Annotated in this window: 55 protein-coding genes, 3 tRNA genes and 5 pseudogenes (2 of these 63 running past the window's edge); 25 read left to right on the top strand and 38 right to left on the bottom strand. The window is 61.8% G+C overall.

Features of this window, described 5'->3' with window-relative positions:
• The 3 genes from tnpC to tnpA form a co-directional block, all read right to left on the bottom strand.
• Positions 1–888 carry the 5' portion of an IS66 family transposase gene (tnpC, locus tag ACUXVA_RS25540; RefSeq protein ID WP_445493353.1) on the bottom strand. 723 nt of this gene lie to the left of the window's left edge, so 888 of the gene's 1611 nt are visible here — the first part of the coding sequence; the start codon lies at positions 886–888; the stop codon falls past the left edge of the window.
• Positions 889–982: 94 nt separating this feature from the next.
• On the bottom strand, positions 983–1330 hold the full coding sequence (tnpB, locus tag ACUXVA_RS25545) for an IS66 family insertion sequence element accessory protein TnpB (protein ID WP_265083097.1): 348 nt from the start codon (positions 1328–1330) through the stop codon (positions 983–985).
• A complete protein-coding gene (gene tnpA / locus ACUXVA_RS25550; protein ID WP_445488923.1) occupies positions 1327–1812 on the bottom strand; it encodes an IS66-like element accessory protein TnpA in 486 nt (161 codons plus the stop codon). The genes tnpB and tnpA overlap by 4 nt, the downstream gene beginning before the upstream one ends.
• A gap of 23 nt (positions 1813–1835) precedes the next feature.
• On the opposite strand from tnpA, the pseudogene ACUXVA_RS25555 reads away from it, so the two are divergent.
• Positions 1836–2589 (top strand): annotated as a pseudogene (locus tag ACUXVA_RS25555) (IS5 family transposase).
• Between the two features lie 745 nt (positions 2590–3334).
• Here ACUXVA_RS25555 and ACUXVA_RS25560 read toward each other — a convergent pair.
• The 12 genes and pseudogenes from ACUXVA_RS25560 to ACUXVA_RS25615 form a co-directional block, all read right to left on the bottom strand.
• Positions 3335–3841 carry an NADH-quinone oxidoreductase subunit B family protein gene (locus ACUXVA_RS25560; RefSeq protein ID WP_265083095.1) on the bottom strand — a complete coding sequence of 169 codons (507 nt, stop codon included), beginning with the start codon at positions 3839–3841 and terminating at the stop codon, positions 3335–3337.
• A gap of 13 nt (positions 3842–3854) precedes the next feature.
• Positions 3855–5363: a hydrogenase large subunit gene (locus ACUXVA_RS25565; protein ID WP_445488925.1), complete on the bottom strand. Its 1509-nt coding sequence runs from the start codon at positions 5361–5363 to the stop codon at positions 3855–3857.
• Between the two features lie 17 nt (positions 5364–5380).
• Positions 5381–6832, bottom strand: coding sequence for a hydrogenase 4 subunit F (locus ACUXVA_RS25570; protein WP_265083093.1), 1452 nt, complete (start codon positions 6830–6832; stop codon positions 5381–5383).
• On the bottom strand, positions 6829–7491 hold the full coding sequence (locus ACUXVA_RS25575; RefSeq protein WP_265083654.1) for a hydrogenase-4 component E: 663 nt from the start codon (positions 7489–7491) through the stop codon (positions 6829–6831). The genes ACUXVA_RS25570 and ACUXVA_RS25575 overlap by 4 nt, the downstream gene beginning before the upstream one ends.
• A gap of 5 nt (positions 7492–7496) precedes the next feature.
• Positions 7497–8453 (bottom strand): respiratory chain complex I subunit 1 family protein, encoded by a 957-nt coding sequence (locus ACUXVA_RS25580; RefSeq protein WP_265083092.1) that lies wholly within the window; start codon positions 8451–8453, stop codon positions 7497–7499.
• Positions 8444–10459 carry a hydrogenase 4 subunit B gene (gene hyfB / locus ACUXVA_RS25585; RefSeq protein WP_445488928.1) on the bottom strand — a complete coding sequence of 672 codons (2016 nt, stop codon included), beginning with the start codon at positions 10457–10459 and terminating at the stop codon, positions 8444–8446. The genes ACUXVA_RS25580 and hyfB overlap by 10 nt, the downstream gene beginning before the upstream one ends.
• Positions 10459–10779: a helix-turn-helix domain-containing protein gene (locus tag ACUXVA_RS25590; protein WP_445488930.1), complete on the bottom strand. Its 321-nt coding sequence runs from the start codon at positions 10777–10779 to the stop codon at positions 10459–10461. Before ACUXVA_RS25590 ends, hyfB begins: the two co-directional genes overlap by 1 nt.
• A gap of 194 nt (positions 10780–10973) precedes the next feature.
• Positions 10974–11234: a S1/P1 nuclease gene (locus ACUXVA_RS25595; RefSeq protein WP_445488932.1), complete on the bottom strand. Its 261-nt coding sequence runs from the start codon at positions 11232–11234 to the stop codon at positions 10974–10976.
• Positions 11235–11287: 53 nt separating this feature from the next.
• Positions 11288–11411, bottom strand: a pseudogene (locus tag ACUXVA_RS25600) (transposase domain-containing protein); the annotation flags it as partial.
• A 235-nt stretch (positions 11412–11646) separates the two neighbouring features.
• Positions 11647–13443: an outer membrane beta-barrel protein gene (locus ACUXVA_RS25605; protein ID WP_445488934.1), complete on the bottom strand. Its 1797-nt coding sequence runs from the start codon at positions 13441–13443 to the stop codon at positions 11647–11649.
• 618 nt (positions 13444–14061) lie between these two features.
• Positions 14062–14490: a hypothetical protein gene (locus ACUXVA_RS25610; protein WP_445488936.1), complete on the bottom strand. Its 429-nt coding sequence runs from the start codon at positions 14488–14490 to the stop codon at positions 14062–14064.
• Positions 14491–14834: 344 nt separating this feature from the next.
• A complete protein-coding gene (locus tag ACUXVA_RS25615; RefSeq protein WP_445488938.1) occupies positions 14835–15023 on the bottom strand; it encodes an alpha/beta fold hydrolase in 189 nt (62 codons plus the stop codon).
• A 450-nt stretch (positions 15024–15473) separates the two neighbouring features.
• Here ACUXVA_RS25615 and ACUXVA_RS25620 point away from each other — a divergent pair, with 450 nt between their 5' ends.
• The 7 genes and pseudogenes from ACUXVA_RS25620 (at position 15474) to ACUXVA_RS25650 (ending at position 23312) form a co-directional block, all read left to right on the top strand.
• Positions 15474–17240 carry a TIGR03768 family metallophosphoesterase gene (locus tag ACUXVA_RS25620; protein ID WP_445488940.1) on the top strand — a complete coding sequence of 589 codons (1767 nt, stop codon included), beginning with the start codon at positions 15474–15476 and terminating at the stop codon, positions 17238–17240.
• A gap of 415 nt (positions 17241–17655) precedes the next feature.
• A pseudogene (locus tag ACUXVA_RS25625) lies at positions 17656–17811 on the top strand (arsenical resistance protein ArsH); the annotation flags it as partial.
• Positions 17812–17869: 58 nt separating this feature from the next.
• A complete protein-coding gene (locus ACUXVA_RS25630; RefSeq protein ID WP_413776471.1) occupies positions 17870–18151 on the top strand; it encodes a tyrosine-type recombinase/integrase in 282 nt (93 codons plus the stop codon).
• A 482-nt stretch (positions 18152–18633) separates the two neighbouring features.
• A protein-coding gene (locus ACUXVA_RS25635) for an IS3 family transposase (RefSeq protein ID WP_445487836.1) occupies positions 18634–19985 on the top strand; the annotation gives its coding sequence in 2 pieces (ribosomal slippage) (positions 18634–18970 and positions 18970–19985; 1353 coding nt in all).
• 145 nt (positions 19986–20130) lie between these two features.
• Positions 20131–20280: a hypothetical protein gene (locus tag ACUXVA_RS25640; RefSeq protein WP_445488943.1), complete on the top strand. Its 150-nt coding sequence runs from the start codon at positions 20131–20133 to the stop codon at positions 20278–20280.
• Between the two features lie 297 nt (positions 20281–20577).
• Positions 20578–22566, top strand: a complete 1989-nt coding sequence (locus ACUXVA_RS25645) for a VTT domain-containing protein (RefSeq protein WP_445488945.1) — start codon at positions 20578–20580, stop codon at positions 22564–22566.
• Positions 22566–23312, top strand: a complete 747-nt coding sequence (locus ACUXVA_RS25650) for an endonuclease/exonuclease/phosphatase family protein (RefSeq protein WP_265083653.1) — start codon at positions 22566–22568, stop codon at positions 23310–23312. Before ACUXVA_RS25645 ends, ACUXVA_RS25650 begins: the two co-directional genes overlap by 1 nt.
• A 5-nt stretch (positions 23313–23317) precedes the next feature.
• On the opposite strand, the gene ACUXVA_RS25655 is transcribed toward ACUXVA_RS25650, so the two are convergent.
• Positions 23318–23671: an LOG family protein gene (locus ACUXVA_RS25655; protein WP_265083082.1), complete on the bottom strand. Its 354-nt coding sequence runs from the start codon at positions 23669–23671 to the stop codon at positions 23318–23320.
• 512 nt (positions 23672–24183) lie between these two features.
• Between ACUXVA_RS25655 and ACUXVA_RS25660 the strand changes: the two genes are divergently transcribed.
• Together ACUXVA_RS25660 and ACUXVA_RS25665 are read left to right on the top strand one after the other, a co-directional pair.
• Positions 24184–24582 carry a hypothetical protein gene (locus ACUXVA_RS25660; protein WP_265083081.1) on the top strand — a complete coding sequence of 133 codons (399 nt, stop codon included), beginning with the start codon at positions 24184–24186 and terminating at the stop codon, positions 24580–24582.
• 525 nt (positions 24583–25107) lie between these two features.
• Complete coding sequence (locus ACUXVA_RS25665) at positions 25108–25338, top strand: hypothetical protein (protein ID WP_265083080.1); 231 nt, start codon at positions 25108–25110, stop codon at positions 25336–25338.
• A gap of 322 nt (positions 25339–25660) precedes the next feature.
• Here ACUXVA_RS25665 and ACUXVA_RS25670 read toward each other — a convergent pair.
• Positions 25661–25734, bottom strand: a tRNA-Gly gene (locus tag ACUXVA_RS25670).
• 351 nt (positions 25735–26085) lie between these two features.
• Here ACUXVA_RS25670 and ACUXVA_RS25675 point away from each other — a divergent pair.
• Positions 26086–26171, top strand: a tRNA-Tyr gene (locus ACUXVA_RS25675).
• A gap of 77 nt (positions 26172–26248) precedes the next feature.
• Here ACUXVA_RS25675 and ACUXVA_RS25680 read toward each other — a convergent pair.
• Together ACUXVA_RS25680 and ACUXVA_RS25685 are read right to left on the bottom strand one after the other, a co-directional pair.
• A complete protein-coding gene (locus ACUXVA_RS25680) occupies positions 26249–26560 on the bottom strand; it encodes a hypothetical protein (RefSeq protein WP_265083079.1) in 312 nt (103 codons plus the stop codon).
• Positions 26557–26748, bottom strand: coding sequence for an antitoxin VbhA family protein (locus ACUXVA_RS25685; RefSeq protein WP_265083078.1), 192 nt, complete (start codon positions 26746–26748; stop codon positions 26557–26559). The genes ACUXVA_RS25680 and ACUXVA_RS25685 overlap by 4 nt, the downstream gene beginning before the upstream one ends.
• Positions 26749–27082: 334 nt before the next feature.
• On the opposite strand from ACUXVA_RS25685, the gene ACUXVA_RS25690 reads away from it, so the two are divergent.
• On the top strand, positions 27083–27505 hold the full coding sequence (locus ACUXVA_RS25690; RefSeq protein WP_445488948.1) for an IS5 family transposase: 423 nt from the start codon (positions 27083–27085) through the stop codon (positions 27503–27505).
• 14 nt (positions 27506–27519) lie between these two features.
• A pseudogene (locus ACUXVA_RS25695) lies at positions 27520–28455 on the top strand (IS110 family transposase); the annotation flags it as partial.
• Between the two features lie 244 nt (positions 28456–28699).
• Here ACUXVA_RS25695 and ACUXVA_RS25700 read toward each other — a convergent pair.
• The gene (locus tag ACUXVA_RS25700) at positions 28700–28930 is read right to left on the bottom strand and encodes a hypothetical protein (RefSeq protein WP_445488950.1); all 231 of its coding nucleotides are present in this window, start codon (positions 28928–28930) and stop codon (positions 28700–28702) included.
• Between the two features lie 121 nt (positions 28931–29051).
• Positions 29052–29216: pseudogene (locus ACUXVA_RS25705) on the bottom strand (transposase); the annotation flags it as partial.
• Between the two features lie 171 nt (positions 29217–29387).
• Here ACUXVA_RS25705 and rlmB point away from each other — a divergent pair.
• Entirely contained in the window at positions 29388–30227 is an 840-nt protein-coding gene (gene rlmB, locus ACUXVA_RS25710) for a 23S rRNA (guanosine(2251)-2'-O)-methyltransferase RlmB (protein ID WP_265083074.1), read from the top strand.
• A gap of 61 nt (positions 30228–30288) precedes the next feature.
• On the opposite strand, the gene ACUXVA_RS25715 is transcribed toward rlmB, so the two are convergent.
• On the bottom strand, positions 30289–30930 hold the full coding sequence (locus tag ACUXVA_RS25715) for a hypothetical protein (protein ID WP_445488953.1): 642 nt from the start codon (positions 30928–30930) through the stop codon (positions 30289–30291).
• Between the two features lie 33 nt (positions 30931–30963).
• Positions 30964–31431 carry a hypothetical protein gene (locus ACUXVA_RS25720; RefSeq protein ID WP_445488955.1) on the bottom strand — a complete coding sequence of 156 codons (468 nt, stop codon included), beginning with the start codon at positions 31429–31431 and terminating at the stop codon, positions 30964–30966.
• Positions 31432–31693: 262 nt separating this feature from the next.
• Between ACUXVA_RS25720 and ACUXVA_RS25725 the strand changes: the two genes are divergently transcribed.
• Both ACUXVA_RS25725 and ACUXVA_RS25730 read left to right on the top strand, forming a co-directional pair.
• Positions 31694–31954, top strand: a complete 261-nt coding sequence (locus tag ACUXVA_RS25725; RefSeq protein ID WP_265083071.1) for a hypothetical protein — start codon at positions 31694–31696, stop codon at positions 31952–31954.
• Positions 31955–32142: 188 nt separating this feature from the next.
• A tRNA-Thr gene (locus tag ACUXVA_RS25730) sits at positions 32143–32217 on the top strand.
• Here the strand turns inward: ACUXVA_RS25730 and ACUXVA_RS25735 are convergent.
• Positions 32205–33119, bottom strand: coding sequence for an IclR family transcriptional regulator (locus ACUXVA_RS25735; RefSeq protein WP_265083070.1), 915 nt, complete (start codon positions 33117–33119; stop codon positions 32205–32207). The genes ACUXVA_RS25730 and ACUXVA_RS25735 overlap by 13 nt on opposite strands.
• Positions 33120–33282: 163 nt before the next feature.
• Here ACUXVA_RS25735 and ACUXVA_RS25740 point away from each other — a divergent pair, with 163 nt between their 5' ends.
• Both ACUXVA_RS25740 and ACUXVA_RS25745 read left to right on the top strand, forming a co-directional pair.
• Positions 33283–34914, top strand: a complete 1632-nt coding sequence (locus ACUXVA_RS25740) for an MFS transporter (protein ID WP_445488957.1) — start codon at positions 33283–33285, stop codon at positions 34912–34914.
• A 74-nt stretch (positions 34915–34988) separates the two neighbouring features.
• On the top strand, positions 34989–35594 hold the full coding sequence (locus ACUXVA_RS25745; protein ID WP_445488959.1) for a flavin reductase family protein: 606 nt from the start codon (positions 34989–34991) through the stop codon (positions 35592–35594).
• Positions 35595–35904: 310 nt separating this feature from the next.
• On the opposite strand, the gene ACUXVA_RS25750 is transcribed toward ACUXVA_RS25745, so the two are convergent.
• The 3 genes from ACUXVA_RS25750 to ACUXVA_RS25760 all read right to left on the bottom strand — a co-directional run bounded on the left by ACUXVA_RS25750 (position 35905) and on the right by ACUXVA_RS25760 (position 37838).
• Positions 35905–36618, bottom strand: coding sequence for an outer membrane protein (locus tag ACUXVA_RS25750; RefSeq protein ID WP_265083067.1), 714 nt, complete (start codon positions 36616–36618; stop codon positions 35905–35907).
• A gap of 250 nt (positions 36619–36868) precedes the next feature.
• A complete protein-coding gene (locus tag ACUXVA_RS25755; RefSeq protein WP_445488962.1) occupies positions 36869–37285 on the bottom strand; it encodes a hypothetical protein in 417 nt (138 codons plus the stop codon).
• 187 nt (positions 37286–37472) lie between these two features.
• A complete protein-coding gene (locus ACUXVA_RS25760; protein ID WP_445488964.1) occupies positions 37473–37838 on the bottom strand; it encodes a hypothetical protein in 366 nt (121 codons plus the stop codon).
• Positions 37839–38097: 259 nt separating this feature from the next.
• Here ACUXVA_RS25760 and ACUXVA_RS25765 point away from each other — a divergent pair, with 259 nt between their 5' ends.
• Both ACUXVA_RS25765 and ACUXVA_RS25770 read left to right on the top strand, forming a co-directional pair.
• Entirely contained in the window at positions 38098–38640 is a 543-nt protein-coding gene (locus tag ACUXVA_RS25765; protein ID WP_265083064.1) for a tetratricopeptide repeat protein, read from the top strand.
• A 305-nt stretch (positions 38641–38945) separates the two neighbouring features.
• Positions 38946–39725: an NAD kinase gene (locus tag ACUXVA_RS25770; protein ID WP_265083063.1), complete on the top strand. Its 780-nt coding sequence runs from the start codon at positions 38946–38948 to the stop codon at positions 39723–39725.
• Between the two features lie 504 nt (positions 39726–40229).
• On the opposite strand, the gene ACUXVA_RS25775 is transcribed toward ACUXVA_RS25770, so the two are convergent.
• From ACUXVA_RS25775 to ACUXVA_RS25785, 3 genes are all read right to left on the bottom strand, one after another.
• Complete coding sequence (locus ACUXVA_RS25775) at positions 40230–40373, bottom strand: hypothetical protein (protein ID WP_265083062.1); 144 nt, start codon at positions 40371–40373, stop codon at positions 40230–40232.
• A 96-nt stretch (positions 40374–40469) separates the two neighbouring features.
• On the bottom strand, positions 40470–41351 hold the full coding sequence (locus ACUXVA_RS25780; protein ID WP_445493354.1) for an AraC family transcriptional regulator: 882 nt from the start codon (positions 41349–41351) through the stop codon (positions 40470–40472).
• 303 nt (positions 41352–41654) lie between these two features.
• Positions 41655–42557, bottom strand: coding sequence for a LysR family transcriptional regulator (locus ACUXVA_RS25785; RefSeq protein ID WP_265083061.1), 903 nt, complete (start codon positions 42555–42557; stop codon positions 41655–41657).
• Positions 42558–42686: 129 nt separating this feature from the next.
• On the opposite strand from ACUXVA_RS25785, the gene ACUXVA_RS25790 reads away from it, so the two are divergent.
• Positions 42687–43238: a carboxymuconolactone decarboxylase family protein gene (locus ACUXVA_RS25790; protein ID WP_265083060.1), complete on the top strand. Its 552-nt coding sequence runs from the start codon at positions 42687–42689 to the stop codon at positions 43236–43238.
• 124 nt (positions 43239–43362) lie between these two features.
• On the opposite strand, the gene ACUXVA_RS25795 is transcribed toward ACUXVA_RS25790, so the two are convergent.
• Positions 43363–45063: a methyl-accepting chemotaxis protein gene (locus ACUXVA_RS25795; protein WP_445493355.1), complete on the bottom strand. Its 1701-nt coding sequence runs from the start codon at positions 45061–45063 to the stop codon at positions 43363–43365.
• A 351-nt stretch (positions 45064–45414) separates the two neighbouring features.
• Here ACUXVA_RS25795 and ACUXVA_RS25800 point away from each other — a divergent pair, with 351 nt between their 5' ends.
• On the top strand, positions 45415–45960 hold the full coding sequence (locus ACUXVA_RS25800) for a response regulator (RefSeq protein WP_265083059.1): 546 nt from the start codon (positions 45415–45417) through the stop codon (positions 45958–45960).
• 17 nt (positions 45961–45977) lie between these two features.
• The gene (locus ACUXVA_RS25805) at positions 45978–46574 is read left to right on the top strand and encodes an Hpt domain-containing protein (RefSeq protein WP_265083058.1); all 597 of its coding nucleotides are present in this window, start codon (positions 45978–45980) and stop codon (positions 46572–46574) included.
• Positions 46575–46685: 111 nt separating this feature from the next.
• Here the strand turns inward: ACUXVA_RS25805 and ACUXVA_RS25810 are convergent, their stop codons facing one another.
• From ACUXVA_RS25810 to ACUXVA_RS25820, 3 genes are all read right to left on the bottom strand, one after another.
• On the bottom strand, positions 46686–47396 hold the full coding sequence (locus tag ACUXVA_RS25810; RefSeq protein WP_265083057.1) for a hypothetical protein: 711 nt from the start codon (positions 47394–47396) through the stop codon (positions 46686–46688).
• A 214-nt stretch (positions 47397–47610) separates the two neighbouring features.
• On the bottom strand, positions 47611–48786 hold the full coding sequence (locus ACUXVA_RS25815; RefSeq protein WP_445488968.1) for a DUF2336 domain-containing protein: 1176 nt from the start codon (positions 48784–48786) through the stop codon (positions 47611–47613).
• A gap of 323 nt (positions 48787–49109) precedes the next feature.
• The gene (locus ACUXVA_RS25820) at positions 49110–50120 is read right to left on the bottom strand and encodes a lytic transglycosylase domain-containing protein (RefSeq protein WP_445488970.1); all 1011 of its coding nucleotides are present in this window, start codon (positions 50118–50120) and stop codon (positions 49110–49112) included.
• A gap of 173 nt (positions 50121–50293) precedes the next feature.
• On the opposite strand from ACUXVA_RS25820, the gene ACUXVA_RS25825 reads away from it, so the two are divergent.
• Complete coding sequence (locus tag ACUXVA_RS25825; protein WP_265083055.1) at positions 50294–51013, top strand: hypothetical protein; 720 nt, start codon at positions 50294–50296, stop codon at positions 51011–51013.
• A gap of 230 nt (positions 51014–51243) precedes the next feature.
• Here ACUXVA_RS25825 and ACUXVA_RS25830 read toward each other — a convergent pair whose 3' ends face one another.
• The 3 genes from ACUXVA_RS25830 to folE all read right to left on the bottom strand — a co-directional run bounded on the left by ACUXVA_RS25830 (position 51244) and on the right by folE (position 53617).
• Complete coding sequence (locus ACUXVA_RS25830) at positions 51244–52236, bottom strand: IS481 family transposase (RefSeq protein WP_445488972.1); 993 nt, start codon at positions 52234–52236, stop codon at positions 51244–51246.
• A gap of 57 nt (positions 52237–52293) precedes the next feature.
• A complete protein-coding gene (hisI, locus tag ACUXVA_RS25835; RefSeq protein WP_413776470.1) occupies positions 52294–52728 on the bottom strand; it encodes a phosphoribosyl-AMP cyclohydrolase in 435 nt (144 codons plus the stop codon).
• A gap of 196 nt (positions 52729–52924) precedes the next feature.
• Positions 52925–53617 (bottom strand): GTP cyclohydrolase I FolE, encoded by a 693-nt coding sequence (folE, locus tag ACUXVA_RS25840; RefSeq protein ID WP_445488974.1) that lies wholly within the window; start codon positions 53615–53617, stop codon positions 52925–52927.
• Between the two features lie 248 nt (positions 53618–53865).
• On the opposite strand from folE, the gene ACUXVA_RS25845 reads away from it, so the two are divergent.
• Positions 53866–54309, top strand: coding sequence for an iron-sulfur cluster assembly scaffold protein (locus ACUXVA_RS25845; protein WP_445488976.1), 444 nt, complete (start codon positions 53866–53868; stop codon positions 54307–54309).
• A gap of 183 nt (positions 54310–54492) precedes the next feature.
• On the opposite strand, the gene ACUXVA_RS25850 is transcribed toward ACUXVA_RS25845, so the two are convergent.
• Positions 54493–55293: the 3' portion of a COG3904 family protein gene (locus ACUXVA_RS25850; RefSeq protein WP_265083651.1), read on the bottom strand. Its footprint extends 66 nt past the window's final position; 801 of the gene's 867 nt are visible here — the last part of the coding sequence; its start codon lies off the right edge, out of view — the gene reads right to left on this strand; its stop codon occupies positions 54493–54495.

Here is a 55293-nt window from a genome sequence, read left to right on the forward strand (position 1 = left end):
CCTTCGATCCCGTGATGCGTAATAAAGCGCCGCCGGCGGCGCGCAACTGCCAAACGGACGATCGTCGCGGACATAGGTCCAGATATGGCCGGTGACCGTCTTACCTTTCGCCAGGATCGGCACAGTGGTGTCGTCGCCATGTAGACGTTCGGCTGCAAGGACATGGGCCTCGATCAGCGCATGCAGGGGCTGCAGCACCATCGTGCAGGTACCAACCTGGTCGGCCAGCGTCGAGACCCCGAGGTCAATGCCCTCGCGCCGGTAGCGCTCGCTCTGCCGGTTCAACGGCTGATGCTGACCGAACTTCTCGAACAGGATCATCGCCAGCAAATTCGGCCCGGCGAAGCCGCGTGGCGTCACATGGAACGGCGCTGGCGGTTGCGTGATGATCTCGCAGTTTCGGCACGAGAACCTCTCCCGCACTGTCTGGATCACCTTCCATTGCCGCGGGATCACTTCCAGCGTCTCGGTGACGTCCTCGCCCAATTTCGACAGCCTCAAGGACCCACAGCACGGACAGCTCTGCGGTGCGGCGATCACCACACGCTCGCGCGGCAGATGATCAGGGAAGGGTTTGCGCGACGGCCGCTTGCGTTGGAATGATTGGATCGTTTGCGCCCGGGCGGCCGCCTGTTCAGCCGCCAGTTCATCCTCGGTCGCCGCAGCCTCGAGATCTTCCAGCTGCAATTCCATCTGCTCAAGCAGCCGCGCCTTGCGCTCCGAACGGCTGCCGTAAAGCTCGCGGCGCAGCTTCTCGATTGCCAGTTCGAGATGGGCGATCAGGGCTTCGCTGCTGGAAAGATCCGCCTGCGCATTGGCCGCCTCGGCCTTGGCGATCGCAGCATTGCTCTCAGCTTCAAGACGCGCAGCGCGCTCCGCGATGATCATCGCATGGGCAGCGGCAAGATCCGATGGAAGCGGTTCATAAGCGTCTTTCATGGCAATGATGGAATCACATCCGCCGCCATCTGCAAGCCCAATTTCAGCCGACCGAGGTCGGACGCCAGGTTTCCTGCGGATGGCGCCAGTCAATTCCAGACAGAAGATAACTGAGCTGGGCGGGCGAGATCGTCACCGCACCGTCGGCCTGGCTTGGCCAGAGGAAACGCCCGCGCTCCAACCGCTTCGTGAACAGGCATGCGCCCTGGCCGTCATGCCAGATCACCTTCAAAAGATTGCCGCTGCGACCGCGGAAGCAAAACAGGTGCCCGCTCAGCGGATCCCGCCGCAGCACCTCCTGCACCTGAAGCGACAGGCTGGCAAAGCCCTTCCGCATGTCGGTGTGCCCGGTCGCCAGCCACACCCGCACATTGCCCGGCATCGGGATCATGGCCGTTCCAGCAACGCCAGAACCCGCGCCAGCACCGTCACATCGACGCCATGGTCGACAATCACCCGATGCCCGCGCACTAGCACGATCTCAATCCCTCCCGGCGTCGCACCCCCGCATGGCTGAGGTAGCTCACTCCGTCGCATGGCATCAAGTCGTTCCGGCATGGGCGACGCACCATTGTCGCCGATGATCGCCGATGCAAAAGTCGTCATCTCATCCGCTTCCGCCAGTCGGCCATCCCGGGCCAACCGCCGCCATGTGAACAGCTGGCTCGCAGACAAGCCGTTCCGACGCGCTGTCGCCGACACCAGCCGCGGGCCGGCATAGCTCTCCGCAACGACCCGTTGCTTCTCCTCAAGCGTCCAGCGCCGCCGCGCCCCCGTCGCAACGACGTCGAGACGGGAAATCTTCGGAATAGGCGTATGACTAGGGTCCGGACCCAATAACCGGATTCCCCTGGCAGCCTGATCGTGATTCACTGCCTCATCGAGGAGGCGGTGAGATGGGTGATTTCTTTTGGTTTTCCGATGCGCAGTGGGCTCGAATTGAGCCGCTGCTTCCGACCGGCGTGCGCGGCAAGCCCCGGGTAGATGATCGTCGTGTGCTAAGCGGGATCGTCCATGCCCTGCGCTGTGGCGGCCGTTGGGCCGACTGCGCCGACGTCTATGGGCCAAAGAAGACGCTTTATAACCGGTTCGTCCGCTGGTCCGAACGCGGCATCTGGCAAGGCATTTTCAGTGAGCTCGCGGGAGCAGGCGATGCGCCGGACCGGCTGTTCATCGACAGCAGCCGCATCAAGGTTCACCGCTGCGCAGGCGGTGGAAAAGGGGGGCTTGGCTCATGGTATCGGCCGCACGAAAGGCGGACGAAACACCAAGCTCCATGCGGTCTGCGATGAAAAGGGGCGCCCCTGCGTCCTGCTCCTGACGCCCGGAAACGTTCACGATTGCAGGGTTGCGCAGCTCTGCATCGAGGCGATGCCACCGTCGGCCGAACTCGTCGCGGACAAGGGATACGACAGCCAGGCGCTGCGCGAGTGGTTGGTCGAGCGTGGCACCGAGCCCGTCATTCCCCCGCGCAAGAACCGCAAGATCCAATACGATTACGACCGCGCCATCTACAAGCAGCGCAACGTCATCGAGCGTATGTTCTGCCGCTTCAAAGACTGGCGACGCATCGCCACCCGATTCGACCGCAACGTCCGAAACTTCATGAGTACCATCAGCCTCGCCGCAGCCGTCATCTGGTGGCTGTAGTGAGTCCGGACCCTAGTCATACGCCTATGTATTCACCGTCCCCATACATCTCGCAAGGCGGCCCACGGCGGAGGGATACCGAGCATCCGACCAGCGCCGCTTTGGCTATCGCCGCCGGTCCAGATGTGGCGCATCGCAGGCGCCCTCATCAACTACAAGAAGCTGCGGCTTTGGATGTCGAGGAGCGCCTGCAGCTCAGACTGCACGGCGGTCTCAAACAGGCGTTGGGCGCAAGGCTCTGACGATTTTTTCTCAAGAGCCCGATCCGCGAAAAGTCGCCCAACTTCCTCTACGAAACGCCGATCGACAGAAACCTATGCGAGATCAAATGTAGGCTGAAGCGATCGAAATGACGCCACAGGCCACCGCGAACAATATCGCGCCGACGGCGGATGGGCCAAAAATTGCGTACAAGATCGCCCCCACGATGAAAGTGAGCACGGCTGAAAACGCGCTTCGAATTACAATACTTCCGAACGATTCATTCGCGTCGTTATTTTTTGATATCATGGCGCTATCGCCTGACCGAACGTCTACCCATCGAAAAGAATGGGCCAATCCCTAGCGCCGCAAATCATACTCGCTATTTATAGATCGTGCCATTACGAGAGAAGACTTTGTGGTCAAAGTCGATATCGAGAACATCGCGATAGAATTCAGGGCAAGGTTAAGCGCTTCACCTACGATGTGAGAAACGCCTTTCGGCCCTTGCGAATAACGGATCGAGATAGTCCGAATCGTGCCTTCAATCGAACAATGCAAGCAGGCCCCGTAAAATCTTGATCGGCGGCGGAGGACAACCGGGAATATGAAGATCGACAGGAATTACTTGCGAAACACCTCCGACCACAGCATAGCTTCCAGCAAAGCAGCCGCCATCTCGGCCGCAATCGCCTACGGAGACGACCCATTTCGGATTGGGAATTGCATGGTAAGTAAGCTCTAACGCCTGGCGCATATTCTTCGTCACCGGTCCGGTTACCAACATCAGATCGGCATGACGTGGCGACGCTACGAACCGGAATCCGAAGCGCTCCACATCATAGTATGCGTTGTTCAACGCATGAATTTCAAGTTCGCACCCATTGCAGGAGCCGGCATCGACTTCTCGTATAGAGAGGCTCTTTCCGAGACGCTTTCGCGCGGCAATGCCCACAGCCCTTGCCAGTTGGGCCTGCGCTTCATCGTCTCCAGACGGCGCCTTTTCGGTGAACGGCCGGCGAAACAGGCTTTCAAAAAGCAGCTTGCGCATCTTGTGCTATTCCTCAGAGATCGTGGCCTGAATAGGAGCAGTTGAAGGATTTGTTGCAAAGCGGGAAGTCGGCGGCGATATTGCCTTCAATTGCGGCCTCAAGAAGTGGCCACTGAAACCACGACGGGTCGCGCAGATGACATCTTTCGACCTGCCCCTCGCGCAAGCGAAGCCAGACAAGGATGTCGCCGCGGAACCCCTCGACGATCGCCATGCCTTCGCGTACCTCACGCTGGCTCCCGACATGCTCGCCCGTCGGGCCCCGGGGAAGCCGGGTCAGTATCTCGTCAATTAGTGAAAGAGACTGCTCGACTTCCCGCACACGGATCCACACGCGCGCATTGACATCCCCCTCATGCAGGGTCGGCACCTCGAAGCGCAGGCTATCATAGGGCGGATAGGCAAGGGACCGCCGCGCATCGAAGGATCTTCCGGAAGCGCGACCTATGTAACCCCCTGCTGCATATTGTTTGGCCAATGCGGGCTTGAGCAAACCCGTATCAACCGTACGATCCTGCAGGGATGCTGTATTGTCGTAAAGTTCGACCAGCGCGGGTAAACGGAGAGAGACGTCGTGGACCACGGTCAGGATCGCCCCTCTTCCGCCGTCGCTTAGGTCACAGGCAACACCCCCGGGTAGGATGATGTCCCGCATCAGGCGGTGACCGAATGCGGTACCGGCAGCGCGCAGTATGCTCTCGCGTAGCACGCTGGTATGCGCGTGAATCAAGCCGAACGAGGCGTCGTTGCAGATGGCGCCGAAGTCGCCGAGATGGTTGGCAAGCCGCTCGAGTTCCGCCAGCAACGCGCGCAGCCAGACCGCGCGATCAGGTGCGACTAGGTCAAGGGCCGCTTCTACCGCTCTCGAAAACGCATAGGCATAGGCGACAGTGCTGTCGCCCGATACGCGTCCAGCCAGTCGGACGGCCCGCTCGAGACTGGCGCCAAGCATGAGTCCCTCGACACCTTTGTGCGCATAGCCCAGCCGTTGTTCCAGTCGGACTATGGTCTCCCCGCTTGCTGTGAATCGAAAATGTCCGGGCTCGATGATACCCGCGTGCACCGGACCGACGGCGATCTGGTTCAGGCTATCGCCTTTCACAGGCAGGAAGGGATAGGGCGATAGCTGCGAAAGGCCGTCCAGGCGATCTCCCAACGGGAAGCGCACGTCCCAACGGTCATGGTCGAGCCACGGACGCGGATCGGGCAAGCCCTCTGCCGACAGTCCGAACAGGTCGCGGATGGCGCGCTCCAATCGAACCGCCGGCGGATGATGCTTGCTGACTGACGGATAACTGCGATCGGGACAATCAAGGCTGATGACACCGATTTCTGCCGTCTTCTCGTCCATCAAGGCCATATGTACCGTCGAAGGTTCCGCCCACAGGCCGAGCAGATTCCAGTTGCCGTGCGCCAGTTCGTCTGCTGCACGTTTCCAGACGGAGGCATCGACCGCGGATCGCGGCCATGGGCTGTGCTGGACTGGGCATCCTTCCTGCAAGAGATTGGTCAACGACGGCATCGCCCTCTGTCCTCACGCTATCCGAGAAGATTTGCGACATGCTGGAACCAGACGACGAGCGGCGACGGAAGATATACGCCCGCGATCAAGACCAACGAGAGATGCGCAACCATCGGAACATAGGAAGCGTTTGAAGGGGCGAGGCTGCCGCGAGGATCGCCGAACGCGACGCTTGTGAGCCGCAGCATCAACGCACCGAAGGCCAGCAAAATTCCGAAGACGAGTATGATCGCGAGCAACGGCTGCCGCGCGAAGGTGGAGCTCACGACGAGGAATTCGCTCATGAAGATCCCGAGAGGCGGCAGTCCCGCGATCGCGGCGACACCGACCACCAGACCCCAGCCGAGCATGGGATGGCTCTCCGTCAACCCCCGGATCCGGGCAATTCGCTGGGTTCCCTTGACCTGCGAGATGTGGCCGACGGCATAGAAGATCGCCGACTTGGTCAGGCTGTGCATGACCATGTGCAGCAGCCCCGCGAAGTTCGCGAGCGGGCCGCCCATGCCGAACGCAAAGACGATGATGCCCATGTGCTCGATCGAGGAATAGGCGAACAGGCGCTTGATGTCGCGGCGGCGGTAGAGCATGAAGGCTGCGAAGACGAGCGAAAGCAACCCCATCGTCATCATCAGTGGACCGGGCGCGATCGCGTTCGGATTGACGGCAAGCAGTATCTTGAAGCGCAATAGCGCATAGAGCGCGACATTCAGGAGCAGCCCCGACAGCACGGCCGATATCGGCGTCGGACCTTCGGCGTGCGCGTCGGGAAGCCATGCATGCAGCGGCGCCAGGCCGACTTTGGTGCCGTAACCGAGAAACAGGAATATGAAAGCGACGTTCAGAAGGGCGGAGTCGAAATCCGCCGCATGCTGGACCAGGAGCGTCCAGACCATGGCGTCCTGGCCCTCTCCGACAACCGGTCGCGCCGCCATGTAGACCAGGATGGTGCCGAACAGCGCGAAGGCGATGCCAACGCTGCCGAGGATGAAGTACTTCCACGCCGCTTCGAGGGCGGCGTGGGTGCGATAGATGCCGACCATCAGCACCGTGCTCAGCGTCGCGATTTCGACCGCCACCCACATCAGGCCAATATTGTTCGATACGAATGCGAGATTCATGCCGAACATCATGATCTGATACATCGCGTGATAGAATCGCAAGTATGCGGGCGTCAGCCGGCCGGTCTCGAGTTCATGGGCGATGTAGCTCGCGCTGAAGATGGATGTGGTGAAGCCCACGAAGGTGTTGAGCACGATGAACACGATGTTCAAATCGTCGATCAGCACGTATTGCTCAGGCTGCGGGCGATCGATCGCGAGCAGCGAGAGCGCCGAAATGAATGTCGCCAGACTTGCCGCCACGTTGAGCCGTGCCGTCAGCCGGTAGCCGGGCAGCACGGCCAGCGCCGCCGCCGCCCCGATGGGGATGAGCAGGACCGCCACCACCGGATTGAAGTGATCGATGTTCATCGTCGCCCGTCCCGGTAGTCGTCCAGCGCGGAAATGTCCACCGAATCGAAGCGCTCGCGGATTCGGAACAGGAAGATGCCGATGACGATGAAGGCGATGAGGATGGAGAAGGCCACGCTGATCTCGACGACGAGCGGCATGCCCTTGGCGCCTGTGGCTGCCAGCACCAATCCGTTCTCGAGCGACATAAAGCCCACGACCTGACTGACTGCGTTGCGGCGCGTCACCATGACCATAAGACCGAGCAGCACCACCGACAGGGCGAAAGCGATATCCTCCCGCGCCAGCGGATCGGCTTCCGCGGTGACCCGCAGCATCAATACCATCGACAGCGCGACCAGACCCATTCCCGCCAGCATCGTTGAGCCAATGCCGACGGCGGACTCGATGTCGCGGTGAATGCCGAGCTGCTTGACGATGCGGTGCAGCGCCACCGGGATGATGATCGCCTTGAAGACCAGCGCGATTGCCGCGGTCACGTAGAGATGAGGCGCATCCTGGATGTAGGCTTGCCAGGCGACGGAAAGGGCGAGCAGCAGAGCGTGCGCCGCGAATACGTTGAGCAGCGAATAGAGCCGGTCCTGATACAGCATCATGAAGCTGATGAGGACGAGTCCGCCGGCAAGCGTATGGGAGATGTCGAAGGCGAGGCTGTGCATCTGCATCAGAAACTCCTCGATACGAACAGCAGGAGCGTCCCGAGCAGGCCGAGCATGAGCGCGGCGCCGAGAAACTGCGGAACGCGAAACACGCGCATCTTGGCGGTCGCCGTCTCGAACATCGCGAGCAGAAAGCCGGCGACCGAAATCTTGATGATGTAAGCGCCCGCGCCGATAGCGTAGGCCAGCGGTCCGGCGCCGAACAGGGCGATCTTCCAAGGGAAGAAGACGCAGGCGATGAGCGAGATGTAGAGCAGGAGCTTGAGAAACGCGCCGAATTCGATCATGGCGAGGTGGCGCCCCGAATATTCAAGCACCATCGCCTCATGCACCATGGTGAGTTCGAGGTGGGTCGCGGGATTGTCGACCGGGATTCTGGCGTTCTCAGCGAGAGCGACCATGATCAGCGCGACCAGCGCCATGCCGAGCGATACCCGCAGGCCGACGTTGGACGACCCCATGAAATCCGCGACCGTCGAAAGCTGGGTGGAACCCGCGACCAGCGCCATGCAGAATATGATCAGCAGCATCGCCGGCTCGGCGAGGGCTGCGATCATGACTTCCCGGCTTGAACCGATGCCGCCAAAACTTGTGCCGACGTCCATCCCGGCAAGCGCCAGAAAGAAGCGCCCACTTCCCAACAACGCCACGATGGCAATCAGATCCGCCGTCCAATTGAACAGGAGTCCTGTCGCGAAGGTCGGTACCAGGGCGGCGGCGACCCAAGTCGCGGCAAATGTCACATACGGCGTCACGCGGAATAGCCACGACGCGTTGTCGGCCAGGACGACCTCTTTCCTGAGAAGGCGCAGTAGATCTCGGTACGGCTGAAGGATCGAGGCTCCTTTGCGACGCACCAACCGAGCTTTGATCTTGCGTATGAAACCGGTGAGCAACGGCGCAAGCAGGAGCACCAGCGCCATCTGGATAGCTTGAACGAGGATGTCGGAGATCACGACCATATCGCGAGCACCAGGAGCAGCGTGACGAGGGTGGCAAAGACGAGGCTGAGATATCGACGGATGGTAAGGAACTGCAGGCGATTGAGCCGGTCCGCCGCGTATCCGACAGCGCCCACGATGGGAATGTACATGCGCTCCCAGACGAGATCATGCAGTTCGATCCTGAGCTGCGCTGGCCGAGGATCTCCTGGCGCCGGCATATCGACATGGTCGCTGGCGCGAAAAACAACGGTGCCGAAAATCCGACGGATTGGTTGAGCGAAGCTTCCGCCCGAATACTGAGCCGCAGGGGTCGGGTCGGCGAAGCCACAGCCCCACGCTGGCGCACGCCGCAACGCGTGAGAGGCGAAGCGGTGAATGAAATAGACGGCAAGCGATGCCGATACTGCGACGAACACCATCACAAGCATGCCGTTGTAGGAGCCCCGGCGTTCCGCGATCGGCACGATCGACAGCCACGGCATGTCTGCCTGCATCGGCATGCGGGCGCCGAGGATCGCCGTGGCGATCGGCGAAAGGGCGTCGATCACCAGGCCCGGCAGAATTCCGGCGGACAGACAAAGCGTGGCGAGGATTGCCATTGCCGAAAGCGAATATCGGTCGGCTTCTACGGCATGTTCCGCAGCCGGGCTGCGGGGCCGCCCGAGGAACGTGATGCCAAATACCTTGACGAAACATGCTGCAGCCAAGGCCGCCGCCAAGGCCATGACGGCGCCGACTGCGGGCACCATGATCTTCAGGCCCCATTGCGGCAATTCGGGACTTTGCAGAATGGCCTGAAAGATGAGCCATTCCGAGACGAACCCGTTGAACGGCGGAAGCGCTGAGATTGCGATGCAGCCGATGAGAAAGACGATGCTGGTGAACGGCATCCGGTGGATGAGGCCGCCCAGTCTGTCCATGTCACGTTCGCCCGTCGAATTCAGGACGGCGCCTGCCCCGAAGAACAGCAGGCTCTTGAAGAAAGAGTGGTTGAGCACGTGAAACAGCGCTGCCGTGAAGGCGAGCGCGGCCGCGGGTTTCATTCCATTTGCCTGAAATGCCAAGGCAAGCCCGAGACCGACGAAGATGATGCCGACATTTTCGATCGTGCTGTAGGCCAGTAGGCGCTTGAGGTCGTTTTCCATCAACGCGTACAGGATTCCCATCACGGCGCTGATCCCGCCGAGGAAGAGCACGATGACGCTCGCCGACCAGGTCGGCTGTCCCAACAGATCGAATACGACCCGAATAAAACCATAGATAGCCACCTTCGTCATGACGCCGCTCATCAGCGCCGAGACGTGGCTGGGAGCAGCCGGATGAGCAAGCGGCAACCAAACGTGAAGCGGCACAAGGCCAGCCTTGGAACCGGCCCCAAGCAGCATCAGGATCAAGACCGACGTCGCCACGTAGGGCGTGTGCTGAGCAGCCCGAATTGCATCGAATTCATAACTTCCAGCGGGGCCAGCAAGGAGGCCGAAGGCAAGCAGGAGCGCGAGCGTGCCGAAGCTTGCCATAACGAGATAGACGTAACCGGCCTTCGCATTGGCCTTCACCCGGTGATGCGTCATAACGAGCGCCCAGGATGCCAGCGACATGAACTCCCAGCAAAGCAAGTATGAAAACGCGTCGCTCGCCATCACGACAAGGTTCATGCCCGCTAAAAAGGCGGGGAAAAAAGGCAGCACGCGGTGCGGCGCCGGCTCGTGATGACCGTAGCCCATGCCGTAAAGGCTTGCCGCAGCTCCCCCGAGATTGACGACGACTAGGAAAAAAGCGGCCAGTGCGTCGAGCCGGAAATGCGCCCCGAGCCAAGGCAATCCAATCGGAAGCGTCAGGTCGGAGGCGGTCACCGTGCCGCCAACCAGCCCGCGAATAGACCCGAACAATGCAACCACACACACCGCGAATGTAGCGCTGTAGACCACTGCTGTGGAGCTTTTCGAACGACCCAGAGCTATCGCAAGAACAGCAACTCCCAATAATCCTGCGACACACGACATTTGTAAAACGACAGCAGGCATCACGTGCCCACCCTTTTACCGCACTCCGCTCTGTTTTCGGCTTGATTGTGCAGACAGGTCTCGGCCGAACCCGAGTTGATCTTCTGCCTCGCACCACGCCTCGATGGAGGCCCGACGGCGCCTTCGTCGACCATCTCGATCACCGCTACGTGGAATACAGAAATAAGGTTCGCCAGTGAATCGGCATTACCCCGAACCATTGTCTCACTCGCCTCCATTTGTTGAATGGTAGGCACGGAAAGCCCGGACAATTCTGCGAGCTGGCGCTGACCAATGCCGACAAGCACACAGCCAGCCCCCAATTGAGCCGCTGTGATCATCGGATTGCCCCACCGCGGGATTTCGGAAGAATGCCTAGCATCATTCTCAAACAATGTATTAATGTCAACAAGCGATATCCTATATATCTATATTGATGGTTTTCTGTGGCGGTGCGATGAAACTCGATCGGAGGCAGGTAGGCTAGGCGCTCAAGGGAACATCTTATGAATCTCACGAAGCAAACGACCGCGACCTATTTGCAGTCCCGGGCTCGGTCATAACGAATGCGATCGGGCGGGATTTCGACGACGTGCAAATCGTAGGTTTCCAGCCTGTCTTCTTCTCTGATTGCGTCCGCCCAGACGGACACTTCAGCCATCGCCTGCGGGCCTTCACCAAGAAGGTCCCGGACTTCTGCGGTCGCCGGTTGGGAGAGATGGCGAGATGCAATTTCGGCCACTGTCCTGTGGCCCAGTTCTCCCCACGCGAAACCGGAGCCCGGCGTGCCGATCAAGAAGATCAGAGCTGTTCATCGTAAGCATCCGCTGAGGACCGCGTGGCGCTCACTCAAGCTGCCTGATCCACCTGCCGGCTACTGTCGCGCCAATTCCACGGCAACAGGTCGTCGAGCCTTTGGACGGGGTGCCCAGCGGGCCAGGACATAGGCGAGCCAGGCCTGTGGATCCACGTCAGTCGCGGGAATTCATCATGGCCAGCGGTCATAACCGCAACCAAGGCCGAACATATGACCGCACCGTCCTGCGCTCTTCAAAACTTGTGAAAAACCCTTTGCCGATCGGGCCGTTCCACATATGAGTCAGAGCCAATATTGCAGGCCGAATGACAGTAGGTCAGCTAGCCGATAGCCCCGGGCGGGGACCCGCCCGGGGCTAAGTTGCCAAAACTCGCAGATTCAATCGAAGCGATTAGCTACCGTTAAACTTGTATGACGCCTGCACAAACACTCCGGATTGCTCAACAGCTGCTCTAAAGGGAATCGGTGGCGGAGCTACAATGGGAGCACCCTCAGCAATGACTCGTGTTTTCTGTGCGTCCGTCGTCCACATACCCCAGTATCGGCCTCCCACACCAATGCTGAACTGGTCAGTAACCATATAGGACAGAATGGACTCAAACTGCACGCCTCTGCCATGGCCCCACTGCGGGTCTACGCTTGCGAGTACGCCGCTGTTCCCGAAGAAATGGTTGTCTTCGCCGTTGAACTTTACATAGGGCAAATACGCGGCTTCACCACTAAGCTTGATACGATCAGTCAGCATCATCTCTCCGGCGATTCCCAAACGTAACGCCTGCCATTTGTCGTATTCAGTAAGGATTGCACTGCCTGTAGGTGGGACGGACTGAAACCCTGGGTTTCCTGGGGCACAAGGGGCGGCAGGATTGGCCGGGCTGGCTATTTGGGTGCAGCCATAAGCATTCAGTTTTTGTTGGTAATAGAAGTAGCCGGCAAACGCTCCGACCTTGTACGCAGGGCCCCGTAGAAAATCGTATCCAGCATCGACTACTGCGTATCTAGAACGCCCGTTCACTTCCGGAGAATTCGTATTTGTATAGGCCATAGTCGGGTCGATGCCGAAATCCTCGTCGTTTATATGACCATTCTTTATAGTTCCGCCACCTACGAACCCTTTTACGAACCAATTCATCGGCATATCCACGCGCGCGAACACCTCGCCTGAACTCGTTATCAAATCGTCGTAGGTCAGTCGCGAGATGCTTGATAGTGGATTGGCCTCCGGTTGCCCCAAGCCATATTGGAACTGGCTCCAACCAGCCACATAGCGACCGCCAACTTCCACTGCCCAGCCGCCAGCCGAGTTTACAAGCGGCGGCGCCTTGTAGGCAGCCTTCATAGGGTAGCCAAGCGAACCAAAGGCCCAGCTTGCCCCCGGGTCTGCGCCCCACTTGTAATTTAATCCGACTTTGAATTCGTGGATGCCCTGCGCTACGCCGGATGTACCAGGAGGAACAACTGCCGTGATCGCGCCCGCTCCGTTAATCGTGGTGCTGCCAATATTTGCGACGTTGAAACTGCCAAAACCGAGGTAGTCATACTCAAGTTTCAGCGACCAGGCTGGCGACAAAGCCTGCTCGACGCCAGCACCGACAGTCCCGCCGAACGTATTGTATCTGGAGCTATTCGACGCGATGGCGGGTCCACTGGGCCCGAACCCAGTACCGGGAGCAAGATAGTTATTTGTTGCCATATCAATCTTGTCATGCGCCCACGCGAAACCACCCTTTGCATAGACCAGAGTATGCCCTTGCGGGCCGGCTGCGTATCCAATCCGGCCGGTCAAAGTACCCGTCGCATCCTTACGCACTCGGCAGGTTGAGTTAAACGCGTCGCCCGCCGACGCAAAGCACGTGATGGTGCCGTCCGAATCTAACATACTAATGTCGGCCTCAACGCCGAACACCCAGGGCGATCCCGGTGCCTCCCAATTGTAGCCAGCCTGAACGCCGCCGAAAAAACCGGGAGACCTGACCTTGCCGAATATCGAAGGGCCGAAGGAATCGGAAAAGTTGGTCGTGCCCACGGCACCGCCGACGTGTGCACCAATATAGAAGCCGGTCCAACTCCACGGCGCCACATAGGGCACGGCTTTGACGGGCATGTCCGCAGCGTTAGCTACCTGCCCGCCAACCGACGCCTTAAGTAGAGCAACAAAAACGACGCCACCAAGTAAAACGTGTTTCATGACACCCCCCGGGCACCGTGCGAGAACGATTCAACAACTATATCATGGTTTTCAATACGCCGTTCGCTTTCGTGTACGTTGATCCTCCTCAAAAGGCCGGCCTGTCCGCCGTATAAAATATTGCCGTTTTGTTATTCTACGTCGCACAGTTGGCGCTCGCAAATGACCGTACAGGGCCAAAATGCTACCAAGCACAATCCTTACGGCTCCCTCCTCCGGTTCATTTCAGGCGGAATCCCTTGTTGCGGAACAGGTTGATGCAGGCGTCCACAGCGGTCGGATCGTAACCTGTTCCTTTCCCCGCCTCGGCCAAGGCCACGTTGAGACGAAGCGCCTCGCGTCAGGGGGGCGACGCGCCATCATCGCCTCCACGGTGCCGCCGCGACCAAAGTGCGATACCGCCGCTCGGAGAGAGCCATATCACCGTGGCGGACAAAGCGATGCACCTAGCCAAGACCAATGGACGTGACCGGATCGAGGACTTCCTGACTCCCGAAGCCGGAGGCCCCGAACTGGCGCCCGCCACAGCGGTGCTCGCCTGATTGCCGAACTCGTTGCGACTTCAGCGTCTTCGACGGACTGTGTCATCTGCCGAAAGCCGCGCCCTATCGGAGCAGGTCAATCGGGATCGTCTGGTTCGGTAGTCGTCGGTCCGGCCTGGCCTGGCGCTGGATTGTCGAGCGCGCTGCAAGACGGATCCGTTTCCGACGCAGGCGGCCCCCGATCCGCGAATTCAGGGTCAACCGCTAAGGTCATGTCCATTCGCGATCGGATCCAGCCGTGGAGCTTTGCTTCAGCAAGCCGGGCTCGAAGAGGCTCATCCGCATCGCGTAACATGCGCGAAATACGCCATCCATCTGGATCGTCGTGATTGATAGAATACTGGCGAAGCGCGTATGCCGCTTGTTCAAAAGTCCAAGAATACCTTCCATTGATTTTGATTCGTTGATTCAGTGCTGGATTGACCTGGCCTTTCTCAAGTCGTGTCGATCGGGATTTGAAAATGCTGCCGCGGATGCGCGCGAGAGCGTCTGGCAACCAAATCATTCGACGACCTCCGTCCATCCGGTCGAGGGGGGCGGTGCGATCAGTATCGCTTTTTCGGAATCGCCAAAAAATCGGAGGTCGTTTTTCACGATCGGCTTCCTTGAGAGCCTCCAGAAATTCTCAATATTATCTCTGAGAGATTGACGACGGGTCGTCTCAGGCTCCTGTCTCGCGCCTCGCATGCCTCGAGCGCGAGTGTCATCCGCGCGTCGTCGTCTCGCGGAAGAAACGGCCAGAGCATGGGGGGCTCCGTTCGGGATCAAGGGGAGAGCCGGAATGCTGCATAATGTGCTCCTCTTCGACATTCGAATTTGCAAGTGCACTGCCGCTGGCTACTCTCATGTTCAAGTGGTTACGTCTGGGAGCGCAAACTCCAGCGCGATCATGCCACCCAGGGAGAGGCCAACCAGATCGACAGAGCCTATATCCAGATGAGCGAGCAGTGTTTCGATATCGTCCGCGAGCGCGGCAACGCTAAAGGGCACCGTCAGCTTGCCTGACGCGCCATAGCCGGCACGATCGGGCACGATCACCTGAACCTTTGTGCACGCCATGATGCTGCCATGCTTTGGAAGCCAGACTAGAGTTTGTCCCGCACGGTCGCAGCGCTGTCAATGTAGACGCGCCTCAGGAAAGAGAAGATCTCCATGGGAAAACAGCATCATCGGCTACGAAAGTGGACCACCGGCGGTTAGAGTTTTCCGGCTCTGTCATGATGGCGGGCTGGTTACGCCATCATGGTTTTGCAACGTAGTCGGGGCTCTTTGCCCGATTGCCCCCTGTGGGCGTTCTTCGCTGTAGTATCTGCAACCACCCTCGCGCGCGACGGCGGCAACGGCTTAGCGGTCAATAGCGGGATCAGGGTATCGTTCTAGTAATCGGCGAATTCAGCTCGGCGCGCCACAATCATCAGCGGGCCTTCCTTTTTGGGACACGCCAGCGGGCCGCCGTGATCGTCGACAGGGAAAATCAGGAGGCAGGGCATGACCAGGATTTCACGTCGTGATTTTGGGGTAAGCGTCGGAGCACTGGCTGTTTCCACTTTCACCTTCCGCAAGGCCCGCGCAACGAGTCAAAGTCAGATCGAAGGCTATCCGATTGCGTCGGATGTTTCCACAACACTGCGGAGGACGGTGGTGCCTGGCCCAACGCCTTCGGCGAAGATCGAGCTTCATGAGCTTTCGAAATACAAGCAATACGGCTTCGGCAACTGGGCGTTTGGCGATCCTCTCAAATCCGTCACGCGGACCGATATCATGCCGGCGCGCTATGACGGTTCAACAGTCACCAAAAAAGCAAAACTGTTGACGTTCTTTACCATCAGCGACATCCATATCACCGACAAGGAATCTCCCAATCAATTGATCTATCTTCAACGCCTACACAAGACATTGCCGGTCAGCGCTTCGCTCTATTCGGGAATCATGCTGTATACGACGCATGTTCTCGATGCGGCTGTTCAGACGATTAACGCCCTTCATAAGAAGGAACCGTTCGATTTCGGCATCTCTCTGGGCGATGCCTGCAACAGCACGCAGTACAACGAGCTGAGGTGGTATATTGACGTCCTCGACGGCAAGGTTATCAGCCCAAGTTCCGGGGCTCATCTCGGAACCGAAACGATCGATTATCAGAAATCGTTCAAGGCCGCGGGGCTCGACAAGACGATTCCCTGGTATCAGACTCTCGGCAATCACGATCATTTCTGGATCGGTTCGATCCCCGTGGACTATAGCCTTAGAACCGATCTTCGACAGTCATTCATTTCCGACGAAGTCTTCGCCACGGGAGATGTCCTCGCCAACCCCGCACAAATAAGGGACCATATTTACTATATGGGCGTAATCGACGGCTCGACTCCCTACGGTGACATCAAATACGCGGGGCCTGCCCCGGACTTCAGGAGCCCGCCGAAGGTTATCGCCGACCCGGACCGCCGTTCACTTTTGAGAACGGAGTGGATGAAGGAATTTTTTACGACATCATCAAGTCCGGTCGGCCACGGCTTCAATTTGACTGACGCCAGAAACGGCTTTGCCTGTTTCAGTTTTGTGCCGAAGTCGGCGATACCGATCAAGGTTGTCGTGCTCGACGACACACAAAGCGAAGACGATAGCTCTACCGACATCCATGGGCATGGTTTTCTCGACCAGGCACGATGGAGCTGGCTAAAAACGGAACTTGCAGATGGCGATGCCGCCGGTCAGATGATGATCATTGCCGCGCACGTCCCGATCGGCGTTGAAGTGACCTCACCTGCGTCCGAAATGGGTTGGTGGACCGATCCACAAAATGCTGTCACCCTGCCGGATCTAGTTGCTGAACTTCACAGCCATCCGAATTTGATCATGTGGGTTGCGGGGCATCGTCATTTGAATACCGTCAAGGCATTCATATCGCCTGATCCGGTCAACGCTCCTGAAAAAAGCTTCTGGCACGTCGAGACGTCATCGTTAAGGGATTTTCCGCAGCAGTTCCGCACTTTTGAGATCTACCTCAACAGCGACTATACAATTTCAATCGTTGCGACCGACGTTGATCCAGCGGTCGAGGACGGAACGCCCGCTGCGACGTCGCGTAAATATGCGATCGCGGCGCAGCAGATCGTCCATGCGGATATATATATATCTAATCCAACCAATGATCCGACCATAGAGCCGATGCCGACCGGCTCGTACAACGCTGAGCTTGTGAAGACATTGAGCGCTACGATGAAGGCGAAGATGGAGTCACTGTTCCCAACGCTATAGCGGACGATAGCCATGGTCGGGAAGCTCACGGAGCTTCGTCCCGCGGGCTTGTCGCTGCCACCTGTAACGATTACGCTTCTCGTCGCTTCATTCCTATCTGATCCTAGCCTATGCCGGGTCGGAAAACGCCGCCGAAGATGTCGACTTCTATTACGCCGCCAACGCGGCCGGTCGCCTGCTCGGCATCACATTGTCGGGCGTTCTCTATCAGGCCAGCGGCATCACCGGATGCCTCGTCGGCTCGGCGATCATGCTGCTGCTCTGCTGCTTCATCACGTTCCTCATTCCGCTACATCCTGTTCCCGTTGCGGAGAGCTCAAGCGCGTGAGACTCTGCTGACCATCGGAGGAGCTGTTGATCATCCTGCCGAATCCGCACATCGGTCAGCGCGTCAAAGAAGGCCGCGAGATCATCGATGCAGGCTAACCTTCCGAACATTGACCCGGCCGCCTTCCACGTTCCAGACGCGGCCCTCTTGAGCTAGAATTCCGCCATCAACCATCGGCCGCGTATTCTGCTGCTCTATGGCTCGCTGCGTGAGCGTTCGTTTAGCCGCTTAGCCGTCGAGGAGCCCTCGTCCGCCTGGGCATTTCACTCGATTAGGCAAGTAGAAGACCATCTGGGAAGGAATGCTGCCTTCCAAGAGATCAAAGAGACTGCCGAGTCTGGCCGGTATTCCGGAAGCCGACAAAATTTCGCCGAAAACGCTACGGCATGCCTTCGGAGCGCATCTGCTGCAGAACGGCGCCGACCCGAGTTCGGTTCACGCGATGCTCGGACATGCTGTGATGGGATCGATGGAGATGTATGTGGAGGCTATGTCGAGCCGAAGAGATACCGAAAGCTCGGTAAGGCCGCCCTCATGGGACCTTGGTCGCTCCAGAATTGATCCGCATCAATTCAATCCGTAAATTTTCGTCCTAAATTATTCTAGTCAACTTACGATGCAAAGGAGCTGTCCATGATCTCTCGTAGAGTGGGCGCGGCACCTGCTGAATTTCCGCAAAAGAGAAGAGATGTGCTTGCCGACAGCGGTGGCCACGGCCCGATGTCAGAGCAAGACGCCGTAGGCTCTCACGGTCATGAGATGTATCCGCAAGGATTTGTGCGGTTGGTCGGCTGTCATGGTTCAGGAAAACACGAGGCAGCGTATCGTCTACACTAATCCCTACGACCACCGTTCTCACATCGTCGGTTCCGCCGCGGTGATCGTGGAAAGTGTCTGCCGTTTCACTGAAATCGTTTTAGTCACCCGCTATATTACGCGGTGGTTGCTCGGAGTCGTGACATGCCCAGTCAACCCAGTGATTGTTCACCGTCAGCACCCTTGAGACAAATTGAGGGACTTCACGAAGGGAGGATTTCTGGTTCATCGTAGCCGTAAGGAGCGAAGATGAAACAGAAATCCGGACCGGGCAAAGCGCCCGCAGAACAAGTGCTGAAGGACATCCGGCGCCAGACGCGTCGGCATTATTCGGCCGAGGAGAAAATCCGCATCGTCCTGGAGGGGCTGCGTGGTGAGGAGAACATCTCGGAGCTTTGCCGCCGGGAAGGCATCGCCGCCTCGATGTATTACGGCTGGTCCAAGGAGTTCCTGGAGGCCGGCAAGCGTCGATTGGCCGGTGACACTGCGCGAGCTGCAACACCTGGCGAGGTGAAGGATCTTCGTCGCGAGGCTACAGCTCTGAAAGAAGTTGTTGCCGATCTCACCCTGGAGAACCGTCTGCTCAAAAAAAATATGAGCGAGGATGGGGAGGACGAGGCATGAGGTATCCCGCATCCGAGAAGGCCGAAATTATCGAGCTGGTGGAGCAATCGCATCTGCCCGCCAAGCGCACGCTGGACAAGCTCGGCATCCCGCGCGCCACGTTCTATCGCTGGTATGACCGTTACCGTGAGGGCGGGCTGGAGGCGTTGGCGGACCATCGCTCCCGACCGGATCGCGTCTGGAATCGCATCCCGGACGACGTCCGCGGGCAGATCATCGATCTGGCGTTGCAGGCTCCCGAACTGTCACCGAGGGAGCTGGCAGTGCGCTTCACCGACGAGAAAAAGTACTTCGTCTCCGAGGCGTCGGTCTATCGGCTGTTGAAGGCGCATGACCTGATCACCAGCCCGGCCTATGTGGTGATCAAGGCGGCGAACGAGTTCAAAGAAAAGACCACCGCGATCAACCAGCTCTGGCAGACCGACTTCACCTACCTCAAGATCACCGGCTGGGGCTGGTATTATCTGTCGACGGTGTTGGACGACTTCTCGCGCTACATCGTGGCGTGGCGGCTCGGCCCCACTATGTGCGCTTCCGACGTCACGGCTACGTTGGACCAGGCGCTGGCGGCATCGGGCCTTGACAGCGCCACGGTCGTGCACCGGCCGAGACTGCTCAGCGACAACGGCGCGTCTTATGTTGCAGGCGATCTCGCCGACTGGCTCGAAGACAAGGGCATGCGTCATGTGCGGGGAGCACCTTATCATCCGCAGACCCAGGGCAAGATCGAGCGCTGGCACCAGACCTTGAAGAACCGCATTCTGCTGGAAAACTACTATTTACCTGGAGATCTTGACCGACAGATTGGAGCCTTTGTCGAGCACTACAATCACGTCCGCTATCATGAGAGCATCGAAAACGTCACACCTGCCGACGTTTACTTCGGCAGAGCACAGACGATCCTCGCAGAACGCAGACGCATCAAACTCGCCACCATCGCAAACCGTCGCTTGCAGCATCGACTGCAGGCCGCTTAAACTCTAACCCTGATGAGCCAGAGCCTCTCTTCTCGAAGCGCCTGATCAGTCTCAAAGTGCCTGACGACGAACACCCAGTGATCTTGCCGCCCGGCTATCTAACAGCCGCGAGCCGGACAAAGGATTGTTGCGAGAGACATTCACATTGCCGGTCGAAGCGGCTCGCCTTAAGGCTCGCGAGGTTCTCGACCAGTTCCCGCAGGGCGACTACATGGCGATTGTTGAACATTGGCGACAACTGCCGGACGGACAGATCGAATTCACGGTGCGGCGTCTGCAGGCAGCGCATCCATAAGGTTGTTTTTTGTTGCAGTGCATGATTCTCTTCGTGGCACAGAATGGAATTGCACCTCGCCTCAGAGACGAGTGCGTTTTGTCGGCGTCCTGTGGAACCGACTAAGAGCCGAGGCGTTTGAGGGTACTGATCCCCTATCGTCGATTATTAACGGGATTTACCCCAGGTCCAAGGTGACGACTGCTCAACAGTTCATCCATTCTGATCCCCGGCCAGACCGTCTGGAGGCGTTGCGAAGCATCCAGGCTCGCCGTCTTTAATGACGCTGCCGAATACTTTGGCGCGCTGAGGGACGCGTTGCTGCTGGCCGAGCGACAAGTGTATATCCTTGGCTGGGACATTCACAGCAAAACGCTGCTGGTCGGATCAACCGGCTGGGCTGACGACGGATTTCCGACCGAGCTTGGTCCTTTCCTGAGAAGATTGCTCAAAGCAAAACCCGCGCTTCAGATTAACATTTTAAGCTGGGATTTCGCGGCGTTGTATGCTGCCGAGCGGGAATGGAATTCCGCCGACAAGTTCACGACAGGAAGTGACGGCCGAATTCAGTTTTGTCTGGACTCCAGCCTTCCCCTCGGATCGTCCCAGCATCAGAAGATCGTGGTGATAGACAACGCGGTTGCGTTTGTCGGCGGGCTGGACCTGACGATCCGGCGCTGGGACACCAGTGAGCATCTAGCCGAGCATCCGCTTCGTCGCGACCCCGCCGGAAAGCCATACCCGCCGTTCCACGACGTGCAGTGCATGGTCGAGGGCCAGGCCGCGGCAGCACTCGGCGAGATCGCGTTCGAGCGATGGGCGGCTGCCGGTTGCACAGCGGAAGATTGCGAAGCTGTTGCGTGCGATCGCTGGCCTGCATCCGTGCCGGCAGGAGCAAGGCAGATCCAGACTGGCATCGCGCGGACCGAACTCAGAACCGCGTCGCAGGACGGGGTCGACGAGGTGGCCCGGCTGTTCGAGGCGTCGATCGGTGCCGCAAGCCGCTTCATCTATATCGAAAACCAGTTTGCCAGCGCCACCGGGATCGCGGAGGCGCTGGCGCAGCGGATGGCTGACGTGCCGTCGCTGCACGTGCTCATCGTGACGCCTAAGGCGCATTCGTCATGGCTGGAATCGCAGGCGATGCAGGCCGGCCGCGGCGGCTTCATGCATCCGTTCGTCGCGGCCGGCGTAGCCGACCAGCTGCGCATTCTCTATCCTTCGGTAAAAGGCAAGGAATCCTCGGCCGCGGTGATGATTCACAGCAAAGTCATGATCGTCGATGACCGGTTCCTGCGGGTCGGCTCGGCCAACATCAACAACCGCTCGATGGGGGCGGACACCGAATGCGATCTGGCATTCGAGGCAACGACGGAAGATCATCGGGAATTCATCTGCGACCTGCGGCGCCGGCTGATCGGACATTTCTGTGGAGTGGATGAGGCCACCATCGCGGACCACGAAGACGACCTGCTTAGATTCATCGATCGCCATGCACAGAGCGGAGCCGACCGGGCCTTGCTGCCGATTGATGAAGAAAGGACGCCGGTCGTTGGGATGACCGACATCATCCAGCCGATCGCCGATCCGAAGCAGCCGCTCAATCTGCAGCGCGCGGCGCGGCGGATGTGGACCCCGCGCACGCTGCTGGCGGTGGGCGGTACTGTGGTCGCGCTCACTGGCCTCGCGCTGGCGTGGCGCACGACGTCGCTGAGCGATTACACCGATATTGGCTACGTCGCATCCTTCATCGCAAGGCATTCACAGTCGGCATGGGCACCACTGTTTGCAGTCGCGATCTTCGTGCTGGGAGGGCTGGTCGTATTCCCCGTGACCGTCATGATTGCCGCGACGGCGGCGGCGCTGGGGCCCTGGATGGGCGCGATCAGCGCCACGGCCGGCGTAATGGCAAGCTCGTTCGTGCTGTTCATGATCGGCCGTCTTCTCGGCCACAGGCGGCTGCAATCGCTGCTTGGAGCGCGCGCCTTGCGCGTTCAGAACCGCATCGTCGGCAAGGGCGTCGTTGCCGTGTCGATGATCCGGATGGTACCGGTCGCGCCGTTCTCACTCGTCAACGTGTTGGCCGGCGCCAGCCAGTTGCGGCTGGGTGACTTTCTGATCGGGACGGTGCTGGGAATGGCGCCCGGCATTGTCACCATGGCTGCGCTGGGCGCGCAGATCGCGGACTTCGCCAAAAATGCCTCCTGGTCGAACGCGGTGCCGCTCGGCCTCACCATCCTGCTGTGGATTGTCGTCTGTCTCGCGGTTCAATTCGTAGTGACGTGGTGGAGCGGACGCCGCACGTGATGGAGACGATCCGCATCATGACATGGAACGTGCACGGCACGTTCAATCTTAATCCGGATTTCGACCTGGAAGGCGTTTGCTCGATCATTGATAAGTGGTCGCCCGATGTGGTCGCCCTGCAGGAAATTGACTCGCGCGGACGCAAGGACGATGTATTCGCCAGGCTGGCGGACGCCGTCGGCGAACATCGCGTCGAGGCCCGTTCGATCGTCACCGAAGACGGCGACTACGGGCAGGTGCTACTCAGCCGCTGGCCGTTCGCCGGCGCGCCCGAGGTGACCGACGTTTCCTATCAGGAGAGGGAGCCCCGTCGGGCGATCTCCGCAGCGATACGTTTCCCGATCGGCGAGGTGACGGTGGTGGCGACGCATCTTGGCCTCAGCATCCACGAGCGCCAGGCGCAGGCGCAGGCGCTCGCCGCCCTCGTGGTTGCGCCGCGGACTCTGGTCATCGGTGACTTCAACGATTGGTTCTGGGTCAAGTCGGTGCGGCGGGGGCTGGCCTCGCGCTGCCCGGTGCGGACGCGGTTGCGGACGTTTCCGGCGCGGCTTCCCATGCTACGGCTCGACCGCATCTACGCTACGCGAAACGCAACCATCGTGAAGGCATGGACTGACCGCGAGGCGCGGACGTATTCGGACCATCTGCCGGTGCTGGCGGATATCGCCTTTGAAGATGTCGGGGACGGCCCGCCCGTAGTACTGGCGCCGGCAGACGGCAGCCATTCCGCAACGGAGCATCGATGATACCTTCATCGACCAGGAACTCTATGTCGACGGCACGACGTCAATAGGCTTTGCTCACCAGCACAACGGGAATTAGCTTTGATATTCCGTGTCTGAATGAGAGTTAGAACCTCGAACAATTCGTCGAACGTGCCATAACCACTAGGAAACGCCACGAGTGTCTTGGCCCGAAGGAGAAAATGCAGCTTGCGCAAGGCGCAATAATGAAAGCTGAAACAGAGTGTCAAATCGGCCTTCAAATTTGGCTTTGTCGCAATTTTGATGACGGAGACTCGCGCTGAAAAGCCGCAGTGGCCGATCCCTTTGAAGTGACTCTCCGTTTTCGGATATGGTGCAGCTGACGGAAGCGCGAATAACACGCGTCACGGCGTTTCCTGTTCTTGGCAGCCGGGCTATTGAGCTAATTCATTAAATCGAGCTCCCTAACAACGATGCGTCATCAGAACTGCAGAGCACGCCGACAATCGTCGCCACCGACCCAACAGCTCGCACCGCGTCCAGCGTTTCGGACATGCCGATGATCTAACGCTCGGCAGTATTCTCGAAGGATTGCTGGCCGAACCATGGGAACAGGGTTCACCCCGTCGCGGGCGCCGTCTCCGAGACAGACAAGAGCGTCTCCAACGAGATCGACGCCAAGCGTTTGGCAAATCCGGCGTTCAATTTGATCAAGATCAATTCCACTGTCGCAATCGCGCATAATTTGAAGTTGGGCTAATTCTGAAGCTCGCGTTGATGTGTGAAACGGCGCAGCATGTATCCTAATCCGCGAAGCTCATCCGATTTCCCTATTGAGCTAAATCAATCACATGCAGCCCTTCGCGCCTAATCATTGCGCTTCTCCTTGCTCAGATATTTGGGAGTTATTGAAATGAATAAATCGTCTAGAGTTCTCGTCACCGCGCTGGCTATAGCCTTCGGGCCTTGGGTCGTTGTACCTGCCGCAGCGGCGCCGATCGGGTTGCCACTGATGCTGCAACAGAAGGTGGGTTCGTCGGCAGAGACCATACAGTATCGCCGCGGCCGGCACGGCGGCTATCATGGCGGCGCGGGAATTGGCCTTGGCATCGCAGGCGCACTGATCGGTGGGGCGATGATTGGTGCAGCAACGCAGCCCTACGTCTACAACGGCTACCCGCCCGGCTATTATGGGCCGGGCTACAACGTCGCGCCTCCTTACGATCCCGGGTATGCCATTCGCAATGGCTTCGTCTGTCAGCCAGGAACAGTGTTCCGTGGCGAGGATGGCCGCAACCATCTTTGCCAGTAATGAATTTTAGAAGCGCCTAGGCGGCGCTTTTTCAAGCATCCGTCCATCACCACAATATTGCAAGCGGCGACACGGTCGCTCGCAAAGACAGCCTTAAGGTGGACTAGAACAATTGAACTATCGAACGGGCTCAGACTGGCATTGAGACGCTGGTCGTGCTGGTGGCGTGGGACGTAAATACCCACTCGGTGGCATTTTGCGGATTGACACGGGGCCAGCACGACAATGAGCAGATCAAGCATTGCTCTCGTCAACCTTCGGGCTGCCGTCATCATCATCGTGCTGGCGTTCCACTCCGTCCTCCCCTACCTCGCTTCCCTGCCAACCGCCCCGTATCCCTTCGACAGCGCGCCTTATCTCTGGCTGGTCTTTCCGATCGTGGACAGCCAGCGATGGTTCGGCTTCGACCTATTCTGCGCCTGGCAAGACGTAGGGCTGATGACCCATTTGGCCACATCGTTGACACGCTGGAATATCTCATTCTCGCTTGGCTACCCAGCGCGATAGCGTGGGTAAACAATTGTCGTGATCGGCAAAGCGCTCGCCGCGGTCGCGATCGGAATATGTGTTCGCCAGATCAAGAAGCACCCGATCATTGCCACTGAGGTGGACCTCGCTGTTTCGGCAACTCTGGCCTACGCCCTGCTCGGCGATGCCGCATCGGCAGTTCTATTGGCTTGGGCTTTAAAACATCGGGCCAAGATCGAGCCTCGATGCGCTGTGCTCAGTGACTTCTGGCTTATTTCGGATTTCTAATGGTCTTCCGGAGCGGGAGTCACCATGCGGTACATCAGCGCTTCCAAGGGCACTCGACCACTCCGTCTCGCGACATCGGCCACCCTACGATTACACAGTTGGCAGAGAATTGCGCTCCTGCCTCCCTATCTCACACGCCACATTGCGCGCCCTCCCCGCACATTTGTGGGGGCCTCGGGCGGACGAAAGCGGAAAGTAGATAGGATCCGTTGTATGGATTCGGGGTCTAACGTTGTACGAACGCTGTATGAGCTTTTCTGAAAAAGATAGCACACGCTCGCGCTAAAGCAAAATAAGTGTGTAATAACAATAATCTAGAGAGTGGAGCGGGTGGAGGGAATCGAACCCTCGTATTCAGCTTGGAAGGCTGCTGCTCTACCATTGAGCTACACCCGCGCTGGCGTTCACCTAGCATGGTGCCGGGCCGGTCTCAACCCGTGGGATCCCGCGGAATTTTGCCAGCCAGCATGCCTGCGGCGCCGGGCGCCCCCTCACGAGCCGTCATCAGCCCTGATTCGGGTGATCCGTCGCGCATGGTCCCCCGCGCCGCCGGGCGGCATGGAACCCGGGCTGTCATCGCGGCGTGACCGATGAAGCGGATAATCGTCCCTCCGTCGGTTGACTTTGCCCTACCGCTTCCGTCATAAACGCGCCGAACCGGGAGCCCATCACTGGGCGCACGTTTTAACGTCATCATCGGCCGGCCAGCCGCTCTCAGGGGCGGAATGAGGTTCGATGGCGTGGAGCGGGGGAGTGTCCCGAGTGGCAAAGGGAGCTGACTGTAAATCAGCCGTCTTATGACTTCGAAGGTTCGAGTCCTTCTTCCCCCACCATCCTGTTTTCATTGAAGAAAAAGCCCTTCGGGGCCTCTGATTTTAGAGCCCTTTTCTGGGTCAGATTAGGCGCTGGGTCAGCTTTGGGTCAGATTTCCTGAAACTGGCAGCAGGTCGGCTGTGGACAACTCGCGGCTCGGGCCGCTCAGCCTGGTCATCCAGAATCGCATCCCGTTGGGCGCGGATTCTGGAACCTGGGAGCCTGTCTGGGCCGGGCGATAGTTTCCGCAAACGAATCCGCGCCCCAGTCCTTGCCGAACGATGACGCAGTTGTGGTGCTTCAGGCGACGGAGAATCTCCCGGTGCAACGGGGTCAGCTCCATGGGCTTGCAGTCGCTGGCAGGCAGCTTGGTGTGCTTCTCGCTCCAGTCGATGATGTCGTCCGTCATGACGTCCCTCCCTTCCCAAATTTCCTGAGCGTCTGTTCCATCAGCTCGGCGTCGTCGATTTCTCCGTGCGCCCACTCGTCCAGCGCCGACTCGGTCTCCGGCAGGACTTGCCCGCCCTCGATGGCGGTGTTGGTCACAGCGAAGCGGACGGCGTCGGATCGGGCCTGGAGCTTCTTGGGGGGCGTCATGACGTCTCCTCCGTGTCATTGATGGCGCCGGCCGCCATTGCAAACCGACCCATACAAAGCCCGCAAACCTGATTTTTCGCTTCTGATACTATTGAAGAAATTCTATCTTCTGTAACAGCTTTCGCCCGTATCCGGAGGCATAGTACGCCCGCAAATCGACTTCACCCCGAAAATCCGCGTGCACTGACCCCTTGGCGCCCCAAGCGCTTCCGATAGGAATGACCGGCGTGGTGGCTATCTACGTTGCGCTCACGGGACAAGGTGACGCCGGCGTCTCGTCCCGTCGAACGATCGAGGTGGATCACCGCTGCGCAGGCGGTGGAAAAGGGGGGCCTTGGCTCATGGTATCGGCCGCACGAAAGGCGGACGAAACACCAAGCTCCATGCGGTCTGCGATGAAAAGGGGCGCCCCTGCGTCCTGCTCCTGACGCCCGGAAACGTTCACGATTGCAGGGTTGCGCAGCTCTGCATCGAGGCGATGCCACCGTCGGCCGAACTCGTCGCGGACAAGGGATACGACAGCCAGGCGCTGCGCGAGTGGTTGGTCGAGCGTGGCACCGAGCCCGTCATTCCCCCGCGCAAGAACCGCAAGATCCAATACGATTACGACCGCGCCATCTACAAGCAGCGCAACGTCATCGAGCGTATGTTCTGCCGCTTCAAAGACTGGCGACGCATCGCCACCCGATTCGACCGCAACGTCCGAAACTTCATGAGTACCATCAGCCTCGCCGCAGCCGTCATCTGGTGGCTGTAGTGAGTCCGGACCCTAAGTCAGATCCCGGCGCTCTGACTGACCTGCTTCGTAAACATGCGCCACTGGCGGAGCGCATTGGTTTTGAGACCGGCGCGATGTCAAGCTGGCTTTGGCACGAACTTCGTAGGGTCGATCTACCTGTCGTTTGCATCGATGCGCGGCATGCACACGCGGCACTGTCGGTACGTATGAACAAGAGTGATCAAAATGACGCTCGAGGTCTTGCCGAACTGGTACGGGTCGGTTGGTATCGAGAAGTGAAAGTTAAGAGCGAGGAAAGTCAAAAGGTCCGCGCGATACTCGTCGCGCGATCCCGACTCGTATCCATGCGCCGGGACATTGAGAACCAAGTCCGCAGTCTGATCAAGGAATATGGATTGCTATTCCCTCGCGCCATCGGCCAACAGTTCCGCAATCAGGTCAGCGAGCTACTCGGCAACGATCACCAGCTTCTCAGCGTGACCGCGCCGCTCCTGTCGATTCATGAGCATATCTGTCAGCAGCAGAGCAAGTTTGACGATGAGGTCCGCCGATTGGCGAAGTCAGACGAGACGACGCGGCGCCTGATGACAGTTCCAGGCGTCGGAGTGGTGACGGCCCTCACGTTCCGCCATACGATCGACGATCCGTCCCGCTTCCGATCGGCCTCTACGGTCGGCGCCTATCTCGGCCTTACGCCTCGGCGCAACCAATCTGGAGAAACCGATACGAGCGGCAAGATATCGCGATGGGGCGACCGTCTTCTCCGAACCTACCTGTTCGAGGCGGCGACTGTCCTGCTTTATCGGACCAAAAAATGGTCCTCCCTCAAGGTCTGGGGAATGAAGCTCGCAAAGCGGATAGGTATGAAGAAGGCGAAGGTCGCTATTGCCAGAAAGATCGCCGTCATCCTTCACTGCATTTGGGTGGATGGCACCTCATTCGACTGGGGCCATGCAACCCCGGCCTAAAGGCATCCTGAAGTTTCTGGCCTGGTCCGCCGGGCTGGCGATGTCCCGCTGGGACGGTGGTCGCGGTGACCTCGGTCAATCGGCTGGTGGCGGCCTGTCCGTACTCCGCTGTACACGTTGAGGCACCCGCCCCGGACATCATCATGAGGCGCCTGGCGACCTCGGAAAGGACCATGACCCTGGCGATGGCATCAAAGCTACCGCGCTAAGATTGTTCGGCAAACGAAAATCCAACGCTGACCGGCTATCGTATCGCCGGCCGCTCTCGCCCCATCTCCACAACCCCATCCAGTTTCGATGGGGCGACCGCTACCGCTTTGCTGAGCGCGGCCATACGGGTGCTTGACAACAGCCCGCAATTAAAGGGCCGATTGACATCGGATTTCTCGAAGCCCTGCAGCGTGACCACGAAATCCGCGAGCGCATAGCGCGGCGCATGCGGCGACCAGTCGACGCCGGGCAGCGCGTCGAGCAACTGTTCAAGGTGTTCACGTTGCGGTGCTGGTCGCCGGCGCGGCCGTTGTGGAAGAGCCAGTTGCTGCAGGTCACCGTCTTCTCTTGTGCGCGCACGGCGTCGGCGCCGAAGTCGAGCACTGGTAGACGTCGGCGCAGTCGGCCCAACGGCCGCCACAGCGCAGGGCATGGACGATCCCGCTTAGCACACGACGATCATCTACCCGGGGCTTGCCGCGCACGCCGGTCGGAAGCAGCGGCTCAATTCGAGCCCACTGCGCATCGGAAAACCAAAAGAAATCACCCATCTCACCGCCTCCTCGATGAGGCAGTGAATCACGATCAGGCTGCCAGGGGAATCCGGTTATTGGGTCCGGACCCTAGCCCTGCGGGGCGGCCCTGCCCGGGTTTCTGCAAGATTTTCCGGGCGTTGCGGAACGGCAAATTGCCATCGCTTGGGACCCGTGAGACAAGCCATCATGACCGATCGAGACCGCAAGCCGCGATTCGCCCGCGGGCGCGACAAGCCTGGCGCCAAAGGCCCGTCCAAACCGCATTCCAGAGGCGGCCGGCCGGACCGTGGCGGGCGCGAATCGCGCGGCGACGGCGTGGCGATCCTTTATGGCTGGCACACCGTGGTGGCGGCGCTGGCCAATCCGCAGCGGGTGATCCGCAAGCTGTGGCTGACCGAGAATGCCGCGCGTCGGCTGGCCGACGACAAGATCGACACCCGCATCGATCCGATCATCGTGCCGCCGCGCGAACTCGACACCATGCTCGGCCCCGAGGCGGTGCATCAGGGGCTGCTCGCCGAGGCCGATCCGCTGGACGGCCCGGCCCTCGACGAACTGCCGCAGGACGGCATCGTGCTGGTGCTCGACCAGATCACCGACCCGCACAATGTCGGCGCGATCATGCGTTCGGCCGCGGCCTTCGGCGTCAAGGCGATCGTCACCACGCACCGGCACAGCCCGGAAGCCACCGGGGTTCTGGCAAAATCCGCCTCGGGCGCGCTGGAACTGGTGCCGGTGGTGACCGTGCCGAACCTGGCGCGCGCGCTGAGCGAACTCAACGACCTCGGCTTCCTCACCGTCGGGCTCGACAGCGAGGGCGATGCCACGCTCGGCGCGGTGCCGCTCCACCAGCCGCTGGCGCTGGTGCTGGGCGCCGAGGGCAGCGGGCTGCGCCGGCTGACCCGCGACACCTGCAGCGTGGTCGCGCGGCTCGACATGCCCGGCGCGATCAAGAGCCTCAATGTCTCCAATGCCGCCGTGCTGGCCCTGTATATCGGCGCCAGCAAGCTCGGCCTGATGAACTAGGGCCATACGAAAACGCCCGCCCGCATCGCGCGGGCGGGCGTCTTCGTCAGCCTTTCGGCGATCAGTACGCCCGACGCAGCGGGCGCTGATACTGCATGTGGCGATAGCCGTGGTGCGACATCCCGTAGCGCGGCGCATACATCACGCGCGGACCGGCGAAGCGGCGATGGTGATAGCCGTAGCGCGGCGCGTAGCTGCGCGTTGCGTAGCCATAGCGAACTTGCGGACGCATGCTGTAGCCGTAGCGATAGCTCGGCCGCACGCGCGGCTGATAGCTGTACTCGACGCGCGCATGGGCATAGGGCTGCGCATAGGAATATCCGTTGGCATAGCCAGCGCTGGCATAGCCGCGGCTACCAAAGTCGCCATCGCCGCGCTCATAGCCGGTCCAGCCGGGCGTCGAGGTCTCCTGATAGGTCGGTTCCGGCGCAAAGTTGCCCGGACCGCTGAAGGTTGGACCCTGGTTGACGTAGTAATACTGGTGGGCCGGATCGGGCAGCCGCTGATAGCTGGCAACGCCGCCATAGCCATACCCCTGGCTATAACCTTGGCCGTAGCCCTGTCCGCACGGGCTGACATAGGCCTGGCCGCACGGCGAGCAACCGCTCGAAAACAGGCCGCCGCCGCAAGCCATGGCGGGCGCAGCACTGGCCGCTGTGACAACGGCAACAGCCGCCGCCAATTTCCAAATCATCTGACGCATTACGCTCTCCTGTGGGTGTTTTTTTTGGTTGGTCTAGTTGCGGTTTTTCCGGATCGGTGGACCTGGATTCTGTGGGAGCAGACCGCCGCCATCGCGCGGCAGTTCGATCACCGCTGGCGGATACATGGGCACCTGCTGCGGCGCCGGCGGCGCGGATTGCGCCGACCACGAGTCGTGGTAGCTGGCCGCGGGCTCCGGCAATTTACGATTTTTCGGGGGCTCGATTTCAAGGCGACCGTAGCCCGGGGTGCGACCGGCGCTCGGGTAGTAATGCCCGACGTTCGGCTCCGAATCGACATAACGGCCACCATAGACCGTCGGCTGAACGTGGATGCCACGCGCCAGACCCCAGTCGCCTTCCACCACCGCGTAAGACGCGTTGACGCCATTGATGATGATCGGCACGCCGGGCCGGCCGGGGATCACGATATTGAATCCGTCGCCCGCGAAGGCCGGCAGAGTCGTGGCGATGGTGGTCAGCAGTGCTGCAATGAAGCGCATGGGCAATATCCTGCAATCTGGCGTTAGGATAATCGAAGCCTTGGCAGGATGGGTTAAGGCGAGGTTGTAAACTGCCGGTAAGCCTAACGCGTAAGCATGCAAGGTCGTTCAATTGCCTGCAGCGGCAGGACGGAAACGTTAACGTCGTCCGTCCTGCCGCTGCGCGCCCGGACGCTTGCGGGCCATGGGCGCGCGTGATGCAATGGCCGGAACTCAAGTCCATGCCGGGTGTTTGCAACTCACACTTTGCGGAGAGACGACAATGAGATTTCTCAGTGCAGCCCTGATCCTGTCGATGCTCGCGGCGACGCCCGCGATGGCGCGGCACTGGAAACATCCGCGCCACGAGACCTTCGCCTACAAGGCGCCGGGCGAGCCCTACCGCATCGACTTCGGGCATAATTACGGACCGGGCCTGCTGCCCGGCACCTTCGCCTATTACGACGGCCCGCTGCGCGTGCGCTGCGACCAGTCCGCCGCCGCCTATCGCGGTCAGAACGGCCGCGCGCATCCCTGCAATTGAGAGATCGAGGGCCTGGCGGCGCGGCTGGAGATTGACTGGCTGCGACACGAGGCTTCGGGGCCAAATCTCCGCGTGCTGCTGAGCAACGACTGAGTAGCCTCTCCGCTGCAACTCTGATATTCGACGGCGCAGCACGGCGGCGGAATCAGCGCGGTCGCGGCTGCAATGCACAACGCATTGATCTTATTGCCGGTTTAGCTCAGCGGTAGAGCAGCGGTTTTGTAAACCGAAGGTCGGGAGTTCAATCCTCTCAACCGGCACCAGCCACCCAGCCCGCAGTAGCCGAGATGGCGGCGGCTTTTTGGCGCAGCGCCTGCGCCGTGTCTCCCGATAGCGCATCGTCCAGAATTCCGATCGGGCCCATCATGGTGATGGCCGCGATCATGAAGCCGGTCTGGTCGAAGATCGGCGCCGAGATCGAGGTGAAGTTCGGCAACAGCGCGTCGCGGCAGCGGCTGATGCCGTTCTGACGGATCGTGCGCTGCATGTCGTCGACCTCCACCCGGTTCGCCGGCGTATCGTCCGAGGTGGCGCCCGCGCGGGCGCGTTCTTCCTTGAGCTCCTGATGCAGCATTGACTCGGTAATATCGCCGGGAAGATGCGCCAGGAAATTGCGGCCCAGCGCCGAGCGCAACAGGCTCAGGACGCTGCCGACCCGCAGTTCTATGATCGAACGGCTGCCGCCACCTTCAACGCGGTAGATGATGGTCGGCCCGCGATTGCCCCAGACCCCGAGAAACACGGTATGGCCGACCGTGCCCGCCAGCTCGGCCATCACTGGACGCGCCGCGGTGAACACGTCGAACTGTTCGATGGCCGCCATCCCGAGTTTCAGCGCGTAAGGACCCAGCGCATAGCAGCCGGTGTCCACCTCCTGCCGGACGATGCCGACAGCCTGAAAGCTGACGAGGTAGTAATGCACGTTCGCCGCCGACATGCCGGTGCTGGCAGCGATCCGCTTCAGCGGCACCGGGCGCAGTTCGGTGCGCAGGAAATCGAGAATCCGGAAGCCGATCTCGATCGATTGGATGCCGCGTCGGCCGGGCCGTTCAGCCTTTAGCAGTTTGGCCGGCTTGGCTGTCGTCTTGCCGGCCGCCGTGCTCGCAGCCGCCTTTTTCGCGACCGCTCCGGCTTTGCGGGTGTCTGAGGGTTTCACAAAAATCATTGAAAATCAGCAGTTTGCGGGCGGATTCCGGCTGCCCCATTGTTGGGCTGTTCGGGCAAGTTTTTCAAGCTTGCGATGTTTGATAATATCATATCAGTATGACCATGTCATATCTGGGGTCCGCAGTTTCGTCGCGCCGGCCCCTGCAATGGGGGCTGAGATCATGAGTACAATTTCGCTGGCAGCGGACGCGGAACGCGATCTGACCAGGAGCGAGGAAAAGCAGGTGGTGCTGGCGTCGACGCTCGGCACGATCTTCGAGTGGTACGACTTCTTCATCTACGGCTCGCTTGCCGTGTTCATGAGTTCGGTGTTGTTTCCGCCGGATAACCCGACCGCTGCGCTGCTTGCCTCGCTGGGAGCGCTGGCCGCGGGCTTTGTGATCCGCCCGATCGGCGCGATCCTGTTCGGCCGCATCGGCGATACCGTCGGTCGCAAGTACACCTTCCTGATCACCATCGTGATGATGGGCGGCAGCACCGCACTGATCGGCTTCCTGCCGTCCTACGCGTCGGTCGGCAACGCCGCCTGGATTTCGCTGGTGGCGCTGCGCCTGATCCAGGGACTCGCCGTCGGCGGTGAATATGGCGGCGCAGTTATTTACGTCGCCGAGCACTCGCGCCCGAACCGGCGCGGCCTGCTCACTGGCTGGATCCAGATCACCTCGTCGATGGGACTGGCTCTGTCCATCGTGGTGATCCTTGGCACCCAGGCCGTCATGTCCGATGCCGACTTCAAGGCATGGGGCTGGCGCGTGCCGTTCATCGTGTCGATCGTGATGCTGGCGTTCTCGGTCTATGTCCGCGCCAAGCTGCATGAGTCGCCAGTGTTCGCGCGACTCAAGGCCGACAGGAAGTTGTCGAAGCAGCCGGTGCGGGATGCTTTTGCCCGCTGGTCCAGCCTGCGGCTGATCCTGATTGCCCTGTTCGGCGTCACCGCCGGCATGGGGTCGACCTACTTCACCGGCCAGTTCTACGTCATGATCTTCATGCAGCAGGTGGCCAAGATCGACCTGCAGACGTCGTATATGCTGATGGCCACAGGCCTGATCATCGGCGCGCCGAGCTTCGTGTTGTTCGGCTGGCTGTCCGACCGTATCGGCCGCAAGTGGCTGATGATGACCGGGCTGCTGCTGGCGGCAATATGCTACCGTCCAATGTTCGCCGCCCTGCTCGAAGCCGCCAATCCCCAGCTGGTGGCGGTGACCCGCAGCGCGCCGGTCACCGTGCATGCCGACACCGCCAGCGACGCCTGCGGATTCGGCCTGATCGCGGCCCTGGTCGGTACCCACAGCGACCACCTGAAGCCCTGCGTGCAGGCCAAGAAGCTGCTGATCTCCAGCGGCATCAACTTCAGCTACGCCCCGCCCATCCCGGGCCAGGCGGTGTCGATGTCGGTGCAGGGCAAGACGATTGCCGGCTTCGCTCCAGCCGAATACCGCAAGGCGCTGGCCGACGCCGGCTACCCCGCCAAGGCGGACCCGGCCCGGATCTCCTCGGTCACCATCGTGCTGCTGCTGGTGGCGATGACCGTCATGGTAGCGATGGTGTACGGCCCGGTGGCCTCGTTCCTGGTGGAGCTGTTCCCGGCCAACATCCGCTACACCGCGCTGTCGTTCCCGTATCACATCGGGGCCGGCATCCTCGGCGGCTTCCTGCCGTTCATGGCGACCTACCTGTCACTGGCCGTCGGCGATGTGTTCGCCGGCCTCTGGTATCCCGTGGTGATCACCGCGGTCACCATGGTGATCGGCACCATCGTCCTGCCGAGCAAACCGGCCTTGACGGCGGAGTAATTCCGCCCTCCCCGCCTTCCCCACGGGCTGCTTCGGCAGCCCGTTTTCATTCGCCATCACAATAGAAGTCCCTCATGCTGTTCGACATGTCAGAGCTCCCCGCGGACGTGACCTACAAGATCCTGACCGCGACGGTGACGCCGCGCCCGATCGCCTGGATCACCACGCAATCGCCGGACGGCATCCGCAATGCCGCCCCGTTCAGCTTCTTTAACGTCATGGGCCACGAGCCGCCGACCGTGGCCATCGGCCTGCTGCGGCATCCGCAGCGCGGCTTCAAGGACACCGCGCAGAACATCGTCTCGACCGGGGAGTTCGTGGTGAATCTGGTGCCGTCGGCCATGGCCGACGCCATGAACGTCACCTGTATCGACGCGCCGCCGGCCACCGACGAACTGCTGCTCGCCGGGTTGAACACCGTGCCGTCACTCAGGGTTGCCCCGCCGCGCATTGCCGACAGTCCGGTGGGCTTCGAATGCCGCAGCATCGCTACCGTCCTCACCGGCCCGCTTCAGTCGGTGGTGATCGGCCAGGTGCTGTGCGCCCATATCGCCGAAGCTTTCGTCATCGACGCCAGCCGCGGCCATATCGACACGCCGGCGCTCGACCTGATCGGCCGCATGCACGGCAGCGGCTGGTATGCGCGCTCGACCGACCTGTTCCAGCCGACCAGGCCATAGCGCCTCACAGCCACGCCCACACCAGCAGAGCATTAATGGCGCAAGCGGCGAGCAGCGCGACCGCCAGCCCCGCCTGCACCCCGTCGATCCCGGTTTTGAACAGCGTATCCATGACGCAGGGAACATCGGGCGATTCTGGCAAGAGAGTCTCGGAACTTATTTTCCGGCTGATTCAGGACTCGTTTACTTTCGATTCCCGCCCCCGGCCGTCCCGGCTCCCCGCCCACTCCGCCGGCACGTACCGACGCAAAAAGGCCGGCACGAATGCCGGCCTTTGCGAACGCCAATGGCGTCAGTCGTCTGTGTCGGCTCAGTAACGCGCGACTTCCGGGCCACCCCAGCCGAACCGGTAGTTCAGGCCAGCCTTGATGGTGTGCTCGTCGTTGTTGTAGCTCGCCGAACCCGCCGGAATAGACGCTGCGGTAACGGTGGTGTTTCCGAAGTTATAATACTGATATTCGACCTTGGCCGACCAGTTGGGTGCAAACATGTATTCCAGACCGGCGCCGACGGTGTAGCCGTCCTTCGAATTGCCCGAGGTCGAGAATCCCGGTGCCAATCCTGCGCCGGGGATCACGCCGATATCGTTGCTGCCCTTCCAGGCATAACCACCCTTGGCGTAGAGCAGCGCCGGACCCCAGGTATAACCGAGACGGCCGGTGACTGAGCCGAGCTGATCGTTATTGGCGGTCACAAGCGTGCCGTTCGGGAACAGCCGGCCGGTGTTGTTGCTGTTCATCCAGCTGTACTGGGCTTCGATACCGATCACCCAGTTGGTGGCGAACTGATAGTCCGCGCCGCCCTGCACACCGCCCATGAAGCGACCGCTGTCGCCCTGGATGCTGCTCGAGTCGCCGAACGCGCCGCCGAGATGACCGCCGATATAGAAGCCTGTCCAGTTATAAACTGCAGCCGGTGCGGTGTAGGCCGGCGCCTTCGTATAGGTGCGCGCCGGCAGATCGGCCGCAGATGCCGAGGCCGTCAATGCGACCAGAGCCGTCGCCCCAAGCAGAAACTTCTTCATGGTAGATCCCCTGTTGTTCAAACTGACATTCGAAAAACAACATGGCGGCAATTTGGTTGCTTCCGGGCGACGCCGCAGCAGCGATGAATCCGCAACTGTGATGAAGCAGCAACACATTGGGTTCCATCGCGTTTTCGTGTCATCTCACTCGCGAATGGTTCACCGCTCACGGCAACTTGATCGGACGGAACCGATCTCTCCCCGGCGCGTGTGAATCATCGCGTCGCGATGTGGCGCGCGGGTTCCGCGTTCAGCGGGTCATGGCCTGCAGTTCGGGGAACGGCTGAAAGGTCGCGCCGGCGCAAGCGTCGCTGCTGTTCTCGATCACGCGGTCGAGACGGCCGTCGACGAACATCACGCCGCGCTCCTGCGGCGCCTGATACTTGCCGTCCATATCGCGGGCGGTGTAGCGGACGCAGCCGACATAGCGCAGCCGGCCGCCCACCGTGCGCTGCACCGGCTCGGCCAGCGCGGCATCGCGAACGCCGACGGGATTGTTGATGTAGGTCCTGAAGAACGACAGCAGATCGGCTCTGGCGTTCTTCGGCACCGGCTGCGCGGCCGTACCCTGGTCGTCGGTGAAACTGATGCCGCGCTCCATGCCGCCGCAACACGCCAGCGCCAGAGGCAGCAGCACGATGGCCGCGCGCTTCGCAAAATTCCGCAATGCTCTACCCGTTCCGGAGATGTCCGGCGCGCCGGACGACGGCGCCTTCCTAGACCGTTCGCGGCGGAAATGGAATTGGCGTCGGGGTCTGCGTTCAACAGCCGCGGCCTGCTGCCGGGGATGGCAGCAGGCCGGTGGCGATGTCCGCGACCGCGGTGGGCTAATGAGCCGCGGCCGCGGCGCACCCTCAGCCGCGCTTGATGTGCGCGACCGTGGCCCCGTGAGCGGTATGCTTGAAGGTCTTGTGCATGCCGAGCTTCTCGTGGAAGCGATGGTGATGCCGGATGTGGCGGCGATGCGGCTTCACGGCCTGCGCCTTGGCATCGAGCACCGACGGCTTGGCCTGCACCTTGCTGTCGGCCACCGGCTTGACCTCGGTCTTGACGTCGGGCTTGGCAACCTTGGCATCCGACTTGATCATCGGCGCGGCGGTCTCGGTCTTCGGCGCGGTCTTGCCGACATCCTTGCCGGTGTCGAGCACCGGACCGGCGGCCATGGCGGGGCCGGCGAGCAGGGAAGCGAGGATCAGCGCGGCAGACATTTTTTTCAGCATGGTCGTCTCCTGTCGATGTCGATCACGAAGTTGACCGGTCGGGTTGGCCGGGCTTGTCGATCATGCAGCCACCGTAGCGGGGGCGCGCTGAACCCATTCTGAAGCGCGGCGACGGACTTCGTTCATGTCGGTGACATCTCTGTCATGTGACGCGGACGGCCGGCGGCATTTGCGCTGCCGGGGAATGCCGGGCGTTTCGCGGGGTTTGTCTTCCACGACTTTCATGGCAGATTGTCTGCCTCGAACTAGGGAGCGACCCATGACCCGTTTCGCGATCAGGCTGACCACACTGGCGATGTTTTCCGCGGCGCTGGCCGCCGCACCTTTGTCCACCGTGTTCGCGGCAGGCGGCGATACGCCGTCCTCGCCGCCGGCGTCCGACGGCAAGTCCACCAAGGACAAGAAGAAGAGCTCGGGCCTCGAGGATCCCGCTTTCATCAAGGGCTATCGCACGGCCTATGCCACCATCTACGACAAAAACGACTACGCCGCGGCGATCGCGCAGCTCAAGGCGCTTGATGCCGACGACCGCGCCGACGTCGCCAACCTGATCGGCTATTCCTATCGCAAGCTTGGCAACTATCAGGTCTCGCAGGCCTGGTACGAGCGCGCGCTGAAGGCCGATCCCAACCACGTCCGCACCTGGCAGTATTACGGCTTGTGGCAGCTCGAACAGGGCAACCGCGACCAGGCGCAATATCACCTGGGCCGGATCGGCGCGCTGGCCGGCACCGACTCCGCCGAATACAAGTCGCTGCAGGCCGCGCTGGCGCAGGCTCCGGGCAACGGACTGGTGTACTGAGAAAAACACGCAGCTGTCGTCACCCGCGCATGCGGGTGACCCAGTAAACGCCGACGCCACGGCGCCATCACCGGCGCCGCGGAATACTGGATCGCCCGGTCCTGGCGCGCAATTGCGCGCAGGCCGGGCGACGACAATTGAGAGGGCCGCGCCGCCTTCAGCCCGCCCGCTAACCATCCTGCGCCCGCGCGCTCGACACCCTGCCCGGCACGCCCTTAACTGCCGGCTCGACAAGCCGCGTCAACGCCGCTAGACGACGCCCCGCGCCATCGCCCTCCTCCGTCGCCGCAAAGGCCCGCGATCCCATGACCCCGTCCAAGCGTTACGAGCGGATCGCCTTCGTCGCCAGCCACAGCCCGGAGGCCGAGGCGGCGCTGGCGCAGCTCACCGCGCAATACGGCAACCGCGACGCCAATGATGCCGACGTCATCGTGGCGCTCGGCGGCGACGGGCTGATGCTGCAGACGCTGCACGACCACATGCGCTCGGGCACGCCGATCTACGGCATGCATCGCGGCACCGTCGGCTTCCTCATGAACGAGTTCAGCGCCCATGATTTACACGCCCGGCTGGCGGCGTCGAGCGAGACCGTGATCCATCCGCTCTTGATGCGCGCCACCGATGTGCATGGCGACGTGCACATCCACCACGCCATCAACGAGGTCGCGCTGTTTCGCCAGACCAACCAGGCGGCACGGCTGCGCATCCTGATCGACGAGCGCGAGCGCATGGCCGAGCTCACCGCCGACGGCATCATGGTGGCGACGCCGGCCGGCTCCACCGCCTACAATCTCTCGGCGCAGGGCCCGATCCTGCCGATCAACGCCTCGCTGCTGGCGCTGACCCCGATCAGCCCGTTCCGGCCGCGGCGCTGGCGCGGCGCGCTGCTGCCCAACACCGCCATCGTGGTGATCGAGGTGCTGGACAGCGACAAGCGCCCGGTCGCCGCAGTCGCCGACCACGACGAGGCCCGCGACGTCCAGCGCGTCGAGATCGTCTCCGACAAGTCGATCTCCATGCGCATGCTGTTCGACCCCGGCCACAGCCTCGAGGAACGCATTTTGAGCGAGCAGTTCGGGTTCTGAGCCGGACGCGCCGGTTCGGGACGGATTTGTCCGGCGCGGCAACGGGTTAAGCGCCATCCGGCGCTGCACCGGCGATTTGGCCACGATCGCGCCGCAAGCGCCGCAAATCGTTGCGGCAAACTTCAGGCAGCGCCGCACGCGGGCGAAATCGGCTGCGGCCAAACCATGGCAGCGCCGCAATCCGGCCTTTGCCGCAGATTTGGCAGCGTTCGGGCGCCCCGCCACACCGTCGCCATGTCATGGACTAAATTCCTCGCTCCGTGGAACGCGCGTTCCACGCTCACGGTATCGTGAATGCCTCCCCTCCCCCGCGAGCGCAGCGAGTGGTGGGGAGGGACCGGGGGTGGGGGGCGCGAGGACGCTCAGGCGGCGTCGAGCCTAGCCAACTCGGCGGCAAAATTAATCCGCAACGGGTCAGCCTCGTCGTCGGGCAGCCAATTGGCCAAACATACACGCCAGCAGCCAATTAGAGATGCTTTTTAGAACTGAGGGCGGTTGATCAGATCAGCCGCCGCTTTTTTCCGCCAACCCCAGCTCAGCGCGCAGTATCCGGAAGGCTTCGTCCAGCGGTTGGGTGCGGCCGGCATCGGCGTCGGCCAGGCCTTTCGAAAGCGCCTTGGCTAATTCATCCGGTTCGTCGGGCTTCATGGCATTTGTCTCCGTTTTGAAGAGCCCCCCACCCTAGCCCTCCCCACCGCTTCGCGGGGGAGGGAACGAGACTGCAAGTGTTGTCCATCGCGTCCTCTATTTCAAAGGCAGGTACAGGTCGGTGATTGCTTCGTGCTCCGGCACGTCTGGAAAAAAGCTCACGCGCTGGGCATAAAGTGGAAACTCTCTTGGTTCTTCACCGCTTGCAGGCAGCCACTGACCATAGAGAAACTTCGCTGCGGGTCGTAGATTGTCACTCTCACCGATAATGCGCAGCACCGCGCAACGGCCTGCCGGAATCAGGCCCGCCTCCATACCTTCATCGGCGGGCGTTATGGCACGATTGGTCGCGGCAGCCAGATCGATCCGATAGTCCTCGGCGGCAACGCTGTCGGGATCAGTGTGGAAGATCGTATAAGTAGCGTGGGTCGCGGCGCGCACGCCACTCGCCTTGCGCCAGGCAATGAATTGGCGAATTGTCTCGCCCAGCCTTTCGGGATCGCCACGGTGGCTCATGAAAGCGACAGGAACGTCGGCTTCCTCCCGAACGGAGACATCATCGATGGAAAAGTTCTGCGTCATGATCTGGCTCCTTATTTCAGCCAACGGCTCCATTGCCGCTGCCCATGCCGACCAGTCCGGATCCTCGCGAAAAGCCCTCGGCGCCTGCCCCATTCGCTGACGAAAAGCCCGGGCAAAACTGTCCGGAGCTTCGTAGCCGGCATCCAGTGCAATCTCGGTGACCGATACATCGCACCGATAGGCAAGGCGCCATGAAGGTCGTTTCATCCTCGCCAACTGCACGTACCGATGCAGCGAGAGGCCGAAGATTGCCCTGAATTGCCTGTGGAAATGGCAGGCGGAAAAGGCCGCGACCGAGCTCAGCGCTTCCAGCCCGAGATCGCCGTCGAGATTGCTGTCGATATGCGCGACGACACGCTGCATGCGAGCATGGTATCGAGCGAGATCGGCAGGCAGCTTTGACACGAGATATTCCTTGTTGGTGGCAAGCCAGCAAATAAGGTCCGGAATGGGCTAGCCGCTCGACCGATCTTGCGATTTTTGAAAGTAATTGCAAAAGCAAACAAGATTGACGCGAGGCGAGCACGTTCATTCAAGGCAGCTTCTCAGAGGCCACTATTCTCGGGCTTCAGTGACGGTCGTATCGACGTGCAGAAGGTCTGCATAAGCCGCGACGGAGCTCTGGCAACCCCAGTTTGGCGCGCAGTTTCCGGAAGGCTTCAGCCAGTGCCATGATGCTGCCGCAGCGCCCCCTCCCCCTCACACACTGAATACCAGCCTTGCCTTCAGCCGTGGGGCGACGAAGTCCATGAAGGCGCGCAGCTTGTGCGGCATCAGTTTTGCGTCGGGCGAGACCAGGTTGACCGGCAGCGGCGTCGGCTCGAACTTGCGCAGCAGCAGTTGCAGCCGGCCGTCGCCCACGGCGCCGGAGACCTGGTAGCACAACAGACGGGTGATGCCGGTGCCGGCGCAGGCGGCGTCGGCGGCGGCCTCGGCGGTGTTGACGGCGAAGCGCGAGCGGATCGCCAGCCGCTCCACCTTGCGGCCGGCGCGAAAGGTCCACTCCTTGCTGCCTTCGAGGCCGGTGAAGGTGACGCAGTGATGCGCGCCGAGATCGGACGGTTTTGACGGCATGCCGCGCCGCGCCAGATAGGAGGGGCTGGCGCACACCACCTGATGGATGCTGGCGACCCGCAGCGCCCGCAGGCTGCTGTCCGGCAGCTGGCCGACGCGCACCGCCACGTCGACGCCGTCGGCGACGATGTTGGCAACGGTGTCGGACAGATGCAGCGCGACGTCGATGTCCGGATAGGCGGCGAGGAATTCGGCGACGATCGGCGTCAGGTGCAGCCGGCCGAGCGCCAGCGGCGCGCTGACCGTGAGGCCGCCGCGCGGCGCCTGGTATTCGCCGGATGCCAGCCGTTCGGATTCACCGATCTCGTCGAGCAGCCGGCGGCAGCGCTGGAAATACAGCTGGCCGGTGTCGGTCAGGGTCACCTTGCGCGTGGTGCGCGTCAGCAGGCGCGCGCGCAGATGATCCTCGAGCTCGGCGACCTTGCGGCTCACCGAGGTCAGCGGCGTGCCCAGCCGCCGCGCCGCCGCGGAGAAGCCGCCGGCCTCCACCACCGCCACGAAGGCCGTCATCGCCTCCAGCCGATCCATCGCCATTCTCCCACTGAGCGGAATAGTACTTCCCGATCATACCGGATACCGCGAAAAGCGGAAAGCGCTGAGATTGTGGACATCGGCACCGACCGAACAACGCAACGCCGCACAGAGAAGGATCTCATCATGTCCCGCATCACCACCATCGCCAGCATCGCCGCCGCCCCCGAAGCCGCAAAGCCGCTGCTGGAAGCCGTCAACAAGCAGATCGGCTCGGTGCCCAACCTGTTCCGCGTGGTCGCCAACAGCCCGGCGGCGCTGGAAGGCTATCTCGGCCTCAACGGCGCGCTGGCCAAGGGCAGCCTCGACGCCAGGACCCGCGAGCGCATCGCCATCGCGGTGGCCGAGGTCAACGGCTGCGGCTATTGCCTGTCGGCGCATGCCTATCTCGGCAAGAACGTCGCCAAGCTCGACGATGCCGAGATCACCGCCAACCGCTCCGGCGCCTCCAACGATCCCAAGGCCGATGCCGCCGTGCGCTTCGCGGTCGCGGTGGTGACCGCGCGCGGCCATGTGGGCGATGCCGACCTCGCCGCCGTCAAGGCGGCCGGCTACGACGACGCACAGATCGTGGAGATCGTGGTTCACGTCGCGCTCAACACGCTGACCAACTACGTCAACGAGGTGGCCGGCACCGCCATCGACTTCCCGGCGGTGGCGCTGCGCAGCGCCGCCTAAGCGCAAGCGGGCGCAGGCAAGACCGGGCGGTCCTGCCTGCGCCCTACCGCTTCAACGCGTCGACAACCTGAGACGACTGCCAGGGGATGAACGTAGGGTGACCCGCGTTCATCCCTTTCGTTGTCTACGCGGCGCGGACCGTGTTCAGGAACTTGCCCACCTCGGACTTCAGCCGGTTGCTGTCGCTGGAGAGCGACCGCGCGGCGGAGAGCACCTGGGACGACGCCGAGCCGGTTTCGGTGGCGCCGCGCTGCACATCGACGATGTTCGACGTGACCTGCGTGGTCCCCTGCGCGGCCTGCTGGACGTTGCGCGAGATCTCCTGGGTGGCGGCGCCCTGCTCTTCCACCGCGGAGGCAATCGTGGAAGCGATTTCGGACATCCGCCCGATGGTGGTGCTGATCTCCTTGATGGCCGAGACGGAGTCGCCGGTCGCCGATTGCATGCTGGAGATCTGCGCGCTGATTTCGCCGGTCGCCTTGGCAGTCTGCTCCGCCAGCGCCTTCACTTCCGATGCCACCACGGCGAAGCCGCGGCCGGCGTCGCCGGCGCGGGCGGCCTCGATGGTGGCGTTGAGCGCCAGCAGGTTGGTCTGGCCGGCAATGTTGTTGATCAGCTCGACGACAGCGCCGATCCGGCCGGCGGCGTCGGCTAGCAGCGTGACCCGGTTGTTGGTCTTTTCCGCCTGCGCCACGGCATCCCGGGCGATGCGCGCGGACTCCTGCACCTGGCGGCTGATTTCGTTGACCGACGACGCCATTTCCTCGGTGGCCGATGCCACCGACTGAACGTTGGTGGACGCTTCCTCGGAGGCGGCGGCCACCAGGGTGGTCTGTTCCTGCGTCCTGTCGGCGGTCGAGGTCAGCGTGTTCGCCGATGCCTCGAGCTCGGTCGATGCCGACGACACGGTGTCGATGATTTCGCCCACCGCGCTTTCGAAATCGCTGGCGAGCCTGTGCATGTCGGCCTTGCGCTGGACGGCCGTTCGCTTCTCGCCTTCTTCCTGATCGGCTTTCATACGCACCACTTCCAGCCCGTTGGTCTTGAACACCTCGACCGTGCGAGCCATGTCGCCCAGTTCGTCGGCGCGCTCGGTGCCGGGCACCTCCGCCTGCAGCTCGTTGCGGGCAAAGGCCTCCATCACGGTTTTCAGCCGGGCAATCGGCTGCGCCATGCCCTTGATGCCGATGAACAGCGCAGCCATCACGGCGATGAGAATGCCAGTCCCCACAGCAACCAGCGACGTGACGATGGTCGAGTTGGTCACCTCGGTCATTTCGTCGGATTTCTTCTTGGCGTAAGCTTCCATCTGTCTGGTCAGCCCGCGCTGTTCATCCAGACCTGCATTCATTTGACCGACACACTCGGCCTTGAGTCTGCCCAGCGCCTTCATCACGTCATCCGGATTGGCCGTCTTCGCTGCAAATTGAATCGCCGGATCGCACGCCGCAAAGCTCGCATGAACTTTCCCGGCGACAGCGTTCGCCGCATCGGCCTTCTCCGGAACGTCCTTGGCGATCCGTGCCAAGGCCTCGCCGTAGGATTGCCGCGATTTCGCAACGGTTTCGGTCAGCCGCGCATTGCCCTGGTCCGTCGTCTCTGCCGCCAGCTGAAAAACCGACGAGAGAAACGTTTCCATGAACCGGCCGGCACGCGTCGAAAGGACCGTCGCCCCATTGACCCTTTCGATCAGGTCCGAATAGGCATCATCGATCACGCGCATTCGCATCGACGAATTCGTGACCGCTCCCATCGCGACGATGGCCAGAAGGACGACGATCAATCCGATATTGAAGACGATTTTTCGATTGTTCAGCCACGACATCATGATGTTGGTCTTTCCTGGGCAGTGTGGGGTTGCTCAGGCGCCTCGAACGAGGCCGTCCCGTCTTCGGGGCGTGACGCCGTCAATGAAACTTCAGCCGATGACCTGAACCCAAATTCGACGCTAGGGCGCAGCGCTTTCGTAAACGTTAAGGTTGAAAATAAACTAATACCTTACTTTTACGTGTTCGACCTTGCGTGCTCAGGAGGCAAACCCGCGGCCGCAGGCCGCACGGCCCCGCTTGTGCAGCTTCGCCACCCGGCAAGGATGGAAGAAACCCTTCATTAACCCCGCCGCCATATGGTTAACGCCGGGTAACCCGACTCAGCGGGTGCCCCGGTCCGGGCCGCCATGTATCGCATCGACTTCAACAAGCTGCGCTTCCTGATCTGCGACGACAATCCGCACATGCGCAGGATTCTGCGCACGCTGCTGCATTCGTTCGGCGCGCGCGAAGTGTACGAGTCCGAGGACGGCGCCACGGCGCTGGAAATGTACAGCCACTACGTGCCCGACATCGTCATCACCGACTGGTCGATGCCGATCTTCGACGGGCTGGAGCTGGCGCAGATGATCCGGCAGCCGGAATCCAAGGGCAATCCCTACGCGCCGATCATCATGCTGTCCGGCCATTCGGAGAAGCGCCGCGTCACCACCGCGCGCGATGCCGGGGTCACCGAATTTCTCGCCAAGCCGATCTCGGCCAAGTCGCTGTACCTGCGCATCATGAGCGTGGTCGCGCATCCGCGGCCCTTCATCAAGACCAAGAACTATTTCGGGCCGGACCGCCGGCGCAACACCACCGTCGCCTATATCGGGCCGGAGCGCCGCAACGGCGGCGAGGCCGAGATCTTGCCGCAGCCCTCGTTGATGGACAAAGCCCGCGTCTCCGGATAGCGCGCTGAGGAGAGAACATGGCCAGATCCCGCACCGCCGCCGTCAAGGTCGAGACCTTCCCCGACCATTCCATCATCACCCCGCCCAACCCGTTGCGCCGGGTGATCCGCCGCGCCGATCCGCGCGAGATGAGCGCGGCCAGCGAGATCGACGCCGCGGTGGCGCGCGCCGAGAAGGCGCTGGCCTCCCTCTCTGGCGAATTCAAGACCTGGATGCAGATCGAATGCGACCGGCTGGTCGCCGCGCACGAGGCGATGACCGCGCTCGGCATCACCAAGGCGACGCGCGACGAGCTGTTCCGCGCCGCCCATGACATCAAGGGCGACGCCGCCACCTTCGGCTTTCCCACCGCGGGGGCCGCCGCGCACAGCCTGTGCCGGATCATCGAACACGCGCCGGCGCTCGACCGCGTGCCGCCCGACCTGATCGCCCATCACATCAACGCCATCCAGGCGATCGTGCGCGAGCATACCGCGATCGACACCTCCGGCATGGCCGACGAGCTCAGCGCCAAGCTGCGCCGCGTCGCCGATGACTATCTCGCCGCGGTCAACAAGGATCGCCCGGAGCATCTCGAAGCGGTGCTGGCGCCGAGCCTGGTGCCGGCGGATTGATTGGCACTGTCATTCCGGAGCGCGCGCGGCGATAGCCGCGAGCGAACCCGGAATGACAGTGTGGCGCTACGCCGCGATCGGTCGAGATAAACAGCGCCATGGGCTCGCGCATCACTGTTTGCATTCCCGACATTGCGACGCATCTCCAATGAACAGATAGCGGTTGATGCGCAGCTTGTTTGGGAGGTAAATGACGTCGCTTCCAGGAGGCTTTTTCTCGAGCGGTTCTAGCCAAGCAAGCTTTTGACGAACGTCGATGACGATTGGATCGTTCGTAATTTCGACAGATGCTCCCGCGAAGCGAACGGATGGACCCAGGACGGACGGAATATCCCGAACCGGCAGCAGTCTGGCAGTGGCTGGATCCTGCGGATTTGAGAACAACAGCAAGCGCGGCAAATTATCGTCGACCAGATCGCGCTTCCCTATCTCTTTGAGAAATTCCGGCATTTCATTGACCGAAGTCCCAAAGCCGAAGGCACGGGGAGCAAGCCACAAGGCTCCCCAGCCACCAGTGCTGCTGTACGGGCGCCCCCAATCTTCGCCCAGCAACGAAGTAACGACAAGCCCGCGGTCGCCGAGATCAATGAGAGCGGCCTGCCCCTTTATCGTAGAGGAATAGGAGCCAACATCACCAAGCGTAGGACCACTGTGCCACGTGACTTCGATCACGCTCGTTCCAACACGAGCCTTGCCATCCACCTCGATATTGACGGTCAGCCGATAGCGGTAGGTGTAATTGGGAAATTTGTACCAATAGCCCGCTGCCAAGACCCCCGTGGCGAGAACGAGCGCGAATAGGGATGTGAGCAGAACACGCATCATATGCCTCCAACTTCGCGACGAGGGACTTGCAGGCGGTGTCATTCCGGAGCGCGAGAGCGCAGCTCAAGCGAACATAAGCCACTCCTATTGGAGTGGCGGGGAATCTCGAGATGTTCAACCGAATTTCGGAATGTTCAAAACAGTCCAGGATTCCGGGTTCGCTCGCGCTATCGCGCTCGCGCCCCGGAATGACAACGTTAGCAGTGTTGCGCTACGCCGCAATCAAGTCGCGGTAGAACGGCGCCATGGCCTGCTGGATCGCCAGCTCGTCGCAGAACACGCGGGCTTCCTCGCGCGCGGATTCGGTGGCGAAGCGGCGCAGCAGGATCAGCAGCGGCTCGGTCGCCGCCGGATCGGTCTCGCAGATGGTCAGCACGCGCTCGACCATCTGGCGGCGCAGGCGCACCGCGCCGCCGACGCTGTTGATGAAGCCGATCTCGCCGCGCGCGGCGAGCGCCGCACGGAACGCCGGGAAGGTGCTCTCCGGCAGGCCGGCGCGGGTCAGCAGCGCCGTCAGACTGTTGCCGGCGCCCTCCTCGACCACGGCGGCGACGCGGGCCGGCGACAGGCCGGACAATTCCACCAGCGCCTGGTCGAACAATTCGAGATTGCCGGACAACAGCGCGCGCAGGATCAGGCCGGGGGTGAGCTGTCCGACCGCGCGCAGGTGATGCACGAGGTCGGCCATCTCGTCGCCGCGCGAGCGCGAGGCGATGTTGACGGTGGAGCGCGCCATGGCCTCGGAGGCGACGCGTTCGGCGCGCTCCGGCGACAGCCAGTTGCGGCCGACCACGAAGCGGGTCAGCGTGTCCGACAGTTTGGCGACCAGCGCCAGGCGCGTGGCGGCGGGAAGATCGTCGAGCACCAGCATGGATTCGCGGATCGCCGCCAGATGGCCGTGGCGCTCGACGATGCGGTCCCAGGAAAAGTCGGCCAGTTCGGCGGCGGGATTTTCGATCAGCTCCAGCGCCGCGGCGGCCGAGCCGACTTCGGCGATCGCCGCGCAGACCGAGGCCGGCAGGCCCTGGCGCCGGGCGATGGCGCATTGCAGCTCGCTGTTGCCGGTGGCGACGATGTCGACCAGGTCGGCGTCGATCAGCAGCGTGGAATGTTCGAGCACCGGCAGCGCCACCGAGGGCTGATCGAGCGACAGCGCCTGCACGATGGCGGCGGGCGCCACGGGGCTGCGGGAAAACACTTCGGCCATGGCCTGACGCACCAGCGGCGAGGCATCGTCGAGCAACATCAAGAGCGCGCCTTCGGCGGCGGCGCGATCGTCGTCGGTGAGATCGGAGAAGATCCAGGCCCGCGCCAGCGACCGCGTCGCCTCGGCGCGCTCTGTGGCTGGCGCGGTTCGTACCCAACTGATGAACTGCCGAACGATCATGGCCCTGCCGGCTTACGCAACTTGAAAGACACCGTGACGCGATGCCACTGTCAGACAAAATAAACCATGGCGCTTAACAAAGGGTTCACCATAACCGCCTGCGTTTGTTGATGTTTTGTTAAGGAAGCGGGGACGGGTGGGTAACTCTCCGTCATCCCCGCCGAAACGCGATTGCGTTTCGGCGGGAGGCGCCGTCGCGCAGCGACGGCCTCGAAGGATGGGCCGCACGCGCCTGTGGCCGCATCCTTCGAGGCTCGCCCAAGAAGGCGAGCACCTCAGGATGACGACGTTCGTTTAGTTGTTGAAGTGTAGTTACAGTATAGTTAGTTGCTGAATACGCCGCTGCGGTCGCTGAACAGGTCGAGCGGCTTGGGCACGCCGACTTCCGGCGTGCGCGGCAATGCGGCGGTGGTCACCGGGCTGGTCGACGAGGTGAGCGAGGTGCCGTTGGCCCACAATTCCTGCACCGCCGGCGAGACCGGCTGGGCGCGCTCGCCGCCCTGGAACAGCGAGCGGAACATCGGCGGCTCCTGCGCCGATGCCGAGGTGTCCGATGCGAAGCTGGCGACCTTGGCCGTGCGCAGGTCCGGAAAGCTGGCGAGATAGGCGGCGTTGTCGACCGGCGCAGCAGCGGCGCTTGCGGCCGTGCCGGCGGTCACGCCGGCGCCGGCCATGGCGGTCTGCGTCGTCGACGAGCCGGCGGCTGCGGCATAGCGCGTCGACAGCACCGAATAGACATCCGCAACGCTGCGCGCGCTGCCGCTCTTGTCGTAGAAAATTGAACGGTTGGCCTCGGCCGCATTGGGAAACAGCGCGGCGCCCGAAGCGTTCGGGTTGTTCTCGGCGTTGGTGATCAGCTTGGTGGCGCCGCTGACGCCCATGAAGTGCGCCATGTACAGTTCGGCGTCGGTGGGACGGCGGCCGATGGCGCCGGTCAGCTTGAAGCTGTTGGACTGGGTCAGCACGCCGGCCATGGCCGAGGCGGCGACCGGATCGTCGCGCAGCTTCAGGATCTCGGCCTTGGCCGCGGGATCGCTGACCGAATAGCTGCCGGAGTCGGACTTGCTGATGGCATCGGCATACTGGCCGTAGCCGAGCTTGCTGCCGGCTTCCTTGACGGTGCCGAGCCAGGTCTGGTCGATGAACTGGAACAGGCCCTTGGCCGACGAGGTCGAGGCCGAGGCCTTGGGATCGAGGTTGGATTCCATCTTGGCGGTGGACAGCAGATATTCGAAGCTGGTGCCGGTGGTGACGGCGGCCTGCTTGATCGCGCCGGTGACGCGGCTGCGCGTCGTATCGAGCGCCGTGCTGATGTTCGAAACGTCGACCGCCATGTCCTGGTCCCCGCCCCCTGGGAGCCCACCGGCTTTCGGCGCCACGCGCGCCGATGCCCTGCATTACCCTGGGCGATCATGGTTAAGACCGCGTTAACCAGGCGCAGCGGGAGGTTGCGCAGGGACTACTTGAGATTGCCGGATTTAAATACCGTTAACCCAGAACTGTTTCCATGCATTTCCAGATGCCGGGCGCGCATTGCGCCGAGATGGAGCGCGACATGGTTGCGATCGGCAATAATGCGACGTCCCCATCGACGGCTGCGGCGACGCCAGCGGCGGCAACGGCGCCAACCAAGGCGCCCGCCACCGATACGGCCAAGCCCGCCGCGCCTGCCGTGGTGATCGTGCTGTCCGAGCGCGCCAAGGCAACGCTCGACAAGGCCGAGGCCGACAAGGCCGCCACCGCGGATCTTACGCTGTCGTTCGACGAAATCCTCGCCAAGCGCTCCGACGCCCTCAGCTCGCAGCTTGCATACGCGTTCGGCAAGCTCAACATCCCGCCGGAATTCGCCACCCGCCTGCGCGTCGACAAGTTCGGCAATGTCAGCAGCGAAGGCCCGTGGAAGGAGAAGATCGAAAAGATGTTCGCCGACGCGCCCGAGCTCGCGAAGGAATTGAAGGCCGTCTCCGGTCTCAATTCGCTGAAGGCGGCACAGACGGCGCTCGACATGTACAACGAGGAGAAGAAGTCGGCGAACAAGCAGGAGCAGGCGGAAGCTTGGAAGACCTACAACATCCGCTCGATCAACATCCAGGCCCTGTCCGGCGTGATGACCATGAAGGACGGCAGACTGCGCTCCGCCGCCGTGGACTACATCGACATGCTGGCCGACCCCAACGGTCTGGTGTCCGGCAAGAGCGGCAAGGAAATCAAGGAACGGCTGGCGTAGAGGGCCCCTGTGGATTGCTTGTCCCGGACGCGGTGCACTGCGCCGCATCTGACGATGCGAAGCATCGTTGGAGCGGCGTGGTGCGCCGCAGATCCGGGACCGTCAAAAATGCCGGCGCTTGATACGGTCCCGGATCTGCGAAGCAGCACTTGCGGCGATGCAAGCGCATCGCCTGACGTGCTGCATCGCGTCCGGGACACGCCCCTGCTTCAATCCAAACTGATCATACGCTAGGTGTTTAGTCCCGGACTTTGATGGGTCGGATCAACATTGAATCTGGTGGGCTCTTTTGTCCAGATCTTACAAACGTACTCGTAGGGTGTGAGGCCCTGCAGGGTCTTTAGCCGACGCGCGAAGTTGTAGGCGTCGATGAAGTCGCCGAGGTGGCGACGGAGTTGGTCGTGGGTCTCGTAGTGGAAGCGCTTGACGGTCGCTTCCTTGATAGTCCGGTTCATCCGTTCGACCTGGCCATTGGTCCAGGGGTGCTTGGGCTTGGTGAGGCGATGATCGATGTCGGCCTGGGCGCAAGCCAACTCGAAGCCATGGGCCCAGACCGGCTCGCCACGCTCGAGGGCCAGCTTGATCTCAGGGACCGCTGAGCCACCGGCACCGGGCGTGGTGAAGTGCGTGCCATTGTCGGTCAGCACGGTGTGGATCTTGTAGGGCACGGCCGCGATCAGGTGGCGCAGGAAGTCGCCGGCGATGCGCCGAGTGGCTTTCTCGTGCAACTCGACGAAGGCGAACTTTGAGGTCCGGTCGATCCCCACGAACAGATAGAGCTTGCCCTGCTCGGTGCGGACCTCGGCGATGTCGATGTGAAAGTAGCCGATCGGATAGGTCTTGAACTTACGCCGATCTGGCTTGTCGCCCTCGACTTCAGGCAATCGCGAGATGTCGTGGCGCTGCAGGCAGCGATGCAGTGACGAGCGCGTCAGATGCGGGATGGTTGGTTGCAGGGCATACAAGCAGTCATCGAGCGGCAGCAGCGTGTGCCGCCGGAAGGCGACAATAAGCGCCTCTTCCTCGACCGTCAGAACCGTCGACTTCGGGTCTTTCGGCCCGGTTCGTAGATCTTCGACCGAGGCCCGCGCCTTCCACTTGGCGACGGTCTTGGGATTGATCCCATGCCGCCTGGCCAAGACCCTCAGGCTCTCTTGACTATGTTGTATCGCTCGACGGACCGCCGCTGTCGTTGTGGCGCTCCCGTGGTGAACCTGTCCCATAGCGCATCCTTCCAACCGTCGGAGAATAATGCACCATCAAATGCTGGGACCAAACAGCTAGGCGCCATACACCTTCGCCGGATCGAACAGGCGGTCGGCATCGACGAACGACAGCGTGGTGGACTCGCCCTGCCCGGTCGCGACCGCGCGGTAGAAGCAGGAGCGCCGGCCGGTGTGGCAGGCGGCGCCGACCTGCTCGACGCGGATCCACACCGCATCCTGGTCGCAGTCGAGGCGCAGCTCGACCACGCGCTGGGTCTGGCCGGAGCTTTCACCCTTGCGCCACAGCGCGCCGCGCGAGCGGCTGTAGTACCAGGCCTCGCCGGTGGCGATGGTTTTGCGCAACGCCTCGGCATTCATGTGCGCGACCATCAGCACGTCGCCGGTGGCGACGTCGGTGGCAACGCAGGTGACGAGGCCGGCGGCGTCGAATTCCGGACGCAGTACGAGGCCTTCCTCGACGTCGTGATCGTGGGTGGATGATGGGGACACGGCGATTCTTTCAAAAGGTAGGGGCTTCATCGGTCTGCAATCGCACCCGGTTGTCATCACCCGCGAAAGCGGGTGATCCAGTCAACAACGGTCGTCATCTTAATCACGTCCGTCTTTGTGTACCGGGTCGCCCGGACCCAGCGCGCAAGAGCGCGCCAGGCCGGGCGATGACAGTGAGTGCGCGGCGGTGACAGGCCTAGCGCCCGGGCATGTTGATCATCGCCATGAAGCGCGCCTGTTCGGCGGGATTGTCGCGGAAATTGCCGGTGAAGCGCGTGGTGAAGGTGCGCGAGCCCTCCTTGCGGATGCCGCGCGCCGACATGCAGGTATGCTCGGCCTCGACCATGACAGCGACGCCGCGCGGCTTCAGCACCTCGTCGACTGCGGCGGCCGGCTGCGCCGTCAGATGTTCCTGGGTCTGCAGGCGATGGCCGAAGATGTCCACCAGCCGCGCCAGCTTCGACAGGCCGACCACGCGCTCCACCGGCGTATAGGCGATATGCGCCTTGCCGTAGAACGGCATCATGTGGTGCTCGCAATGCGAGACGAAGCCCATGTCGCGAATCAGGACGAAATCGTCGTAGCCGGCGGTCTCGCCAAAGGTGCGGTTGAGCACTTCGGCCGGACACTGGTAATAGCCTTGGAACAGCTCGTCATAGGCCTCGACCACCCGGCGCGGCGTGTCGAGCAGGCCCTCGCGCTGCGGATTCTCGCCGATATAGGCGAGCAGCGTCTGCACCGCCTGTTCGGCCTCGCTGCGCGACGGCCGCGGCTGGGCGGGATCGACGGCGGCGGCGAGAAATTCGGCGGGATCGAGCTCCGTCGGACGGAACTCCTGCGGCTTGCCGTCAGGCGTCTTGCCGCGCAGCGGCTTGATGATTGCGTCCATCTCAACTCCGTTCGACCGGCCCCTTGGAGGCCGGAGTGTCACCGGGCAGACGGGGGCGGCGGATGCCACCGGACGCCTGAAAACCCAACAATAACATCGCCTCCAGCGAATTGAATTCCAAATTCAGGCGATCTGGAGGACATCCGGCATTCTCATGCGCAGGGTGCCTCCCTATATAGGGTTGTGTTTCCCCGACGCCAAGGTACGGAGACCGGCGCCGGCGGTTTCAAGGGAAGGCCTCTGATCCCATGCTGAACGACATCTACAACAAGCGCATCATCGAGCTGGCCGGCAACATTCCGCGGCTCGGCCGGCTGGCCGCACCCGACGCCTCAGCCACCGCCCATTCCAAGCTGTGCGGCTCCACCGTCAAGGTCGACCTGGCCATGGACGGGCCGGTGGTCACCGATTTCGCCCATGACGTGAAGGCCTGCGCGCTGGGCCAGGCCTCGTCCTCGATCATGGCCAGCCATGTGGTCGGCTCGACCGCCGAGGAATTGCGCGCGCTGCGCGAGAGCGTGCGAAAGATGCTCAAGGAAAACGGCGCGCCGCCGTCGGGCAAATGGGCCGACATCGCCCTTCTCGAGCCGGTGCGCGACTACAAGGCGCGCCACGCCTCGACGCTGCTGACCTTCGACGCCGTGGTCGACGCCATCGGACAGATCGAGGCCAAGGCCAAGACGCCAGCGTAGAGTCGGATACCGCACGAAAATCGTTCCCCGGACGCGGTGCACTGCGCCGCTTTTGAGCGGCGTGGTACGCCGCAGATCCGGGGTCCCGGAGGCTTCATCTGCGAGTAAGCGGGATCCCGGATCTGCAGTGCACTAAGCCTCCTGCGGAGGCGCATTACACTGCGTCCGGGACACGAGCGTGAGCTACTTCTGCGCCGGTGCCGCGACGCCGCCGGTGGGTACGCTGGCTTCGGCGGTTTGCGTCGACTTGACCGGCAGGGCCAGCGTCGCCTCTTCCGCGCCATGGTTGACGAAGCGGTCCTGCAACGGTTTCGGCAATGCGGCCACGGCGGCGTCCGCGGCGAGGCTCTGCGGCAGCACGTCGGCGACCGCCGCGGTGGTGACCAGATTGGTCAGCCGCAATTCGTCGCCGGACAATTCGTGCAGGTCTTCCCATGGCGGCACGTTCAGCGACAGCGACAGGAGGTCGCCGGTGGCGCCCATCTCGAAGGTGTATTTGGCGAGCCGGCCGATGTCGCGCTCGACGATCATCAGATCCTGCGCGGTGTAGCTCGCCGCTTTCGGATCGTCGGCGCGGTCGCCCATCCAGATCTGGTGCACGCGGACATGGGCCTCGTCGGGCACGTAGCGCGTCTTGCCGGACAGCAGCAGGAACACGCACATGGATTCGCACCAGGCCTGCGGCGCGACGCCGGGCTGCAGCCCCGAGGGCGTCTGGATCTCGATGGTGGTGCCCACGGTGGTCAGCAGCCCCAGCTTGCGCCAGCGCCGGCCCATGGTGATGGCGTCGTTGACGGAGCCGCCGCTGGAATCCAGCACCACGGTGGCGCCGTTGATATCGCGGCCCCGGGCGAAGGCGTCGAAATCCTTAGGGGTGTCGGACGTCACGATGCCGACGGCGCCGATCCAGCCGCGGCAATCGGGCTGACATGCGACCCAGGTGAAGCGCATCGGCAGCTTGCGTTCTTCCAGGGTCGCGCCGGC

It is taken from the genome of Rhodopseudomonas sp. RCAM05734 (assembly GCF_052658035.1).

What these genes read in the sequence shown, in the direction of transcription:
- tnpB (WP_265083097.1), bottom strand. Translation starts at nt 1,330, where the DNA reads ATGATCCCGATGCCGGGCAATGTGCGGGTGTGGCTGGCGACCGGGCAC.
- ACUXVA_RS25560 (WP_265083095.1), bottom strand. Translation starts at nt 3,841, where the DNA reads ATGCGCAAGCTGCTTTTTGAAAGCCTGTTTCGCCGGCCGTTCACCGAA.
- ACUXVA_RS25565 (WP_445488925.1), bottom strand. Translation starts at nt 5,363, where the DNA reads ATGCCGTCGTTGACCAATCTCTTGCAGGAAGGATGCCCAGTCCAGCAC.
- ACUXVA_RS25570 (WP_265083093.1), bottom strand. Translation starts at nt 6,832, where the DNA reads ATGAACATCGATCACTTCAATCCGGTGGTGGCGGTCCTGCTCATCCCC.
- ACUXVA_RS25575 (WP_265083654.1), bottom strand. Translation starts at nt 7,491, where the DNA reads ATGCACAGCCTCGCCTTCGACATCTCCCATACGCTTGCCGGCGGACTC.
- ACUXVA_RS25580 (WP_265083092.1), bottom strand. Translation starts at nt 8,453, where the DNA reads ATGGTCGTGATCTCCGACATCCTCGTTCAAGCTATCCAGATGGCGCTG.
- hyfB (WP_445488928.1), bottom strand. Translation starts at nt 10,459, where the DNA reads ATGCCTGCTGTCGTTTTACAAATGTCGTGTGTCGCAGGATTATTGGGA.
- ACUXVA_RS25590 (WP_445488930.1), bottom strand. Translation starts at nt 10,779, where the DNA reads ATGATCACAGCGGCTCAATTGGGGGCTGGCTGTGTGCTTGTCGGCATT.
- ACUXVA_RS25605 (WP_445488934.1), bottom strand. Translation starts at nt 13,443, where the DNA reads ATGAAACACGTTTTACTTGGTGGCGTCGTTTTTGTTGCTCTACTTAAG.
- ACUXVA_RS25610 (WP_445488936.1), bottom strand. Translation starts at nt 14,490, where the DNA reads ATGATTTGGTTGCCAGACGCTCTCGCGCGCATCCGCGGCAGCATTTTC.
- ACUXVA_RS25620 (WP_445488940.1), top strand. Translation starts at nt 15,474, where the DNA reads ATGACCAGGATTTCACGTCGTGATTTTGGGGTAAGCGTCGGAGCACTG.
- ACUXVA_RS25630 (WP_413776471.1), top strand. Translation starts at nt 17,870, where the DNA reads ATGCTGCCTTCCAAGAGATCAAAGAGACTGCCGAGTCTGGCCGGTATT.
- ACUXVA_RS25650 (WP_265083653.1), top strand. Translation starts at nt 22,566, where the DNA reads ATGGAGACGATCCGCATCATGACATGGAACGTGCACGGCACGTTCAAT.
- ACUXVA_RS25660 (WP_265083081.1), top strand. Translation starts at nt 24,184, where the DNA reads ATGAATAAATCGTCTAGAGTTCTCGTCACCGCGCTGGCTATAGCCTTC.
- ACUXVA_RS25680 (WP_265083079.1), bottom strand. Translation starts at nt 26,560, where the DNA reads ATGACGGACGACATCATCGACTGGAGCGAGAAGCACACCAAGCTGCCT.
- ACUXVA_RS25685 (WP_265083078.1), bottom strand. Translation starts at nt 26,748, where the DNA reads ATGACGCCCCCCAAGAAGCTCCAGGCCCGATCCGACGCCGTCCGCTTC.
- rlmB (WP_265083074.1), top strand. Translation starts at nt 29,388, where the DNA reads ATGACCGATCGAGACCGCAAGCCGCGATTCGCCCGCGGGCGCGACAAG.
- ACUXVA_RS25715 (WP_445488953.1), bottom strand. Translation starts at nt 30,930, where the DNA reads ATGCGTCAGATGATTTGGAAATTGGCGGCGGCTGTTGCCGTTGTCACA.
- ACUXVA_RS25720 (WP_445488955.1), bottom strand. Translation starts at nt 31,431, where the DNA reads ATGCGCTTCATTGCAGCACTGCTGACCACCATCGCCACGACTCTGCCG.
- ACUXVA_RS25725 (WP_265083071.1), top strand. Translation starts at nt 31,694, where the DNA reads ATGAGATTTCTCAGTGCAGCCCTGATCCTGTCGATGCTCGCGGCGACG.
- ACUXVA_RS25735 (WP_265083070.1), bottom strand. Translation starts at nt 33,119, where the DNA reads ATGATTTTTGTGAAACCCTCAGACACCCGCAAAGCCGGAGCGGTCGCG.
- ACUXVA_RS25740 (WP_445488957.1), top strand. Translation starts at nt 33,283, where the DNA reads ATGAGTACAATTTCGCTGGCAGCGGACGCGGAACGCGATCTGACCAGG.
- ACUXVA_RS25745 (WP_445488959.1), top strand. Translation starts at nt 34,989, where the DNA reads ATGCTGTTCGACATGTCAGAGCTCCCCGCGGACGTGACCTACAAGATC.
- ACUXVA_RS25750 (WP_265083067.1), bottom strand. Translation starts at nt 36,618, where the DNA reads ATGAAGAAGTTTCTGCTTGGGGCGACGGCTCTGGTCGCATTGACGGCC.
- ACUXVA_RS25760 (WP_445488964.1), bottom strand. Translation starts at nt 37,838, where the DNA reads ATGCTGAAAAAAATGTCTGCCGCGCTGATCCTCGCTTCCCTGCTCGCC.
- ACUXVA_RS25765 (WP_265083064.1), top strand. Translation starts at nt 38,098, where the DNA reads ATGACCCGTTTCGCGATCAGGCTGACCACACTGGCGATGTTTTCCGCG.
- ACUXVA_RS25770 (WP_265083063.1), top strand. Translation starts at nt 38,946, where the DNA reads ATGACCCCGTCCAAGCGTTACGAGCGGATCGCCTTCGTCGCCAGCCAC.
- ACUXVA_RS25775 (WP_265083062.1), bottom strand. Translation starts at nt 40,373, where the DNA reads ATGAAGCCCGACGAACCGGATGAATTAGCCAAGGCGCTTTCGAAAGGC.
- ACUXVA_RS25785 (WP_265083061.1), bottom strand. Translation starts at nt 42,557, where the DNA reads ATGGATCGGCTGGAGGCGATGACGGCCTTCGTGGCGGTGGTGGAGGCC.
- ACUXVA_RS25790 (WP_265083060.1), top strand. Translation starts at nt 42,687, where the DNA reads ATGTCCCGCATCACCACCATCGCCAGCATCGCCGCCGCCCCCGAAGCC.
- ACUXVA_RS25795 (WP_445493355.1), bottom strand. Translation starts at nt 45,063, where the DNA reads ATGTCGTGGCTGAACAATCGAAAAATCGTCTTCAATATCGGATTGATC.
- ACUXVA_RS25800 (WP_265083059.1), top strand. Translation starts at nt 45,415, where the DNA reads ATGTATCGCATCGACTTCAACAAGCTGCGCTTCCTGATCTGCGACGAC.
- ACUXVA_RS25805 (WP_265083058.1), top strand. Translation starts at nt 45,978, where the DNA reads ATGGCCAGATCCCGCACCGCCGCCGTCAAGGTCGAGACCTTCCCCGAC.
- ACUXVA_RS25810 (WP_265083057.1), bottom strand. Translation starts at nt 47,396, where the DNA reads ATGCGTGTTCTGCTCACATCCCTATTCGCGCTCGTTCTCGCCACGGGG.
- ACUXVA_RS25815 (WP_445488968.1), bottom strand. Translation starts at nt 48,786, where the DNA reads ATGATCGTTCGGCAGTTCATCAGTTGGGTACGAACCGCGCCAGCCACA.
- ACUXVA_RS25820 (WP_445488970.1), bottom strand. Translation starts at nt 50,120, where the DNA reads ATGGCGGTCGACGTTTCGAACATCAGCACGGCGCTCGATACGACGCGC.
- ACUXVA_RS25825 (WP_265083055.1), top strand. Translation starts at nt 50,294, where the DNA reads ATGCATTTCCAGATGCCGGGCGCGCATTGCGCCGAGATGGAGCGCGAC.
- ACUXVA_RS25830 (WP_445488972.1), bottom strand. Translation starts at nt 52,236, where the DNA reads ATGGGACAGGTTCACCACGGGAGCGCCACAACGACAGCGGCGGTCCGT.
- folE (WP_445488974.1), bottom strand. Translation starts at nt 53,617, where the DNA reads ATGGACGCAATCATCAAGCCGCTGCGCGGCAAGACGCCTGACGGCAAG.
- ACUXVA_RS25845 (WP_445488976.1), top strand. Translation starts at nt 53,866, where the DNA reads ATGCTGAACGACATCTACAACAAGCGCATCATCGAGCTGGCCGGCAAC.